General features: G+C 43.2%; 57 protein-coding genes (1 of these 57 running past the window's edge). 47 read left to right on the forward strand and 10 right to left on the reverse strand.

Annotated features, from left to right (window positions below):
- Nucleotides 1-504: 504 nt before the first annotated feature.
- Nucleotides 505-972, forward strand: a complete 468-nt coding sequence (locus RT269_RS01095; protein ID WP_313180165.1) for a cupin domain-containing protein — start codon at nt 505-507, stop codon at nt 970-972.
- Between the two features lie 211 nt (nt 973-1,183).
- Here RT269_RS01095 and RT269_RS01100 read toward each other — a convergent pair whose 3' ends face one another.
- From RT269_RS01100 to RT269_RS01120, 5 genes are all read right to left on the reverse strand, one after another.
- Nucleotides 1,184-2,710 (reverse strand): permease prefix domain 1-containing protein, encoded by a 1,527-nt coding sequence (locus RT269_RS01100; RefSeq protein WP_313180166.1) that lies wholly within the window; start codon nt 2,708-2,710, stop codon nt 1,184-1,186.
- Entirely contained in the window at nt 2,703-3,035 is a 333-nt protein-coding gene (locus RT269_RS01105) for a PadR family transcriptional regulator (RefSeq protein ID WP_313180167.1), read from the reverse strand. Before RT269_RS01105 ends, RT269_RS01100 begins: the two co-directional genes overlap by 8 nt.
- 250 nt (nt 3,036-3,285) lie before the next feature.
- Nucleotides 3,286-4,401 (reverse strand): anaerobic sulfatase maturase, encoded by a 1,116-nt coding sequence (locus RT269_RS01110; RefSeq protein ID WP_313180168.1) that lies wholly within the window; start codon nt 4,399-4,401, stop codon nt 3,286-3,288.
- 2 nt (nt 4,402-4,403) lie between these two features.
- Nucleotides 4,404-6,026 carry a response regulator transcription factor gene (locus RT269_RS01115; protein ID WP_313180169.1) on the reverse strand — a complete coding sequence of 541 codons (1,623 nt, stop codon included), beginning with the start codon at nt 6,024-6,026 and terminating at the stop codon, nt 4,404-4,406.
- 30 nt (nt 6,027-6,056) lie between these two features.
- Nucleotides 6,057-7,817, reverse strand: coding sequence for a sensor histidine kinase (locus RT269_RS01120; RefSeq protein ID WP_313180170.1), 1,761 nt, complete (start codon nt 7,815-7,817; stop codon nt 6,057-6,059).
- Between the two features lie 318 nt (nt 7,818-8,135).
- On the opposite strand from RT269_RS01120, the gene RT269_RS01125 reads away from it, so the two are divergent.
- The 14 genes from RT269_RS01125 to RT269_RS01190 all read left to right on the forward strand — a co-directional run bounded on the left by RT269_RS01125 (nt 8,136) and on the right by RT269_RS01190 (nt 25,146).
- Complete coding sequence (locus RT269_RS01125; RefSeq protein WP_313180171.1) at nt 8,136-9,482, forward strand: ABC transporter substrate-binding protein; 1,347 nt, start codon at nt 8,136-8,138, stop codon at nt 9,480-9,482.
- Between the two features lie 91 nt (nt 9,483-9,573).
- The gene (locus RT269_RS01130; RefSeq protein WP_313180172.1) at nt 9,574-10,491 is read left to right on the forward strand and encodes a carbohydrate ABC transporter permease; all 918 of its coding nucleotides are present in this window, start codon (nt 9,574-9,576) and stop codon (nt 10,489-10,491) included.
- Nucleotides 10,492-10,503: 12 nt separating this feature from the next.
- Nucleotides 10,504-11,331 (forward strand): carbohydrate ABC transporter permease, encoded by an 828-nt coding sequence (locus RT269_RS01135; protein WP_313180173.1) that lies wholly within the window; start codon nt 10,504-10,506, stop codon nt 11,329-11,331.
- A gap of 118 nt (nt 11,332-11,449) precedes the next feature.
- Nucleotides 11,450-12,628, forward strand: a complete 1,179-nt coding sequence (locus RT269_RS01140) for a glycoside hydrolase family 88 protein (protein ID WP_313180174.1) — start codon at nt 11,450-11,452, stop codon at nt 12,626-12,628.
- A gap of 27 nt (nt 12,629-12,655) precedes the next feature.
- On the forward strand, nt 12,656-14,044 hold the full coding sequence (locus tag RT269_RS01145) for a sulfatase family protein (protein ID WP_313180175.1): 1,389 nt from the start codon (nt 12,656-12,658) through the stop codon (nt 14,042-14,044).
- Between the two features lie 269 nt (nt 14,045-14,313).
- Entirely contained in the window at nt 14,314-15,765 is a 1,452-nt protein-coding gene (locus tag RT269_RS01150; protein ID WP_313180176.1) for a sulfatase-like hydrolase/transferase, read from the forward strand.
- Nucleotides 15,746-17,563, forward strand: a complete 1,818-nt coding sequence (locus tag RT269_RS01155) for a sensor histidine kinase (RefSeq protein WP_313180330.1) — start codon at nt 15,746-15,748, stop codon at nt 17,561-17,563. The genes RT269_RS01150 and RT269_RS01155 overlap by 20 nt, the downstream gene beginning before the upstream one ends.
- A complete protein-coding gene (locus tag RT269_RS01160) occupies nt 17,560-19,074 on the forward strand; it encodes a response regulator (protein ID WP_313180177.1) in 1,515 nt (504 codons plus the stop codon). The genes RT269_RS01155 and RT269_RS01160 overlap by 4 nt, the downstream gene beginning before the upstream one ends.
- A gap of 8 nt (nt 19,075-19,082) precedes the next feature.
- Nucleotides 19,083-20,576, forward strand: a complete 1,494-nt coding sequence (locus tag RT269_RS01165) for a sulfatase (protein ID WP_313180178.1) — start codon at nt 19,083-19,085, stop codon at nt 20,574-20,576.
- Nucleotides 20,577-20,959: 383 nt separating this feature from the next.
- A complete protein-coding gene (locus tag RT269_RS01170) occupies nt 20,960-22,042 on the forward strand; it encodes an ABC transporter substrate-binding protein (protein WP_313180179.1) in 1,083 nt (360 codons plus the stop codon).
- A gap of 11 nt (nt 22,043-22,053) precedes the next feature.
- Complete coding sequence (locus RT269_RS01175; protein ID WP_313180180.1) at nt 22,054-22,839, forward strand: ABC transporter permease; 786 nt, start codon at nt 22,054-22,056, stop codon at nt 22,837-22,839.
- Between the two features lie 2 nt (nt 22,840-22,841).
- The gene (locus RT269_RS01180) at nt 22,842-23,630 is read left to right on the forward strand and encodes an ABC transporter permease (protein WP_313180181.1); all 789 of its coding nucleotides are present in this window, start codon (nt 22,842-22,844) and stop codon (nt 23,628-23,630) included.
- Entirely contained in the window at nt 23,606-24,385 is a 780-nt protein-coding gene (locus tag RT269_RS01185) for an ABC transporter ATP-binding protein (RefSeq protein WP_313180182.1), read from the forward strand. Before RT269_RS01180 ends, RT269_RS01185 begins: the two co-directional genes overlap by 25 nt.
- A gap of 11 nt (nt 24,386-24,396) precedes the next feature.
- Nucleotides 24,397-25,146 carry an ABC transporter ATP-binding protein gene (locus RT269_RS01190; RefSeq protein ID WP_025232984.1) on the forward strand — a complete coding sequence of 250 codons (750 nt, stop codon included), beginning with the start codon at nt 24,397-24,399 and terminating at the stop codon, nt 25,144-25,146.
- Nucleotides 25,147-25,250: 104 nt separating this feature from the next.
- On the opposite strand, the gene RT269_RS01195 is transcribed toward RT269_RS01190, so the two are convergent.
- Nucleotides 25,251-26,000: a LytR/AlgR family response regulator transcription factor gene (locus tag RT269_RS01195; RefSeq protein WP_313180183.1), complete on the reverse strand. Its 750-nt coding sequence runs from the start codon at nt 25,998-26,000 to the stop codon at nt 25,251-25,253.
- Between the two features lie 11 nt (nt 26,001-26,011).
- Complete coding sequence (locus RT269_RS01200) at nt 26,012-27,325, reverse strand: GHKL domain-containing protein (protein WP_313180184.1); 1,314 nt, start codon at nt 27,323-27,325, stop codon at nt 26,012-26,014.
- A 180-nt stretch (nt 27,326-27,505) separates the two neighbouring features.
- Here RT269_RS01200 and RT269_RS01205 point away from each other — a divergent pair, with 180 nt between their 5' ends.
- The 3 genes from RT269_RS01205 (at nt 27,506) to RT269_RS01215 (ending at nt 28,814) form a co-directional block, all read left to right on the forward strand.
- On the forward strand, nt 27,506-28,075 hold the full coding sequence (locus RT269_RS01205) for an accessory gene regulator B family protein (RefSeq protein ID WP_313180185.1): 570 nt from the start codon (nt 27,506-27,508) through the stop codon (nt 28,073-28,075).
- Nucleotides 28,072-28,218 carry an exodeoxyribonuclease V subunit alpha gene (locus RT269_RS01210; RefSeq protein WP_313180186.1) on the forward strand — a complete coding sequence of 49 codons (147 nt, stop codon included), beginning with the start codon at nt 28,072-28,074 and terminating at the stop codon, nt 28,216-28,218. Before RT269_RS01205 ends, RT269_RS01210 begins: the two co-directional genes overlap by 4 nt.
- A gap of 410 nt (nt 28,219-28,628) precedes the next feature.
- Nucleotides 28,629-28,814, forward strand: coding sequence for a hypothetical protein (locus RT269_RS01215; protein WP_313180187.1), 186 nt, complete (start codon nt 28,629-28,631; stop codon nt 28,812-28,814).
- Nucleotides 28,815-28,956: 142 nt separating this feature from the next.
- Here the strand turns inward: RT269_RS01215 and RT269_RS01220 are convergent, their stop codons facing one another.
- Nucleotides 28,957-30,699 (reverse strand): Rqc2 family fibronectin-binding protein, encoded by a 1,743-nt coding sequence (locus tag RT269_RS01220; RefSeq protein ID WP_313180188.1) that lies wholly within the window; start codon nt 30,697-30,699, stop codon nt 28,957-28,959.
- 142 nt (nt 30,700-30,841) lie between these two features.
- On the opposite strand from RT269_RS01220, the gene RT269_RS01225 reads away from it, so the two are divergent.
- The 11 genes from RT269_RS01225 to RT269_RS01275 all read left to right on the forward strand — a co-directional run bounded on the left by RT269_RS01225 (nt 30,842) and on the right by RT269_RS01275 (nt 39,127).
- Nucleotides 30,842-31,720 carry a YicC/YloC family endoribonuclease gene (locus RT269_RS01225; protein WP_313180189.1) on the forward strand — a complete coding sequence of 293 codons (879 nt, stop codon included), beginning with the start codon at nt 30,842-30,844 and terminating at the stop codon, nt 31,718-31,720.
- A gap of 16 nt (nt 31,721-31,736) precedes the next feature.
- Nucleotides 31,737-32,357 (forward strand): guanylate kinase, encoded by a 621-nt coding sequence (gene gmk / locus RT269_RS01230; protein WP_313180190.1) that lies wholly within the window; start codon nt 31,737-31,739, stop codon nt 32,355-32,357.
- A 26-nt stretch (nt 32,358-32,383) separates the two neighbouring features.
- On the forward strand, nt 32,384-32,638 hold the full coding sequence (gene rpoZ / locus RT269_RS01235; RefSeq protein WP_313180191.1) for a DNA-directed RNA polymerase subunit omega: 255 nt from the start codon (nt 32,384-32,386) through the stop codon (nt 32,636-32,638).
- Between the two features lie 67 nt (nt 32,639-32,705).
- Entirely contained in the window at nt 32,706-34,046 is a 1,341-nt protein-coding gene (rimO, locus tag RT269_RS01240) for a 30S ribosomal protein S12 methylthiotransferase RimO (RefSeq protein ID WP_313180192.1), read from the forward strand.
- Complete coding sequence (gene pgsA, locus RT269_RS01245) at nt 34,030-34,572, forward strand: CDP-diacylglycerol--glycerol-3-phosphate 3-phosphatidyltransferase (RefSeq protein WP_313180193.1); 543 nt, start codon at nt 34,030-34,032, stop codon at nt 34,570-34,572. Before rimO ends, pgsA begins: the two co-directional genes overlap by 17 nt.
- Nucleotides 34,573-34,574: 2 nt before the next feature.
- A complete protein-coding gene (locus tag RT269_RS01250) occupies nt 34,575-35,822 on the forward strand; it encodes a competence/damage-inducible protein A (RefSeq protein ID WP_313180194.1) in 1,248 nt (415 codons plus the stop codon).
- A gap of 22 nt (nt 35,823-35,844) precedes the next feature.
- A complete protein-coding gene (locus RT269_RS01255) occupies nt 35,845-37,185 on the forward strand; it encodes a hypothetical protein (protein ID WP_313180195.1) in 1,341 nt (446 codons plus the stop codon).
- Nucleotides 37,163-37,486 (forward strand): hypothetical protein, encoded by a 324-nt coding sequence (locus RT269_RS01260; RefSeq protein WP_313180196.1) that lies wholly within the window; start codon nt 37,163-37,165, stop codon nt 37,484-37,486. The genes RT269_RS01255 and RT269_RS01260 overlap by 23 nt, the downstream gene beginning before the upstream one ends.
- 68 nt (nt 37,487-37,554) lie before the next feature.
- The gene (locus RT269_RS01265) at nt 37,555-38,523 is read left to right on the forward strand and encodes a DUF2953 domain-containing protein (RefSeq protein ID WP_313180197.1); all 969 of its coding nucleotides are present in this window, start codon (nt 37,555-37,557) and stop codon (nt 38,521-38,523) included.
- 1 nt (nt 38,524) lies between these two features.
- Complete coding sequence (locus RT269_RS01270; protein ID WP_313180198.1) at nt 38,525-38,935, forward strand: GerW family sporulation protein; 411 nt, start codon at nt 38,525-38,527, stop codon at nt 38,933-38,935.
- Between the two features lie 54 nt (nt 38,936-38,989).
- Nucleotides 38,990-39,127, forward strand: a complete 138-nt coding sequence (locus RT269_RS01275; RefSeq protein WP_013272624.1) for a hypothetical protein — start codon at nt 38,990-38,992, stop codon at nt 39,125-39,127.
- A gap of 109 nt (nt 39,128-39,236) precedes the next feature.
- Here the strand turns inward: RT269_RS01275 and rpmB are convergent, their stop codons facing one another.
- Entirely contained in the window at nt 39,237-39,425 is a 189-nt protein-coding gene (rpmB, locus tag RT269_RS01280; protein ID WP_025233002.1) for a 50S ribosomal protein L28, read from the reverse strand.
- A gap of 168 nt (nt 39,426-39,593) precedes the next feature.
- On the opposite strand from rpmB, the gene RT269_RS01285 reads away from it, so the two are divergent.
- From RT269_RS01285 to RT269_RS01325, 9 genes are all read left to right on the forward strand, one after another.
- The gene (locus RT269_RS01285; RefSeq protein WP_024295513.1) at nt 39,594-39,950 is read left to right on the forward strand and encodes an Asp23/Gls24 family envelope stress response protein; all 357 of its coding nucleotides are present in this window, start codon (nt 39,594-39,596) and stop codon (nt 39,948-39,950) included.
- Nucleotides 39,951-39,964: 14 nt separating this feature from the next.
- Nucleotides 39,965-41,638, forward strand: coding sequence for a DAK2 domain-containing protein (locus tag RT269_RS01290; protein WP_313180199.1), 1,674 nt, complete (start codon nt 39,965-39,967; stop codon nt 41,636-41,638).
- Nucleotides 41,639-41,729: 91 nt separating this feature from the next.
- Nucleotides 41,730-43,781, forward strand: coding sequence for an ATP-dependent DNA helicase RecG (gene recG, locus RT269_RS01295; protein ID WP_313180200.1), 2,052 nt, complete (start codon nt 41,730-41,732; stop codon nt 43,779-43,781).
- A 110-nt stretch (nt 43,782-43,891) separates the two neighbouring features.
- Nucleotides 43,892-44,587, forward strand: coding sequence for a DUF975 family protein (locus RT269_RS01300; RefSeq protein ID WP_313180201.1), 696 nt, complete (start codon nt 43,892-43,894; stop codon nt 44,585-44,587).
- A gap of 73 nt (nt 44,588-44,660) precedes the next feature.
- Nucleotides 44,661-45,284, forward strand: a complete 624-nt coding sequence (gene udk, locus RT269_RS01305) for a uridine kinase (RefSeq protein ID WP_313180202.1) — start codon at nt 44,661-44,663, stop codon at nt 45,282-45,284.
- A gap of 182 nt (nt 45,285-45,466) precedes the next feature.
- Nucleotides 45,467-45,670: an alpha/beta-type small acid-soluble spore protein gene (locus RT269_RS01310; RefSeq protein WP_038281954.1), complete on the forward strand. Its 204-nt coding sequence runs from the start codon at nt 45,467-45,469 to the stop codon at nt 45,668-45,670.
- Between the two features lie 427 nt (nt 45,671-46,097).
- Nucleotides 46,098-46,658: a 16S rRNA (guanine(966)-N(2))-methyltransferase RsmD gene (gene rsmD, locus RT269_RS01315; RefSeq protein ID WP_313180203.1), complete on the forward strand. Its 561-nt coding sequence runs from the start codon at nt 46,098-46,100 to the stop codon at nt 46,656-46,658.
- A 49-nt stretch (nt 46,659-46,707) separates the two neighbouring features.
- The gene (coaD, locus tag RT269_RS01320; RefSeq protein ID WP_313180204.1) at nt 46,708-47,196 is read left to right on the forward strand and encodes a pantetheine-phosphate adenylyltransferase; all 489 of its coding nucleotides are present in this window, start codon (nt 46,708-46,710) and stop codon (nt 47,194-47,196) included.
- A gap of 20 nt (nt 47,197-47,216) precedes the next feature.
- On the forward strand, nt 47,217-47,798 hold the full coding sequence (locus RT269_RS01325; RefSeq protein WP_313180205.1) for a vacuolar family H+-ATPase subunit H: 582 nt from the start codon (nt 47,217-47,219) through the stop codon (nt 47,796-47,798).
- On the opposite strand, the gene RT269_RS01330 is transcribed toward RT269_RS01325, so the two are convergent.
- Entirely contained in the window at nt 47,755-48,681 is a 927-nt protein-coding gene (locus tag RT269_RS01330) for a nucleoside recognition protein (RefSeq protein ID WP_313180206.1), read from the reverse strand. The two genes, RT269_RS01325 and RT269_RS01330, sit on opposite strands and share 44 nt — an antisense overlap.
- 51 nt (nt 48,682-48,732) lie before the next feature.
- Here RT269_RS01330 and RT269_RS01335 point away from each other — a divergent pair, with 51 nt between their 5' ends.
- The 9 genes from RT269_RS01335 to RT269_RS01375 form a co-directional block, all read left to right on the forward strand.
- Entirely contained in the window at nt 48,733-49,542 is an 810-nt protein-coding gene (locus RT269_RS01335) for a M23 family metallopeptidase (RefSeq protein ID WP_313180331.1), read from the forward strand.
- A gap of 329 nt (nt 49,543-49,871) precedes the next feature.
- Nucleotides 49,872-51,236: an RsmB/NOP family class I SAM-dependent RNA methyltransferase gene (locus RT269_RS01340; RefSeq protein ID WP_313180207.1), complete on the forward strand. Its 1,365-nt coding sequence runs from the start codon at nt 49,872-49,874 to the stop codon at nt 51,234-51,236.
- Nucleotides 51,221-51,967: a pseudouridine synthase gene (locus tag RT269_RS01345; protein WP_313180208.1), complete on the forward strand. Its 747-nt coding sequence runs from the start codon at nt 51,221-51,223 to the stop codon at nt 51,965-51,967. The genes RT269_RS01340 and RT269_RS01345 overlap by 16 nt, the downstream gene beginning before the upstream one ends.
- 75 nt (nt 51,968-52,042) lie before the next feature.
- On the forward strand, nt 52,043-52,708 hold the full coding sequence (locus RT269_RS01350) for an HAD family hydrolase (RefSeq protein ID WP_313180209.1): 666 nt from the start codon (nt 52,043-52,045) through the stop codon (nt 52,706-52,708).
- Entirely contained in the window at nt 52,705-54,645 is a 1,941-nt protein-coding gene (locus RT269_RS01355) for a YgiQ family radical SAM protein (protein ID WP_313180210.1), read from the forward strand. The genes RT269_RS01350 and RT269_RS01355 overlap by 4 nt, the downstream gene beginning before the upstream one ends.
- Before the next feature lie 106 nt (nt 54,646-54,751).
- Nucleotides 54,752-55,522 (forward strand): SDR family NAD(P)-dependent oxidoreductase, encoded by a 771-nt coding sequence (locus tag RT269_RS01360; protein ID WP_313180211.1) that lies wholly within the window; start codon nt 54,752-54,754, stop codon nt 55,520-55,522.
- Between the two features lie 202 nt (nt 55,523-55,724).
- Nucleotides 55,725-56,294: an O-linked GlcNAc transferase-like protein gene (locus tag RT269_RS01365; RefSeq protein ID WP_313180212.1), complete on the forward strand. Its 570-nt coding sequence runs from the start codon at nt 55,725-55,727 to the stop codon at nt 56,292-56,294.
- Nucleotides 56,295-56,393: 99 nt separating this feature from the next.
- Entirely contained in the window at nt 56,394-57,356 is a 963-nt protein-coding gene (locus RT269_RS01370; protein ID WP_313180213.1) for an RluA family pseudouridine synthase, read from the forward strand.
- 9 nt (nt 57,357-57,365) lie between these two features.
- On the forward strand, nt 57,366-57,671 hold the 5' portion of the coding sequence (locus RT269_RS01375; protein ID WP_313180214.1) for a Holliday junction resolvase RecU. It continues 228 nt past the right edge of the window; the window shows 306 of its 534 coding nt (coding positions 1-306); it begins with the start codon at nt 57,366-57,368; its stop codon lies off the right edge, out of view.

The following is a 57,671-nucleotide window of genomic DNA, read 5'->3' on the forward strand; positions in this document are numbered from 1 at the left end:
GGTGGACTAGGGACTTTCACCCATTAGAACGTGCGCCCGCTGGGCACACTACAAATAAAAGCACGGGATACCGTGCTTTTATGACTTTATAAGATGTATTCCTATTCGATATATATAAATGCGATTCTTTAACTGCCATCGTCAGGGCCAATGAAAGGCTTTCCGGATATGATTGTGAGAGCAGTTGAGACCGTGAAATAATGTTGTTATTTCCTTAAATACTTGATACAACATAAGAAAACCAAAACATAAACAACATACTTAAAAATTTCAAATAACTGCAAAAACAATGCGAGATAAGTAAACATGTGGCGCCTCCTAATTATTATTCTGATTAAATTATATACCAGACGATCTGAAAAATATAGTAGGTTAACCATTAAAACTATTTACAAAAATAAAATAGATAATTGCTATAAATTGGAAAACTAATATTGATAGTAGGCAGGACGTGTGATATTCTACTCATAAAGAATGATTTTAATAGCGAGGGGAGAAATTTAATTGGATATCTTTAACGTGGATAATTTACCTGAACAGTATATTTGGGATGATGAGATAGGTTTGGTAACAAAGTTGTTGGGGGATGCTGCCGGAAGTCAGAAAATCTATGTGAATATTGATTATGTTCCACCTAAAGCATACAGTACAAGATATCACAGTCATTCACAGCAGGAAGAGTTTTTTATGATCCTTTCCGGAACGGGAACTTTACGCTTAAACGAGGAGGAGAAAACCGTTAGACAAGGAGACTTTATAGCTAAACCAGCAGGGAAAAACATCGCCCATACATTCTATAATTCCAGTGACGAAGTTTTGACAATTTTGGATATTGGAACTAACCAAAATGAAGATACTTGCTATTATCCTGATGATGATATGTATATGCAAAAATCTTATGAATTGAGACGAGTTTTTAAAGGAGCTGATTTAAATACTTCATGGCTCCCAGAGCCGAATCCAAAAGAGTAAGGTTTTGAATTTAATATTAAGACTATCAACATTAAGTTGGTAGTTTTTTTATAACCAGGCCCACCAATTAAGATAGTGCAGAAATCGGGAGAAAAAGATGATATTTTAGCAAGATCCAAAAAGAAGTACCGGAAAACCACTTTCCGGTACTTCTGTATTTCTTATATTATTAAAGTTTTAAATATCATGTTTATTAATTATTGTTCTTTGATCAGCCGGATGTGATAGGTCTGTAATTTACAGGCTCTTCTATTACATGGTCATAACGGTATGCGGAAAAAACCAGTCCAAGAAGTAACATATTGAGGAGTATGCTTAACTGTCCCTCTGAAATCAGGGGTAGATTGGGAAAGATCGCATATTGATAACCAAAGTTTCCCAACAGGTAAAATACTCCCTGCCAAAGCAAGCATTGCCCGCAGCAAAAAGCAAGAGATGAAGCCAGATTCCCATGGATCCGTCTAATGTATGAGAAAAGGATCCAATAAAACAGGCCAATGGTTCCTATTATTGCCAGTCCCGGAAGCCAGCCAAACAGGAAGATGCATACGGCAATCAAGTAATTATTATGATAATGCTGAGGAAGAATATCCCAGAGGGTCACATCATCTGCCATGTAATGGATAGATCGCGGGCTGCCTCCTTGCTTTTCAATTGCCTCCACTTTATCCTGAAATTCCTGCAGCTGTTTGTCGGTATGAATCCCTGTGGCGTCTATGCCAATATGACGAGGATCACGGGAAGCGAAATACCATGCACCGGTACCATAATCCATCATTTCCTCCGGGGAGAGTAATAGACCGCGGGTAAGAGGAGTTCTTGAAAGCAGCTCCTGAATCAATACCCCATTGTATGTATCATCCCAGGTGGTGTGAATCGCGGATTGTGGAGAAAGGAAAGCTTCAGTTTTTTCACGGCCGGAAGGTGTTAAAAAAAGCGGACTTCCGAGAAGAACAAAAAATGCCAGTATACCTGAATAAAGATATTTTTTCTTACCGGAAAGAATCCCGCGGTGAATCATAAAACACACAGTTCCAAGTGTACTCAGAAGAAAAATGGCTGCTGCAGTATCACTGATTTGATACAGGCCGGATGTATACATGAGAAGCAGCCATGTTCCGGCACAACAGGGAGCGGCTGTCAGGAATTTCTTTCTGTTATGGCGGGAACAATACAGCAGCACTGTAATCACTGGAACTAACAGTAATGTGGCAAAATAGGCAGTACTGGCAATCCAAAACCGTCTCCTGCTAAAGTGTGACAGAAAAAATATCACTATTTGAGCCAGATACAGCAGGCATATAAATGATGCCAGTATCTTTCTGTGCCGGATTACGAAGGGATACCCCTTTAATACTGTAAATACAAGCAGTATTCCTCCTGGAATGTAGGAAAGAAATCCATTTGACATCCGCTCTGGTGTCCATCGCAAAAAGCAGGAGAGAACAAAGCCTGCCAGAAGCAGCAAAGCGGTGATGAAGGTAAGTCTAGGAGATTTTTGAATCTTGTGGGCCTCATTTAGCTCGGCACCGATGGCAATCGCATCTCCCATGCCGCGAAGAGCCTTATGCTCTGCATCAGCATGAGAAAGTCCTTGGGATTCATACTCCTCAATCCGGTCCTTAATATGTGATTCCAGCTCCTGATGAATGGAGGGACGTAACGGTTTATAAGAAATCTGGTCAGTCACCTCTTCCAGAAAATGGGAGACTGCGGAATCAGAGATTTTTTTATTCAAATAGAACACCTCCCATCACCTGGTTGACGGCAGTCTGGTAGACCTTCCACTCTTTTGATTTTTCTTCCAGCATCTTCTGACCATGAGAGGTAATTGCATAATATTTGCGGCTGCGGCCGTTGTCTGCAGTCTGATGATAACTGGTGACTGCTCCCTGCTGTTCCAGGGTGTGCAGAATTGGGTAGAGTGTGCCTTCCTGAAGTTTAAATACATTCTGGCTTTGCTGTTCCAGTATGCGTATTATCTGGTATCCGTACATGCTTTGCTCTTTCAGAAGCTTCAGCACCAGCATAGAAGTGCCGAGAGCCATATAGCGTTTGTCCATAAGATTTCCCCTTTCTCAGTATTTATCATTCTCCTGATACTATACCTAGATAATCTAAGTACAGTAATCATTATACCTAGACAATCTAAGTATGTCAAGCCATCAAAACCAAATAAAACCGGAATAGGAGTCAAAGCGATCAGAAGGCAGTTCATCAAACATGTCCAGAACATGCATTAGAATACAAAAAAGGGGAGAGACCAGTAAATGATCTTTCCCCATAATGCCGTATCTGACTTTAAAACGTTTTTCATGAATGATTAAATTTTCTTGCTGTCTGCAAAAGCCTTGGAAGGCAATGGTCAAAAAACATCTGATAGGATTTGCAGAAGTAATTGCAGCAGGTTTCTTCCATGGACATGATACGGTGCCGGTAGCAGCCTCCCCTGCACAGAGAAAAGTAAGAACAGGCCTGGCACTGGCTGTCAGGCGCTTTCTGGGAAGAGAGAAAACCGATCTCCATTCTTTTTTTGTGTATTTCATCAAAACCGGTATTGTTTAAATTCCCCAGCTTAAATTCATCCAGAACAAAGAAGTCACAGGGATATACTTCACCGTCGGCTTCGATGACGTTTTGAATGCTGCAAAAACCGTTCATGTCACAAGATTCTGCATTGCCGGTCAATAGAAGAGAGAGGTAATTATAAAACTGGCGGATGTAGATTTCCTTTCCGGCGTTTAAATCCTCATACCATAAATCAAACAGGTCACAGAGGAATTGTCCGTATAATTCCGGAGTAAGAGAATATTCCATGGTACCAGGGGCTGCCTCCAGAGGATCCAGACAGGGAATGAATTGAAGATAAGAAAAGCCCATTTTCTTATAGTATTGATATATTTTTCCGATGGAGGACGCGGTTCTTTTATTTACCACTGTGAGGATATTATACTCCACTCCATACCTGTTGAAGCTATCCACTGTTTTCATGATGTTTAAAAATGTGGCACTGCCGTTTCCGCTTTTCCGGTAAGCATCATGGGTATGTATGGTACCGTCTACGGAAATTCCTACCAGAAAATGTTCTCTTGCGAAAAATTCCGCCCATTCCGGTCCCAGGTCAAAGCCGTTGGTCTGAAGGGCGAAATGTATATCCAAATTTTTCTTATTATATTCCTTTGAAAGCCTTACGGCCTGTTCAAAAAAGGGGAGGCCGGCCAGAGTAGGTTCTCCTCCCTGAAAAGCAATGGTGCAGGCAGTATCTGCGTAGTCCAGGGCTTTTTTTAAGACATTCTTTAAAGTTTCCTCCGACATGAAGCCATAAGAGCCTTGTGTTCGCTTTTCCGTGATATCATGATAAAAGCAATACTGACATTGCATGTTGCACATGCCAGAGGCCGGTTTGATCAAAAGATTAACTGGTGGCATAGTTAACTCCCTTCATCTGTAAATGGATAGGTGACCCGGTTTTCGTGTTCTCTCGGCGATATGCCCGTAACCTTTTTAAATACTTTACTGAAATAATAGGGATTATCAAAGCCCAGTTTATCAGAGATTTCATACATCAGGTACTGGTGGGTATCTATAAGCTCCATGGCATGCTGAATCTTAACCTGGGCAATATAATCTGACAGGGTAGTTCCTGTGAGTTTTTTAAAAGTATTGCTTAAATGTCCGGAGCTAATGTTTAAAGCTTCGGCTACATCGGCCAGGGTCAGCTTTTCCATGTAGTGTTCCTTGATGTAGCTTCTGGCCAGATCCACCAGCTTGTCGGAACGAGTGGATTTCCGGTCCTCCAAAAGGCGGCACAGCTTCTGACAGAAACTCCTCAGCCATTCCAGGATGTCCTCCAGGCTGTTAAAATGATTCAGCTGCTCCGCAATGTTAATGGTATAAGGAAAGATCTCCTGATAGCTGTCATCCCCAGTTTCAAAAAATGAATAGAGATAGGTGTAGATATTGATGCAGGCGCTGGTGGCCTGTTCCTTACGGGGCCTGTTTTCCCGGAACAGGGTGATGATTTCTTCAAAAATGGAAGCAAGCTTTTCACTGTCGTTCTGGCTTATATAAGCAGCCAGATCTTTTTTAAATACATTGATATTGAATTTTTTTGCCTGACTGAAATGAGAGTTCTGTCCGTCGTAAAAAACTACTTGGGATGAAGAGTCAAAGTAGTAATACTCCAGTGCTGTCGAGGCTTCTGAGAATGCCTGGGGGAGTTCTGAAATCTTTTCTTTTGTCCTGCTGACACCGTAAACGGCAGAAAGCTCAAAGTAAGTTTTTAAAGCAACGCTGAACTTCTGACAGAATTCCCTTATAAGGTTTTGGGAAAAGGCTTCTTCTTTAAAGGAGGCTGTAAGGAGAAAAGTATCCTGCCGGTATTCCAGAATCGTGTAATGAAAGAAAAACCTTGCTGCGATTCCTCCCAGTATATCCATAAGCTGCCTGCTGACAGAATGCAGATCATAGCTTCCCCCGCCCGCTTCAAAATCTATGTGGATAGGGCTTAAGGAAAACAGGATAACAAAAGGAGCCGGATACTGCTTCTCCAGTTCTTCGGGAATATCAGATACTGCCTCATGGGAAAGGAAAAGACGGCGGAACTCTGTCTTTGCCAGATCCTCCTGGTTATTCATAAACTGGCTGTCCAAGAGGCGGTTCTGCTTATTGACCAGTAAGTCGCAGGCCTCCTTGGCCCGTTCCAAAGCGTTCACAAGCGCTTCTTCATTCAGATCGATTTTCACCAGATAGTCAGATGCGCCCAGGGAAAGGGCCTTTTTCACCAGATGGAATTCCTCTAAGTTTGTTAATACAATAAAAGCAAAGTCACAGCCGTTTTCTTTGCATTTTTCCACCAGATCAAGCCCGCTTAACACGGGCATCCGGATATCCGTTATGACGATATCCGGATGAAGATCCATGATCATTTCATAGGCGGAAGGGCCGTTGGTTGCCTTTCCTATAATCGTGCAGTCATAGTTTTCCCATATGATCAGGGAAGCGATGCCAGCCAGGATGAGTGGCTCGTCGTCTATAATAATAATTCGATACATGCTGTCTTTATACCCCTTTGTCGGCCCTTCTTAAAATTCCAAAGGAAGGGCAATGGTAATTAATGTGTATTGGTCTAATTCGCTTTCCAGCTTTAATCCGTATTCTTCTCCGTAAACCAGCTTTAATCTCCGGTCCACGTTTGGAAGCCCGATTCCGCTCATATTGCTTCTCGTGATGCGGGAAGTATCTGTTAACAGCGTTTCAATGCCTTCCGGGGAAATGCCGATGCCGTTGTCCCTTATGGTAATATAAAGAACACTGTTTTCAGCAAAAACGTGTATCTGAATCAGCCCGTTTCTTCCGCTTGGCTCGATTCCATTAAAGATGGCGTTTTCCACAATAGGCTGAAGGGTCAGCTTCACGATTTTGGCATCGTATAATACTTCCTGATCAACCTCTGTGGTTACGTCAAAAAGTTCAATATATCTGATTTTCTCTATAATAACATAATTCTGCAAAAAATCCAATTCCTGACGAAGGGTTACCTTTTCGTTAAATCCCTTTGCCATGTTTTTTAGCAGGGAGGACAGGGCAGTAACCACCTGAACGATCCCGCTGTTTTTCTGCATGGTTGCGATCCATTTGATGGAATCCAGTGTATTGTAGAGGAAATGAGGATTGATCTGGGCCTGAAGCATTTTAATTTCCAAATCCTTTTTTTCTTTTTCGCTTTGAACTCTGGTTTCCAAAAGATCGGAGATCCGGTCAGACATTTGGTTGATTTGCTTTCCTATGCTTCCGATTTCATCATCTGTTTCAATGGAGCGGTCCGGATTAAAATTTCCCATGGAAATGAATTCCAGTCGTTTTTTCAAACGGCTGATGGGTGCGCTTAACTGGCGGGATATAAACCAGGACAAGGTAAGGCCGATGGCACAGCAGAAAAAGAATATGAGAGCAATGGTACCTCCAATCATGCCATGGTCAAGGTTAAGGTCTGAAATTGGCAGGATCTGAAAGAAGATCAGACCGCTGATTAATTGTCTCTGATAAGAGATGATACAATCCTTTCCATTCAGCAAAGTGCGGAAATTGCCCTGGGGTTCTTTTAAGTTTCTAAGAGTGACCAGCAGATCAGAGACATCATAATCCTTTCCATTCACAGAAGAAATGATACTTCCATCTAAAGTAGAAGCAAAGAGGATCTGTCCATCCCCCATGCTTTCCAGAGTATCGGAAAACAGACGGGGAGAAATCGCCAGAAATATCCAGGCATCTTCCGGATTGCTGCTTGAGGAATATTTTAATGGTCTAAGAAGAGGGAGCAGCTTAGGGGTGTAATTCATTGGAGAAAAAGGGTTGTCCTCCAGGGAGAGGAGATACTGGGTATTCTCTCTGGAAAGCATATCGTGGAACCAGGGCGCATTTTGGATGTCTCTGAAATCGAAAGAGGAGCCGTAGGCGTTCCCTGCTTGCAGGATTTCTCCGTTGCTATAAAGAGTGATCTTATAGATATATTTGCTGTAACCTGAAATTGCGCAGAAGTCCCTAAGTACATTGGAGGCGTACAGCTTAATATAAGCAGCATCTCCGTATTCCGACTGTTTCAGGGAAGGTGTGTAAAATAAAGACTTTCTTTCTGAACAGGTCACAATGATGTTGACCATTTCCTCATAAGCAACTTCCATCCGGTCGGACAGAATCTGTATGCGGTTAACTGAGTTTTCCGTTTCGTTTTGAATGGCATCCTTATAATAGGAATGATAGTTATAAAAACTTACGGCACAGGCGATACTTATAACTACCAGAAGATTATATAGAAGAAGCTTATACTGGAATGTGCGGGGCATGACAGAGATCCTTTCTGAACCCCGTGAGCAGTCGTCAAAGTTAAACAAGCTTGACCTTAACTCGCTGTCTTCACGAGAATAAATTTAATAGTATCATATCCTTTATTACTCAGAAATTCAACGAATATAAAAATTAATCTTAAAAAAGTATAAAAATCTAAATAAAGTATATGTTTGGGATCGTGAAAAACGGTTATGAGTAAAAAAAATAATAGAATTATGCAAATCGTTTATTCCGATATTGTCTTAAATCTGTTATCCTTATACCACAAAGAACACATACGCGCGTAGTTCTAAAAAAAGGGAGGTTTCAAGCTAATGAGATTAAAACGAGTTTTAGCTATGGTGTTAGCAGCCGGAATGGTATGCGCATCTTTAACTGCTTGTGGTGGCAGCAAAACAACTGAGAGCAGTGCTGCAAGTTCAACTGATAAGACAGAAACAACAAAATCAGATGAAAAAGCACAAAGCACAGGAGAAAAGAAAGTACTTTCCGTTACTACATGGGACTATGATACATCACCGACATTCCAGACGGTAGTTGATGCTTACATGGCAAAAAATCCAGATGTTGAAATTAATGTAATTGATACATCAGCCGATGAATACAACAATTCCCTGGGAATCAGCTTATCTGCAGCTCAGCCGGATCCAGATGTAATCTGGGTAAAGGACATGGGTTCCATGCTCCAGATGGCAGATAAAAATCAGCTTCTTCCTTTGGATGATTTCATGAAGAAAGATAATTTGGATTTATCCATTTACAATGGTGCAGCAGAGCAGCTTCAGTATAACGGAGCTACCTACGGACTTCCATATCGTTCCGACTGGTATATCTTATACTACAATAAGGACCTTTTTGATGCGGCAGGCGTTCCTTATCCATCAAATGATATGACTTGGGATGAGTATTATGATATTGCAGCTAAGATGACATCTGGTGAAGGCAGTTCAAAGGTTTATGGCGGACATAACCACACCTGGCAGGCACTTGTATCAAACTGGGCTGTTCAGGATGGCAAACACACAGTTGTTGAAAAGGATTATTCCTTCTTAAAGCCATGGTATGAGCAGGCTCTTGCTTTACAGGATAATGGTTATATTCAGGATTTCTCTACTTTAAAAACAGCTAATATCCATTATTCATCTGTATTCAAAAATCAGCAGTGTGCTATGATGCCAATGGGTTCCTGGTTTATTGCAACTATGATCCAGTCTCAGGCATCAGATGAAACTTCCTTTAACTGGGGCATTGCAAGGATTCCTCATCCTGCTGATACTGAAGCCGGTTACACAGTAGGAGCTCTCACTCCTGTCGGAATCAGTGCTTACACTGATGAACCTGACTTATCCTGGGATTTTGTGAAGTTTGCAACCAGCGAAGAAGCAGCTAACATTTTAGCTGAACAGGGCGTATTTACCGGTATCCAGACAGAAGAGTCATTAAAGACAATTGCTTCTGCACAGTTCTTCCCAGAGGGAGAGTCAAATGTTGAAGCGCTGACTTATACCCACTATATATTTGACCGTCCGTTAGATCCGAAGATTACTGAAATCAAAAATCTGCTTGAAGAAGTTCATGAAATGATCATGATTAAGCAGTATACCGTTGATCAGGGAATCGAAGAGCTGAACAAGCGTGTTGCGGAGATCAAGGGCTGGTAAAAATTGATTGCCCGGAGAGCGCCTTTTCTAAATATTATGGCAAGGCGCTCTTTTTGTGGCAAAAAGCAGGTGAAAAGGAGGTTAACCCTGTATGAAAGAAGTAAAAAAGACACTAAAGTCTCATCAAATGAAGGCAATCCGAAGTAACCTGATTGGTTATTCCTTTATTCTACCCAATTTAATCGGATATGCGATTTTTGTATTCATTCCCGTTATCTTTTCTTTTGTTTTAAGTGTTATGAAATGGGATGGTTCCCGTACTCCCATGAAATTCGTAGGATTAAGTAATTTTGTTCAAATTTTTAATGATAGGATTTTTGTTCAATCCTTTATTCACACGATTCAATACGCATTGCTTACGGTACTCCCAACCTTAGTGCTGGCGCTATTACTGGCAGTCCTGTTGAATAATAAGTTAAAGGGGATCGCTGTTTTCCGTACAGCACTGTATTTCCCTTATATTGCTTCCATCGTAGCAGTAGGTGCGGTGTGGAATATGCTGTTCCAGCCGGATTTTGGACCGATCAATGAATTTTTAAGATTCATCGGCATTTCCAAGCCCCCCAGATGGGTAGTGGATGTGAAATGGGCCATGGTGGCTATTTCTGTGGTAAGTGTATGGAAATACATGGGATACTACATGATCGTGTATCTGGCAGCGCTTCAGGGAATCTCAGGTTCACTTTATGAAGCGGCAGGAATAGACGGAGCCAACGGCTTCCAGAAGCTTCGTTATATTACCATTCCCATGCTGACTCCAACCACATTCTTCGTGCTGATTATGCTGACGATCCAATGCTTTAAAGTATTTGACCTCGTATATGTAATGACAGGTGGAGGTCCTGGTAATGCCACTAAGACCCTGGTCAATTATATTTATGAAAAGGCATTTACAAGCTGGGAGTTTGGACCGGCAAGCGCTGGCGCACTTGTTCTGTTTTCAGTAGTGCTTGTTGTCACCCTGATTCAGTTTGCTGGTGAAAAGAAGTGGTCTAAAGATTTGATGTAAGGAGGGAAAGCGATGAGAACAAAAACAAAGAATTTGAACATATTTCTATATCTGGGATTGATTGCTTTATCCCTTTTTATGCTGGTACCCTTTTATTGGATGGTGATTTCTTCTTTAAAGCTTAATAAAGACGTATTTTCCATACCTATGACATGGTGGCCGGATACGCTGCATTGGGAGAACTATAAAATCATCTGGAAGAAGCTGCCACTTGTGACCTTCTTTCTTAATACCGCCAAGCTGACGGTCATTACGACCGTAATCCAGCTGTTCACCAGCTGCTTTGCCGCTTACGGTTTTACGAAGACACGCTTTAAAGGAAGGGATTTAATATTCCTTATGTATGTTACGACCATAGCCGTTCCATGGCAGGTTTACATGGTTCCCCAGTTTATTCTGGTTTCCAAGCTTGGACTTAACGATACTCACTTAGGATTGATCCTGATGCAGGCCTTCTCTGCCTTCGGTGTATTTTTAATCCGCCAGTTTTATATCAGTATTCCTGACGAATTATGTGAAGCTGCCAGGATCGACGGATTAAACGAGTACGGTATATTCGGAAAAATCGTATTTCCTCTTGGCAAGCCGGCAATGGCAACCCTGACTATCTTTACCTTTACGAATGTATGGAATGATTTCATGGGACCATTGATCTATTTAAAGACAAAAGAATTAAAGACAATTCAGCTTGGTATCCGGATGTTTATATCCCAGTTCGGAGCGGATTATGCATGGATCATGGCAGCCTCTGTATGCTCTTTGATCCCGGTTATCATTGTATTCTTAAGCTGCCAGAAGTTCTTTGTAGAGGGCGTTGCAGCCAGCGGAATCAAGGGCTAAGCGGAAGCACCCTGCGGGTATACCTTTATGTCCAGATAGATGGACAATAGGAGGAAACACCCTGCGGGTATACCTTTATGTCCAATAAAGATGGACAATAGGAGGAAAGGAGAATCATATGGCACAGACATTGGAACAAATAAAAACCTATCCTGGAATGGAAGAGGGTATGGTTCAAAAAGCTCTTGATGATGCTGTAAAGATCGTCAAAGAAAATCTATCGGTATTTACGGATAAATTCCAATCTTCCAACAGCTTTAACGGATTTTATGAAGCAACAGAAAATGTAGAATGGACAACAGGATTCTGGACAGGAGTGATCTGGCTGGCTTATGAGCATACCGGCGATGAAGCGTTCCGGAAAGCGGCAGAAGTGCAGGTAGAAAGCTTTCTTGACAGAATTGAAAATAAAATTGACGTTAACCATCATGATATGGGATTTTTATTCAGCTTATCCTGTGTGGCAGCTTATAAGCTGACCGGCAATGAACACGCAAAAAAGGCGGCTTTATTGGCAGCAGACCATTTGGCGGAACGTTACCGGGAAAAAGGAAGGTTTCTTCAGGCATGGGGAAATCCAGGAGAGCCGAAGGAATACAGGCTGATCATTGACTGTCTGTTAAATCTTCCCCTGCTTTACTGGGCAACCGAAGTGACAGGAGATCCTTCTTATGAAGAAAAGGCGGAAAATCATATAAGAACTGCGATGAAATGCATTCTTCGTCCGGATCATTCCACTTACCACACTCATTTCTTTGATGTGGAGACCGGGGAGCCGACCTATGGCGTGACCCATCAGGGAAACCGCAATGGCTCCGCATGGGCCAGAGGCCAGGCTTGGGGCATATACGGAATCGCCTTAAGTTACCGGTATTTAAAAAATACAGAATACATGGATCTGTTCTGCAGCGTAACGGATTATTTTATCGAACACCTGCCGGATGATCTTGTTCCTTACTGGGATTTTGACTTTGACACTGGAAGCACGGAGCCAAGAGATTCCTCCGCTTCTGCCATTGCTGTCTGCGGAATCCTGGAAATGGCAAAATATTTGGATAAAGATAAAGCCATGGTATATTTAGATGCGGCTGACCGTATGCTTAGAGCGTTGGCGGATCATTGCGCCAATAAGGATTATAAAAAGTCCAACGGACTGCTGCTTCATGGCACCTACGCCAGGGATTCTAAGGAGAATACCTGTACGAACCGGGGCGTGGATGAGTGCAATACCTGGGGTGACTATTTTTACATGGAGGCTCTTACCAGGCTTTCTAAGGACTGGGAGCTGTACTGGTAAGAACTGTGGTAGAATAAGGAGGAAAAAATGAAAACAAATCTGCTGTATGTCTTTGCCGACCAGTGGCGGGCTCACGCCATGGGATTTATGAACATGGACCAGGTGGTGACTCCAAATATTGACTCCTTTGCACAGGAGAGCATGAGGTTTACCAATGCTTACAGTACGTACCCATTATGTTCTCCTCACAGAGCTTCCCTGATGACAGGGAAATACCCATTCCGTGTGGGGATGTGGACCAATTGCAAGATAGGACTGGAAGAAAAGGTCATGCTAAGACCTCAGGAGCTCTGCATCGGAGATGTACTTAAGACCGAAGGTTATCACACAGGATATATCGGTAAATGGCATCTGGATGCTTCAGAGCTTAACTTTTCCTCCAATCCTAAATCAGGTGCAAAAGACTGGGATGCTTATACGCCGCCAGGGGAGAGAAGGCATGGATTTGACTACTGGCTGTCTTATGGAGCCTGGGATGACCATTTGGATCCTCATTACTGGCAGGATGATGAAACGCAAATAAAACCTGGAAAGTGGTCTGCGGAATTTGAAACAGATAAGGCCATCGAATACATGGAAGCCAGGAAAGGAGAGGAGCAGCCTTTTGCGCTGTACTTATCCTATAATCCGCCTCATCTTCCCTATGAACTGGTACCGGACCGGTATTATGATAAATTTAAGGATTTAGAAGTCAGCTACCGGGAAAACGTACCGGAAGAGATGCGGGAAAAAGGCGGACTTCTGGAAACCCAGACCAGGCAATATTATGCCGCAATCCATGGAATCGATGAACAGTTTGGAAGGATCCTACAGTATTTAAAGGATCATAATATGGAGGAAAATACCATTGTCGTCTTATCGGCGGACCATGGGGAAATGCTTGGTTCCCACGGACTGATGAGTAAAAATGTCTGGTATGAGGAGTCCATCCATATTCCTCTTATGATCCGTCAGAAGGAAAGAATTAAGGCTGTGGACAATGACGGAATCTTTGCAAGTCCGGATCATATGCCGACCATTCTGGAACTTCTGGAGCTTTCCATACCTGAAACGTGCGAGGGTTACAGTCATGTGAAAGGTATGTTCGGAGAAGATGAGAACGAGCCGCAGGACATGTTGATCTGTTCCTATCCAGGCGGCGCGGATGCGGTAAAGGCGTTTTCCGACAAGGGGCTTACCCATAAGGCTTATGGCTGGAGAGGCATCAAGGACAAACGTTATACCTATGTCATTTTTAACGGTTATGCTCCGGGAGAGGAGCAAAAGGAATATCTTTATGATAATAAGGAAGATCCTTACCAGAAAAATCCGGAACTGTTGGAGCCGGACTGCAAAAGGACGGAAATTTTGGCATACCGGGAAAAGCTTAAAAATTACCTTTGTAAGACGAAAGATCCGTTTTTGTGGGACAGGTAAAATAAATTGAATTAATTATGCACATTCTATTAGCGTCGGACTCCTTCCGGCGCTTTTTATGTGCCGTGACCCAATTGTGTATGCAATGTGCACGATATATAAGCAATCCGCTAAGCGGCATAGCCGATGGTCCTGACTATGGTCAGGAGATGCTTTTGTATAATATGCGGCATAAAATGCATCTTTACAATTGATTCTATATCATATATACTAAAGATAAATGTTCGACTTGCCGCAGCTATTATAACCTAATAGTAAGGAGAACAAAAATGAGTAAAAATAAACCCAATATCATTTTTATATTATCGGACGATCAGGGTGCCTGGGCTATGGGCTGTGCCGGGAATCAAGAGATTATTACGCCCAACCTGGACAGGCTGGCAGCAGAGGGAATCCGCTTTGACAACTTCTTCTGTGCTTCCCCTGTTTGTTCCCCTGCCAGGGCTTCTCTATTAACCGGAAGAATTCCATCACAGCATGGGGTGCATGACTGGCTTCGGGACGATAATAAAGAACAGGAGGATATAGAATATCTGGCGGGTCAGACCGCTTATACCGATGTGTTGGCTCGGGAAGGTTATGTATGTGGTCTGTCCGGTAAATGGCACGTTGGCAGGAGTTCTGTTTCTCAAAAGAGTTTTACACACTGGTTTGCGCACAAATCTGGCGGAGGCCCTTATTATAATGCTCCTTTTTATAAAGAAGGACAACTAATCTATGAATCCGGTTATGTCACTGATGTGATAACCGATGATGCCATATCTTTTATCAAAGAATATGCAGGCAAGCAATCTTTTTATCTTCATGTGGGCTATACAGCACCTCATTCCCCATGGGTCAACAACCATCCAAAAGAATACACAAAAATTTACGAGGACTGTTCCTTCTTGTCATGCCCTATGGAGGAAAAGCATCCGGATCATATTTATTTAACAGAAGAGGTTATGAAGGATTTAAAGGCCAATCAGATAGGATATTATGCGGCAGTCACTGCAATGGATCAGAATATCGGCCGTATTCTTGATGAGCTTGATCGTCTGGGTATCAGGGAAGATACGCTGATACTGTTTTCCAGTGATAATGGATTCAGCTGCGGACATCATGGTTTCTGGGGAAAAGGCAACGGTACCTTTCCGATCAATATGTATGAATCCTCAGTTAAGGTTCCTTTTATTGCCAGCCAGCCGGGCATTATTCCTCAGGGAAAAGTAAACACTTCTCTTGTTTCTGCTTATGATTTTATGCCTACTCTGCTGGAATATGCCGGAGCAGAGGACCGCTTCACAGATCTTCCAGGCAGAAGCTTTCTTCCGGCTATGATGGGACAGCCGTTTATTCAGTCAGAATCCATTGTTGTACTGGATGAATATGGGCCGAACCGAATGATACGGGGAACCAGATATAAGTTTATCAAACGTTACCCTTATGGACCCAATGAACTCTATGATTTAGAGAAAGATCCGGGAGAGAGGTACAATCTTCTTTTATCAGAAGACGGGGAAACGGCAAAAATAAAAAATAAACTGAATTATGAATTAGAGCAGTGGTTTTTAAACTATGTAAATCCGGAGATTGATGGTGCGAAAGAAGCTGTATATGGTTCCGGGCAGATCAATCTGGCAGGAGTCTGGAGTAAGGGGAAAGCGTCTCATAGCTGTGATGATTATATTAAAGAAAAACTGCAGAAAACTCATTGTAAAGATGAAAAACGAATGGAATAAAAGGAAAAATGGATTTAGAACCCTTAAGGCACAGCTGCGCCTGGGATATGGGCTTACTTTTGCCTTGATTTCCCTTCTTTTTGTTATGTTTTTATTCTTAGGGATCAAAAGCCTTATGCTGGATCAGATCGGACAGAGCAGACTAGATGTATTAAAGCAGATCTCAGAACGATCCAATACCATAAAAAGCAATACGATTACCATATCCAATCTTTACCGCTATGATGAGCATATGAGAAGCTATCTGTCTGAAGAAAAGGATCAGTTCCTGGAAAACAGACAGAAGGCCATCAATTATCTTGATGAGTTAAAAAAGACCTATGACCAGGTTTTTCATGATATAGGCCTGAATTATGATGTGGTCATTCTGGGCAATAATGGTTTTCAGTACTCCTCAAGGGGAAAAGGGGATTATGACTTTCAGGGATTAGAAAGCCAGCTATGGTACAGGCAAAGCTATGATTCTGAGGATGATATGGTGTTTATCAGCAGTTTTCAGGAAAAGTTTGACAGCACAGGCATAGAAAATCCTTATGTATTCGGTGCATTTCGTCAGGTTATGGATCAGGATGGCAATATACTTGGTACGATTCTGGTTAATATCGATGAAAAGTATCTGGAGGGTTTATATAGTTCCGTAGAGGAAAACAGTAATTTTTATATTTTTGATAAAAAAGGAAATATTGTATCCAGCAGAGATAAGAATCTGCTTGGCAAAAACTTCATTGGGGTTAAAAACTTCAGACAGTTTTATGGGGTAAACCAGTACAATATGATCAGGAAACTGGGGCAGGATTATCTGCTGTCCAATTACTATGATCCTGAGACAGGCTGGACAATTGTAGAAGAGATGCCTTGTTCTGTGATTTTCAAGCCTCTCCATCAAGCCATTGCCATTCTGCTTCTGCTCTTAAGCTTCTGTATTTTTGCAGGAGCAGGAGCTGCTTATTACTTATCTGGCAGAATATCAAAGCCGATCCAGAAGCTGTGCAGTCTGATGGATCAGGTGCGGCAGGGTGATTTTGATGTGATCAGTGACATTAAAGGCTATGAAGAAGTCAATCAATTGAAAGACAGCTTTAATGAGATGGCAAAAGAGATTAAAAAACTGATGGAAAGTGTAAAGCAAAAAGAAATAAAAAAGCGGAAATCAGAACTGGATTTTCTCAGGGCCCAGATCAATCCCCATTTTCTTTATAATACCCTGTTTTCTATTCAGTGCATGATTGAACTGGGGAATAACAAGCAGGCGGTTTTAATGATGTCAGCTTTTATAGACTTACTAAAGAGGACTTTGTCAGTAGATACGGATTTCATTTTGCTGGAGGAAGAGTTTGAGAATACGAAAAAATACCTGGTACTACAGCAGATCCGCTATGGCGATAAAGTGCATTTTGAATGTGAAATAGAGGAAAAGACAAAGGGGTGCCTTGTACCTTCTCTTATTATTCAGCCAATCGTGGAAAATGCTATATTTCATGGACTTAATGCAAAGGAGGAGCCGGGGATGATTGTGGTCGAATCTGCCATATACAGGGACTGCCTTATGATTACCATTTCCGACGATGGAGTTGGTCAGAGCGAAGAGGAACTTATGCAGCTGAGAGATCAGCTGGAGGACAGAGAGTACCATACCGGTGGCTCCATTGGCATCTTAAATGTGTTAAATCGAATCAGAATCAATTTTGGAGATTCTTATGGGCTTCTTGTGGAAAGCGAATCAGGAATCGGGACAACGGTTACTTTAAAGCTTCCTGTTATAAGGAGAGAGCATTTTAGTGAAGAGGATTTAGCATGAAAATACTGATTGTAGATGATGAAAGAATGATTTGTGAGTGGCTGCAGTTTTGTATTCAGAGCTATCCGGGCTGTGAGCTGGCAGGCTGTGCGCATAACGGAGAGCAGGCTCTGTCAATTTTTAAAGAGAATGAGGCTGATATCGTATTTACAGATATAAAAATGCCTCTCATGGGAGGGTTAGAGCTTTTAAAGGAGATTAAAAAGCTGAATCCCAGAACGATCGTCATATTGCTGACTGCTTTTGCAGATTTTGATCTGGTGCGGGAAGCCATTCGCCAGGGGGGTGATGATTATCTGCTGAAAACAGAGATGAATCAACAGTCCTTTCAGGAGATGCTATCCAAGCTGGAACTGCAAATAAAAAGAGCGGATTCTAAAGAAGTTCGTGGAGAAACGGAGAGTACAGGACAGCAGCACTCCATAATCAGTGACATTTTAAGAAAAGGCAGCCCATTGGAAGAGGATGATATCAGGCAGCTGAGAGAGTGTAATATCAGATGGAGGGATGGAGGACTGTTTTCCATAGCTGTCTGGAAACAGGATTTAATGAAAGATTTTGTCCTGCCTCAGAACGCCTGTGTCCGTCATGTAGCCAGCTTTGAGTATGACAGATATACCTATGTGATCATTGGGAATCTGGCAAGGGATTTAACAGAGCTTAAGAAGAATCAGGTTTTGTATGAGTATGCATCTGCAATTGTATTAAATAACGGCTGTATGGCAGGAGTCAGCACCATAACGGAACGTTTAAGCAGTGTGCCCGATGCCATTGTTCAGGCGGTTTATGGTCTTGGAATGGGATATTATGAAGGGAAAATAAAGGTTTGGCAGGCTAAGAGCAATGGAAGTGAGATCAGAAAAAAGGAATCAAAGTGGGAGTCTGTTTTCCGGAAGAAAAGACGGGAATTATATGATGTGCAAAGTGACAAATTTTATGGAAGAACAGAAGAAACCATGGAAGAAGCCAGGAAAGATACAGGGGTCCCTATCAGTGGTTTTACTGCTTTTTGCTGTGATGCAATGGAAATGGCATATATGCGGTTTGCAGAAGAGGATGCACAGCTGATGCACCATATGCTTTTGGAAGAAAAAAGCCGGGTCTATAGTACTACAGACTATGCAGAAGCCCGGTGTCTGGTTTTGGAGTTTATCAAAAATGTGCTGGCATATCAGGATGTAGATGAAAGACGATTGTCCAAAGGAGTAGCCGCAGCCGTTGATTATGTGAGAAAGCATTACAGCGAAGCCATCAGCCTGGAAATGCTTTCCCAGAAAGTCCATTTAAACCCTGAGTATTTATCCAGAATCTTTAAGGAAGAGGTGGGCTGTACCTATAGTGCCTTTGTCTCTGAGATAAGGCTTAAGAAAGCCGCCTATTTGCTGTCCCACACAACAGAACGTGTTCAGAAGATTGGGGAATCGGTAGGATATCCTAATGTAAGTTATTTTTCCACAACCTTTAAAAAACGTTATGGGGTCAATCCCTATGAATACAGAAGAGGGGAGTAAAAGGAAACATGAGAGTATTGATGGTCATGTTTGATTCATTAAATAGAAATATGCTGGAGTCCTATGGAGGAAGATTTGTAAAGACCCCTAATTTTAACAGACTGGCAGAACATTCGGTAACTTTTGACAATTGTTATGCCGGCAGTCTTCCCTGTATGCCTGCGCGGCGGGAACTGCACACCGGGAGATATAATTTTCTCCATCGAAGCTGGGGGCCATTAGAGCCTTTTGATGATTCCATGCCTGAGCTGTTAAATCACAATGGCATTCATACCCATATTGCTACAGATCATTACCATTATTTTGAAGATGGCGGGGCAACCTATCATACCAGATACAGAACATGGGAAGGATTCCGGGGACAGGAGGGAGATGCATGGAAAGGGGTTGCAGGAGAGAACTGGTCTCCAAAGGAATATAAAAACCGGTGTGACGGTATTGCTGACAGCTGGGAGCACAACTGGGTTCCCCAGGATTTTATTAACAGATCCTATTTAGATACAGAAGAGAAGCAGCCCCAGAGTAAAACGTTTGAAGCCGGTAAAGAATTTATCAGGACCAACTGCAATACAGACCAGTGGTTTTTGCAGATCGAAACCTTTGATCCCCATGAGCCGTTTTTTACTCATGATAAATTTAAAAAGCTGTTTCCCCATACTTACCATGGAGCGGTTTATGACTGGCCGGATTACAGAAAACTTGATGAGCGTGATACACCAGAGGAAATTCTTCATTTAAGGTCAGAATATGGAGCCCTGTTGTCTATGTGTGATGAAAAACTGGGGGAGATCCTGGATCTGATGGATGAGTATCATATGTGGAAGGATACTATGCTCATTGTTAATACAGATCATGGGTTTCTTCTGTCTGAACATGGGCAATGGGCCAAATGCCACTGTCCGTTTTATAATGAAGTGGCCAGGATTCCTTTGTTCATATGGGACCCGGTCACTGGAATAAAGGGAAAACAGGTATATAGTCTGGTGCAGACCATTGATCTGCCTGCAACCATACTGAAACAATTTGGGCTGGAACTTCCAAAGGATATGGAGGGAATCCCCCTTCAGTCTGTGATTCAGGAAGATAAAGCCATACGGGAAGCTGCTCTCTTCGGAATCTACGGAGGCCAGATAAACTGTACAGACGGACGCTATATTTATATGAGAAGTCCCGTGAATTATGATACAAAGATTTATCAGTATACTCTGATGCCCACTCGCCATGGAGGACGCAGGGCTTTTATAAAAGAGGAAGAGTTAAAGCAGATGACATTGTCAGATGGATTTTCATTTACAAAGGAATTGCCTGTTATGCAGATTCCCTATGGAGGAGAAGCCGGGCAAAATACATATCCTACGATGTTGTTTGATTTAGAAAAAGATCCGAATCAGGAATCGCCCATTGAGGATGAAGCAGCAGAAAAAAGAATGATCCATTTAATGAGAAAACGTATGAAGGAAAACCAGTGTCCTTCGGAGATGCTGGAACGATATGGATTCTAAGAAGAGGGGATAATATTGTATGACCGCCAGCCGTTAACTGAGCGGTCATCTTTTTTATATAAAAGAAATTTCACGAAAATGGATGGAACGGTGCAGCCACCCCAGGAGGAGAATCCTGCAGCATCAGAATTCTGTCATAATAACTAAACAAATGTCAAAATTAGAAAAGTCAACAATTTCATTTTAACAAAATCCATCCGAAAATCAAAAGAAAAATAAAATAATGAAAAAACAAAGGTGCTATGGCTATTATATAATCATAATACAAGAAGGAAATACGGAAGAAAAAAGAATTGGAAGCGGCAAGTCGGATGATTTCGTATTTCCATTTGTAAACAGGATAGGGGAAAATGCTACAAACTATTATACGAGGAGGATGTCATATGAGAAAAAGCAAAAAAGTAATGAAGATCGCAGCGGCGGTTCTGGCTCTGACCATGGTACTGTCAGCTTGTGGAAAGGGAGGCGGAAATGCTTCTGTTCCGTCAAAAGAAAACGGAGGAAATTCAAATACAGAGGCAGCAGGAGATTTGCCTGTGTTAAGAGTTGCTATGATGCCGTTTATTACCAGTCTGCCCACAGAGTATATTAAGAAGAATAAGCTGGATGAAAAAGCTGGTTTTAAAATGGAAACAGTTATGTTTGCAACAGGCGCACCGATGAATGAAGCATTGGCAGCAGATTTATGGGATGTTGGAGCAATGGGTGCAGCAGCAGTGACAGGTGTCGCAAATTATGACATGATGATTATAGGAGAAGTTCTGGAGTCTACCGACGGTCTGGGAGTATTTGTAAAGCCTGATTCTGCTATTGCAGGTGCTAAGGGCTACAACCCTTCTTACCCTAATGTACTTGGCAGTCCTGAGACTGTAAAGGGAGCCACAATTCTTCTGCCAATAGGAACCGCTCAGCATTTTACCACATTAAAATGGCTGGAGAAGCTGGGGCTTGGAATTACAGATGTAAATATTGTTAATATGGATACTGCCCAGGCTTATCAGGCTCTACAGGCAAATCAGTGTGATGCGGTAGCCCTTAACGTTCCCACATTTTTTGAAGCAGTGGATGACGGTATGGTTCAGGTTGGCAATCTGGCAGATCTTGGAACAAGATATGTAGATATGGTAGTCGCTAACAGAAAAGCAGTGGAAGGAAAACCGGAACTGGTGCAGAAATACTTGAACTGTATTATGGAGGCCTGTAAGGCGCTGAATGAAGATACTGATATGGCAGCAGATCTGATGGTAGAATTTTTAAAAGAAGCAGGTGCAGAGACTACAAGAGAAAGCTGTGTCAGTGATTTAGGCAGAGTTCAGTTTATCACAGCGGAAGACTGGAGCAATCGTGAACTGGGCAGTTTTGCCAGGGAGCTTGGCGAATTCTATATAAGCCTTGGCCAGCTGGAGCCTGAGCTCATAGATAAGTTTGACAAAAATATAGATACGGAATTCGTTAAAAACAAATAGGAGGAATGGAAATGAAGAAGGAGAAAGCAAAATATAAATACTGGCTGATGTCAGTATGCTCTGTTCTTACTGTGCTCTTTATCTGGGAGCTGGTAACCGATATTTTGCACCTGATCTCTCCCATGATGCTTCCCAGTCCGGCAAAGGTACTGAATACATTTCTATATAAATTAACAGGAGGGGTCAATCCAGATGGAGCGACCCTTCTCCAGCATATAGGAGCCAGTATGAAAATTGCACTGGGAGGTTATACCGTTGGAGTAGTCATTGGTGTGCCTCTGGGGATTGCCATGGCATGGAGCAGGAGATTTGAGCTGTTTGCCAAACCATTGTTTGATGTAATACGTCCGATTCCCGCGCTTGCCTGGATTCCTCTGATGATTCTGTGGCTGGGAATTGGCTACTGGTCAAAGGTTGGAATTATATTTTTTGCAGCTTTTATCAGTGCTACCATCAACTCCTATGCAGGGATCAAGAGAACCAGCCGGGTTCACTTGTGGGTCGCAAGTACCTTTGGTGCTTCTAATAAGCAGATGTTATTTAAAGTGGCGATTCCTACTGCACTTCCAATGATTTTTACAGGGTTAAGACTTGCACTGGGGTCCTCCTGGGTTGCACTGGTGGCAGCAGAGCTTCTGGCGGCAACAAGAGGTCTGGGCTATATGATTCAGGTAGCAAGAATGCTGGGACGGCCAGATGTCATTTTAGTAGGAATGATCACAATAGGAGTGATTGGTTTTTTGTTATCCTATATACTGGAAAAATTGCAGAATAAGTTCGTTAAGGGAGGGAAATAGCCATGGCAGCCAGATTGTTCAGAAAAAACGTTGCAGTTTTTATGACTGTGATTGCCTTTGGATCTCTGCTGCTTTTGTGGGAACTGATAGCCAGGTTTACAAATGCCAGAATGTTTCTCCCTCCTGCCTCAGAGATCATCATTAAATTCTTCGAAAGCTTTACTGTCCCCATTGGCAGGCATACGATGATGGTACACATTGGCGTCAGTCTGTACAGAGTGGGTGTTGCCTTCTTTTTCGCAACTCTGACCGGGATTACTTTGGGAGTTTCCATGGGGTATTCCAAGTCTGTAGAAGCAATTGTGAAGCCCATATTTGAATTTATTCGTCCCATACCGCCTTTGGCCTGGATTCCTATGTCAATTCTGTGGTTTGGGCTTGGAGATCAAAGTAAGTTCTTTATTATTTTTCTGGGGTGTTTTTGTTTTATCACAGTGAATACATACGATGGTACGAAAAATGTGGATCCTGTTTTACTGGGAGCTGCCAGAATGTTAGGCGCATCAGAGCGCCAGGTGTTCTTTCGTGTGGTTCTTCCTTCCTCGGTTCCTTATATTTTCGCAGGTCTTCAGATTGCGATTACAGCTGGCTGGTCTGCTGTGGTGGGAGCGGAAATGGTACGGTCCGATGGAGGTGTCGGCTGGTTAATCGTTATGGGAATGACCAATGGAAATACCGTTCAGATCATGGTTGGAATGCTGGCAATCGGCCTTGTTGGATATATTCTGGCTACAGCCATGGCTAAGCTGGAAGGGAGGTTATGCATATGGAATCAACAGCAGGGACTTTAACAGGAGTGCTTCAGTGCAGTCACGTCTCCAAGGAGTTTGACAGCTTTGACGGCACAGGCAAGAATCTGGTATTAAAGGACATTGATTTTTCTGTTAAGGAAAATGAATTTCTGGTGTTGTTTGGACCAGGACAGTGCGGAAAAACCACTTTGCTTAACATTTTGGCAGGGCTAGAGCCGGCCACCTCAGGGGAAGTAATGGACCATGGGAAAAAGGTGACTGCTCCTGCTCCAAAACGAGGTGTTGTTTATCAGAAAACAGCATTATTTCCATGGCTTACAGTCATGGGAAATGTGGAATTTGGGCCGAAGGTCCGCGGATTTAAGAAAGAGGAGACAAAAAAGATTGCAGATCATTATATTGAACTGGTAGGTTTAAAAGGGTTTGAAAAGAGTTATCCCTCCCAGTTATCAGGCGGAATGAGACAGAGAGTCGGAATTGCCAGAGCTTATAGCAATAATCCTGATGTTATGCTGATGGATGAACCTTTCGGCCATTTAGATGCCCAGACCAGATATATGATGGAGGAAGAGCTTCAGAGAATCTGGCAGAAAGAAAAGAGAACGGTAATTTTCGTTACCAATAACATTGAGGAAGCGTTGTTTCTGGCAGACCGGATCATACTGATGACCAACTGTCCCTCTGCCATTAAGAAAGAATATAAGATTGCTCTGCCACATCCCAGAAGTTATGTTGACTCTGAATTCCTACGTTTACGGCAGGAGATAACTGAAAATATGGACAAATCGCTGTAAAGGAGGAGTTTATGGAAGATAAAAGAGAAACAAAAGTAAAGGTAATGAATCTGACAAAACAGTTCGACCAGCTTCTTGTTCTGGATGACATATCCTTTGATGTGAAAAAAGGAGAATTCCTTTGTATCGTAGGGCCTACCGGCTGCGGCAAGACAACATTTTTAAACAGCCTTACTAAGCTTTACCAGCCCACAAAAGGGGAGATATTAATTAACAATGAGCCTGTAGATTTAAAAAAGCACAGCATTGCATATATTTTTCAGGAGTATTCAACGATGCCATGGCTGACGGTAGAGGAAAATATCCGGTTTGGTCTGGACATTAAGCATACTTCAAAAGAGTTGGCGGATCAGAAGGTGGAGGAGTATTTAGAGGTGGTAGGACTGACAAAATATCGTAAATACTATCCTGACCAGCTTTCCGCAAGTATGCTCCAGCGGGTAGTCATCGCCAGAGCATTTGCTACGGAGCCGGAGTTATTGTTAATGGATGAACCCTATGGGCAGCTGGATATTGAACTGCGGTTTAAGCTGGAAGATGAGCTGTTAAGCCTGTGGAAACGAAACGGGACAACTGTTATTTTCATTACCCACAATATCGAAGAGGCAGTTTATTTAGGGGAAAGGATTCTTGTTCTTACCAATAAGCCTACAACGATAAAAACAGAGATAAAAAATGATCTGCCAAGGCCGAGGGATATTGCGTCTAAGGACTTTGTAGAATTACGAAATAAAGTGACGGATTTAATTAAATGGTGGTAGGCTTTATTCAGCGATCACACATTAAAAGCAGCAGCTCCATAAGCATTCTCTAAAGGAATGACAGGGGCTGCTGTTTTTTACTGTGCTGCAATTGCCCAGCGCATCTATTTAACATGAATGTCATTTAAAGCTTTCTGTACTTTTCCCATCATACGAATCGATACGGAATAGGTTTCTTTATTATTCATTTGAAGTAAAGCATTTTCTCTGGAAAACTTTAATACATGTTTCATATTTATGATGGTGGAACGGTTACATTGGCAGAAACCGGAATTCAAAGTTGCATGTAATTCTTTTAATGAGCCTGAGATCTGACGTATCCCGGTTTTGGTATGAACGATGATTTTATGGGAATCGTCGCTGGTCGTAATTGCTACAATGTCATTTTGATCCAGAACCAGTGAATCCTTATCCAGTTTTATGGATAAAAGACGATTGGAGGAATCCAGCTGAGCCTTATAATTTCTTTCTGCATTTTGAATGCAAGAGCAGATTTGCAATGGCAAAGTTTCTGTTTTATCTTTTGTTATAAAGTCCATTGCTTCCACTTTATATCGGAAGGTAAGTACAGCCATTTCGCTGTGGGTAGTTACAAAAACAACATATCCCCGTGGATCATATTTGCGTATTTCCTGGGCAAGTTCAATTCCATTTTTATTTGACTGCAGATCAATGTCTAGAAAATAAAGTCCGGTAGTACTAGAACGCCTTCGCACGGAAAGGAGTTCTTCCGGTTTTGAAGTGGAGCAGTAAAGTATAGATTCCGTAGGGTTCATTAATAGATATTTTTCTATAATGTCTTTCCATCGGTTTAATTGTTTTTTATCATCTTCACAAAGATAGATGTGTATCATTTTTATACTCCTTATGTACCGGTATGTATTAGGATTAGTTCCTGCGTGAAAAAAGGTTCTTCATATGTAGTGTTCCAGATGGCATTTTCATAGTTTTTCAAAATTACGTCTACGTTAAAAAGGCCAATTCCTCTATTCGCGCCTTTTGTTGAAATGTCGTGGCTACGAAGCTCTGATATGGTATGTGTTAGAGGAAGGGCAGTGTTTTGAACGATGAGATAGAGATCCATTTCTTTATAAAACATGCAGAAATGTACTTTCTTTGCTTCTGTTTCCATAGCAGCTTCCATGGCATTATCTAAAAATATGCCGATGATCCGGGATAGATCGAGGCAATCCATGTTTAGGTCATTGATAGGCTCCGTCAGTTCTATTTCTGTTTTAATGCCTAATTCCATCATGTAGACAAATTTAGAGGAGAGAAGGCTTTTTAAGGCGGTATTTTTAATGTTAGAGAGATTTCCCAGTTTGGTATCTGATTCTGTAAAGGCACGGCTGATAGGGAGGATTCTTTCTCCGTAATATTCTTTTAGGCTCTCCATATCATTTTCTTTCATAAAACCAGACATGGTAATAAGTATGTTCATATAATCGTGTTTGAATTTGCGCATAACACCATAAGAATTTTCTAAGCGTTCTGTATAGGTACGGAGATTTTCGAATTGTGCCATACGGTGTTTGTAAGATTGTTCGCTCATGGTAATTTTATAGACTGAATACATGAGAAAGACCGTAATAATAAATAAAAAAATAAAGATAAGTCCATTTAATGCTATGACACCATAGTTGTAGCCAAGACGTTCTCCGTAGGAAAAATTAAAAATGTAAAATAACATTAAGAGAAGCAAATCAATAAAAATCGCTTTCAGCAGATGACGATTGGTTAAATATTGTGAAAGTTTCAACTTTTTGTGAAGATACCAACCGATCAATTTTGTAGTACCCGCACAATATAAGCAATAAATGCAGGCAAAGAGCATGATTGATTTACTATTAGTTGAAAAGTCGTTCATGTCTATTTTAAGAAAAAAGGCCATTATCCACATAAATAGATAGCTGGAAGAAATACCATGAAGATAGCCGAATAAATAACAGCATAGGCTTAAATAGCGATCATCAGTAAAGAAATAAGTTAAAAGTGTGAGCCCTAAAAAGGTAATAAATGTACTGGCCTGTCCATAGATCCGGTTGAAAAGATAAGCAGTTCCAAATGTAAATAAAAATATAGTAAGTCTCTTAATAATTGTTAACTTGTTGGGGAGCAAATGTATACAAAAAAAGTAGACACTTAATGCTCCTGTAAATGTATAAATAAAATAAGTCATGATGTATCTCCTCGCCAGTAGATGTATGAGTACATTTTACATTGTTACAAATGGAAAGTAAAGGAAATTGTATTAAAAATAGATTCAGTTTGCGTTCAGGAAGAAAACTACTACGGTAATTACAAAAATATTTTATTAGCACAAGGATATGATAGTATATGGGCAAATGGTGGTGATAAAATGAGTATTACAAAAATAGCTGTTGGTTTTTGCGATTGGCTAAATAAGGTAAGCCCCAGAGATCCAGAAGAGAATAAAGTGATCCAGTATGGAATGGAATTGTTTTTGGACAATATCATTAAAATTATTGTTATTTTGTTTATTGGTGTTGTTTTAGGTAAAGGATTTGAGTCAGTTGTGATATTATTTACATTTTGTAGCTTGAGATTACAGGCTGGCGGCATTCATGCTAAGACTAATTTGGGCTGTGGATTTAGTGCATTGCTGATTTGGGCAATATCAATATTAGGTGATCTCTTTTTCGATGTGAAAGTGTCATTCTTACCTTTTATTTATATTGTTTCTCTTTCCATTATTGTTTGTTGCGTTCCGAGAACTATAAATATTGAGCATTTTAGTCCACAAGATAAATTAAGAAAAAAAATAAATTCAATTATAGTCTTAACCTTGATGATGTCTGTAGCATTTTTAAATCCAGCTTTAAGGGATTTAATTATTTATCCTGTTATTTTGGAAGTGCTGACGTTACTTCCTAAAAATAAAATAAATATTAAAGGAGAGTACTTATGATGAAAAAAATGGCAGCAGAAAAATTACAGAAAATGTTAGTAAATGTATCTCTTAATTCTGTAGGAAAAAGTTTCCCGGCTTTAGTTTATGAAAGGAAAATTCCGGATGCAGTGTTAAAAATGCGTAAGGAGAATGATAAATAGGAGATCAATGAAGAAAAGAACTTTGTTTTTTAGTTTATGTGTAAATGGTCCGGTATGAGTAATATAATGATAATGTAATCATTATAGGAAGAAAAAGCACCTCTATGCCAAAGAAAATAATACATATAAATTTATTGTAAAATTTTCAAATCCAACTAGTTGGAATGTGTATAGTATAATTACTGTAGTAACAAGGGGGAAACTTCTGTTTCGGATTGATTAAGATCTTTATAAATAAATCAAAATATGAAAATTTTTCGTTCAGAAGTTTTATGGATACTCAGTAAAATAAGGTTAAAATAATTGCTGCCCTTTGAATTTATTCAAAGGGCAGTTAGTCAGTTGATTTGTTTGAAGTCTGGTAGCGCTTTTCTAAGACAAAGGGATGACAAAGATAGGAGACAAAGCAGATGAAAAATAAGTTGTTTCGAAAAATTCTAAAACTGGAAAAGAACTTGGCAGCTACTTCTGCGCAAAAGAATATCGTGTCAAAAAACAGAAAGAGAAAGATTATTCCGGATGAATATTTTATCGACGTGATAACAACCATACCGGAAAGAAAAGCTATGGTAGAAATAGAGTGTATTGATATATAACTAGGGAACTGACAAATAGCTAACAAAAGCAGGTATTGAGAAAGGCTGGTAATTCCCTCCTCGATACCTGCTTGTTTTGAATTTTACCTATATCTTTTCCTTCGTCGGCTCAATAAACGATTACGAGCCTTCCAGAATGGATTTACTTACATTCTTCCAACAGAATCTTTGGCTCAGCGACCATGGAATAATTGGTATGGTAGATAACAAAGCCAGGCGCCGCTCCGGCCACCTTTTTAATCTGCTTTTTCTGCACATAATCCACTTCCACCTTATCGTTTTCACGACCCTTGGAATAGTAGGCGGCTAAAGCTCCGGCTTCTTCAAATGCCCGGTCGGGAAGCTCTTTTCCTTCGGATTTTACGATCACATGGGAGCCTGGGATTCCTTTTGCATGGAACCACCAGTCATTGCCGCTTGCCACTTTAAAAGTCAGCTCTTCATTCTGGTAATTATTCTTCCCGACATAAATATGGAATCCGTCAGAAGAAAGGTAGTGGAAGGGCCTGCTTGTGATCTTGGGTTTTTTGTCACCAGATCGACGGTGCTTAATGTATCCGTACTCCATCAATTCTTCCTTGATCTGTACAAGATCCTCCTCCATTAAGGCGATGTCCAAAGCAGTACTTACAGATTCCAGATGGTCGATTTCCCGTTTGGTTTCCGCGATCTGATCTGTTACAGCTTCAAAGGTGCGCTTTAACTTATTGTATTTATCGAAATATTTCTGAGCATTTTCCTTTGCAGATAGCTGATCATCCATAGGAATGGTAATTTCCTCGTTGGTGTAATAATTAAGGCAGACCAGCTGCTTTTCACCTCCGGTCAATTCATATCCATAGGTATTGATAAGCTCTCCGTAAACCTTATACTTGTCCCGCTTTTCCGTATCCTTCAGCTGCTTGGCCTGAAGGTCGTATTTCTTATAATTTCGTTCCAGAGCTGTCTGAACGATTTTTCGTAAGTCAACGGATTTTTGCCGGATTCTGGTGATGGTATTTTTAGAGGCATAATAGTTTTCCAAAAGAGAGCTGATGGAGTCAAAGCATTGGGAAACATAGCCTTCTCCCTGATAACAGGTTAAGGGAAGGGCGGAGAATTCCACAGGCTCATCCTTTTTATATATAATGTTTGGAGTGAAATGTCCATGTTTTACATCCTCCATGATAAAGGAAAACATATGATACAAATGAACCAGTTCCAGTTCCGTCATTCCATTGGCGGAGCGGTCTCCGTCAATGGAGGCCAGATTGCAAAGCTCATGGCCCATAATGGGGCTTAGGCCGGTCAGTTTCATATACAGCGCTTTTTGTATGGGTGTGGCTGCCTGGCCGATTACATCAATGAATTCTTCTTCAGTGATGGTCAGAGGATCTTTTTTCTCCATGGTCTGTGGGATAAAATAGGTTCTTCCCGGCAAAACCTCCCGTACGGAGCTGACCTGGGCGGAGATGTGCTTTATGCTGTCTAAAATCAGGTCCTCTTCATTGCAAAAGATGATGTTACTATGCTTTCCCATAATTTCTATGATCAGTTTTTTGATTCTTTTGTCACCTAATTCATCGAAGTGCTCCACTTCCATACATAAGATCCGTTCCAGTCCCGGCTGGCTCACCCGGATAATGCGCCCGTTTCCGATGTGCTTTCTTAAAAGCATACAAAAATTCGGGGCGGTCATGGGGCTTTGCTTGTTTGCCTCTGTAAAATAGATGAGGGGGAGACTGGCACTGGCCGAAATCAGGAGTCTCCATGTGTTTTTCTGGTTTTTAATAGTAAACAGCAGTTCATCCTTTTCCGGCTGGGCTATTTTTGCAATTTTTCCGCCTTCCAGCCGGTTTTTCATCTCTGCTGCGAGATTTGCCATAACAATTCCGTCTAATGCCATCGTCTGTACCTCCGGTAAATGGTCTATATAATAAGGATAGTATAGCACAGAATCAACTTTCTGTAAAATTTAAAACCAATTGACTTGTATTTTATTATGAATTATAATGGATGATATCTATGGCGAAAGAGAGGCATATGGAATGATCAAAAGCATGACAGGTTTTGGCAGATGCGAAACTGTCACGGATGAATATAAGATTTCCGTAGAAATGAAAGCTGTAAATCACAGATATCTGGATTTAAGCATAAAGATGCCGAAAAAGTTTAATTTCTTTGAAGCAGGGATCAGGAATCTATTAAAGAATTATATCCAGCGCGGAAAGGTTGATGTATTTATCACCTATGAGGATTACACAGAGAATAAGCTGTGCTTGAAGTATAACAGTGCGCTGGCTGCTGAATATATGGATTATTTCGCAAAGATGGAGGCACAATTCGGAATTCAGAACGACATCAAGGTATCGGCCCTGGCCAGATGCCCGGAGGTCCTTATCATGGAAGAGGTACCGGAGGATGAGAATCAGATGTGGAAACTTCTTTCAGAAACCATAGAGGAAGCTGCAAAACGTTTTGTGGAAACCAGAGTGACAGAAGGAGAAAACCTAAAGAACGATCTTCTTGGAAAGCTTAAGTTTATGACGGAGCTTGTAGAGTTCATAGAAGAACGGTCCCCCAGGATTCTTTTGGAATACAGGGCAAAGCTGGAGGATAAGGTGAAGGAATTGCTGGCAAACGCTTCCGTTGATGATGGAAGAATTGCTGCGGAAGTTACCATATTTGCCGATAAAATCTGTGTGGATGAAGAAACCGTACGGCTTAGGAGCCACATTGAAAATACTTGTGCAGAGCTTAATGCAGGCGGAAGTGTGGGAAGAAAACTGGATTTCATCGCTCAGGAGATGAACCGGGAGGCGAATACCATACTTTCCAAAGCCAATGACCTGGAAATTTCCGATAAGGCCATCGCTTTAAAGACCGAGATTGAAAAGGTTAGGGAACAGATCCAGAATATTGAGTAGGAGTGTAACGAATAACATGAATGAAAATGGCATATTGGTAGTCGTATCCGGATTTTCAGGGGCAGGCAAGGGTACCTTGATGAAAGAGCTTCTGAAACGGTATGATAATTATGCGTTGTCCATATCCGCTACCACCAGAAATCCCAGAGAGGGAGAAGCAGACGGCAGGGAATATTTCTTTGTGACAGAAGAACATTTTAAGGATATGATACAAAAGGAAGAATTGATCGAATATGCCCAGTACGTCAACCATTACTATGGTACACCCAAGGAATACGTTTTAAACCAGATGAAAATGGGGAAGGATGTAATCCTGGAAATTGAAATTCAGGGGGCGCTAAAAGTAAAGAAACATTTCCCTGCTGCGATATTGATTTTTGTCATGCCACCCAATGCAGAGGAATTAAAACGCCGTCTCATAGGCCGCGGTACGGAAAACATGGATGTGATCAATGCCAGACTCCGCCGGGCAGCTGAGGAAGCGGAGGGTATGGAGGGCTATGATTATATCCTCATTAACGATAAGATAGACACTTGTGTGGAAGAGATGCACCGCATGATTCAGGTACAGCATAACCGTGCTTCCAATAATATGGCATTTTTATCCCATATTCGGGAAGAATTAAAGAATATATAGAGCCGATTGAGAAAGGGGAATAAAATATGTTACATCCATCTTATTCAGATTTGATTAATGTAGTAAACAGCGAGGTAGAGCCAGGAGAGGCTCCTGTTGTACAGAGCCGTTATTCTATCGTGATTGCCGCAGCTAAGAGAGCGAGGCAGATTATCGGCGGCTCAGAGCCGGAGGTTTTGGGAGCTGGTAAGAAACCGCTTTCTATTGCCGTAGAGGAACTGTATGAGGGCAAAGTGAAGATTTTAAGCGAAGCGGACGCAACAGAAGAAGACGATAATTAGGAAAGAGGCCGTCTCCCTTTTGGATGAGATGGCCTTTCCCATTATAAAGAAAGACAGGAGTTAAGACATGAAGTTATTATGTGTTTCACTGGGCTGCGACAAGAATCTCGTGGATACAGAGATGATGCTGGGCCTTCTGAATAAAGACGGATATACCTTTACGGATGATGAGTATGAGGCGGATGTGATCGTGATCAATACCTGTTGCTTCATCGGTGATGCAAAAGAAGAAAGCGTAAATACCATACTGGAGATGGCCCAGAGAAAGATCGATGGCAAATGCAAGGCATTGATCGTAACTGGCTGCCTGGCCCAGCGGTATAAACAGGAGATCATAGATGAGATTCCTGAAGTGGATGGAATTTTAGGTACTTCCACCTATGACGAGATCTCTCACGTTCTGGCGGAAGCTTTGGGCGGAAAAGAACACGTTCAGCGTTTTCACGAACTTGATGAGCTTCCGGAAGTGGAAACAGACCGGATTCTTACAACAGGGGGACATTATGCTTTTTTAAAGATTGCAGAAGGCTGTGACAAGCATTGTACTTACTGTATCATACCGTCTCTGCGTGGAAATTACCGCAGCGTTCCTATGGAGCGTCTGGTAAAGGAGGCTAAACGGCTGGCTGATAGGGGAGTGAAAGAGCTTATTTTAGTAGCTCAGGAAACGACTCTGTATGGCGTGGATCTATATGGTGAGAAGTCACTTTCAAAGCTTCTTAAAAGTCTGTGCCGCATATCCGGGATTCAGTGGATCCGGATCCAGTACTGTTATCCGGAAGAAATCACGGATGAGCTGATCCAGACCATAAAGGAAGAAGAGAAGATCTGCAAATACCTTGATTTGCCCATTCAGCATGCCAGCGACCGGATCTTAAAACGCATGGGCCGTAAGACCACAAAGGCCCAGCTTCGTGAAACCGTGGAAAAGCTTCGGAGAGAAATCCCGGATATTGCACTAAGAACTACATTGATCTCCGGATTCCCAGGGGAGACCCAGGAAGATCATGAAGAGCTGATGGAGTTCGTGGATGAGATGGAATTCCAGCGTTTGGGAGTGTTTGCATATTCTGCAGAAGAAGATACTCCTGCTGCGGAATTTCCGGATCAGGTTTTGCAGGAAGCAAAGGAGGAACGCCGTGACGCCATCATGGAGCTTCAGCAGGAAATCTCCTATGATTTTTCCAAGTCCATGGTTGGGAAAACTCTGGAGGTCATGATAGAAGGCAAGGTGGCGGATGAAAACGCTTATGTAGGACGTACTTATATGGATGGGCCTGGTGTGGATGGAATGATTTTTGTTCAGACAGCCGAAGAACTGATGTCAGGTGATTTTGCAAGAGTCCGCGTGACAGGGGCTATGGAATATGATTTGATAGGAGAGTTGGAGGATGAATTTACCGAATAAGCTTACGATTTTAAGGGTTATTATGATTCCGTTTTTTGTTCTGTTTCTGCTGCTTGACGGAGGCGGCAATGCATCATACCGTTACATTGCGGCTGTTATATTTATTGTGGCCAGCTTTACGGATTTTCTTGATGGAAATATTGCAAGAAAGTATGGCCTTGTGACTAATTTTGGCAAGTTTATGGACCCTCTGGCGGATAAGCTGCTGGTCTGTGCAGGACTTATCTGTTTTACGGCCCTGGGCCAGCTTTCTGCCTGGATCGTTATCGTGATCATCAGCCGTGAATTTATTATCAGCGGTTTCCGTCTGGTGGCTTCTGATAATGGCGTGGTGATCGCGGCAAGTTATTGGGGAAAGTTTAAAACAGTGTCCCAGATGATTATGTCGGTTCTTCTTATCCTGAATATTCCGGCATTGTCCATCCTCACAACGGTGTTTATCTGGATCGCCACTATCCTTACCTTGGTTTCACTAGTTGATTATATAGCAAAAAATTACCGCGTTCTTATGGAAGGGAGTATGTGATCATGGTTGTTGAACTGATTTCAGTTGGAACGGAACTTCTTCTTGGAAATATTGTAAATACCAATACTCAGTATCTGGCGGAGAAATGTGCGCTCTTGGGACTCTCCATGTATCATCAAGTTACGGTGGGCGATAACAGGGAACGCCTTTCTGAGGCATTTGAGACTGCCTTAAAGCGCTCGGATGTTGTCATCCTGACCGGAGGCCTTGGACCTACGGAGGATGATCTGACAAAAGAAGTCTGCGCAGAGGTCATGGGACTCTCTTTAATGGAAGACAGCCATACAAAGGAGAGGATCAAAGAGTATTTTAAAAACAGCATTTATAAAGAGATTCCAGATAATAACTGGAAGCAGGCATTGGTTCCTAAAGGAGCGGCTGTACTTGACAACCATAACGGTACTGCTCCCGGACTGATTTTAGAAAAGGATGGAAAGGCGGCAATCCTGCTGCCCGGACCTCCAAATGAGTTAAAGCCCCTGTTCCGCGATCAGGTATTTCCTTACCTTCAGAAGCTCCAGCCTGAAGTGATCCGTTCTCAAATGATCAAGATCTGCGGGCATGGAGAGAGCCAGGTAGAGAATAAGCTTCTTGACCTCATTGACGGACAGTCCAACCCGACCATTGCCACCTATGCGAAGACGGCTGAGGTGCATTTAAGAGTCACAGCTAAAGCATCAAGTGAAGAGGAAGCCAAAAGCCTTTTAAAACCGGTGGTAAAAGAAATCAAAAACCGTTTTGGTAACGATGTGTATACCACAAAAGAGGAAGAGACCCTTGAAATGGCGGTAGTCCGTCTCCTGAAAAAATATGAGCTGACGGTGACTACGGCGGAATCCTGCACCGGAGGACTGATTGCAGGACGTCTGGTGAATGTGCCGGGGGCTTCCGAAGTGTTTCGGGAAGGTTTTATCACTTATTCCAACAAGGCAAAGAGAAAACATCTTGATGTAAGCAAAGGCACCTTGAAGAAATACGGTGCAGTCAGCGAACAGACTGCCAAAGAAATGGCGATTGGTGGTGTTTTCGCGGCTGATTCCGATGTCTGCATCGCAGTGACAGGGATCGCAGGACCGGATTTTGATGGGGAAAAACCGGTAGGACTTGTTTACATGGCCTGCTATATGAAGGATAAGGTTTCAGTGGAAGAATATCATTTTAAGGGAAACCGGGAGAAGATCAGGGAACAGTCTGTAGTAAAGGCACTGGACCTGCTGCGCCGTTCCATTCTTAAGAATTATCATTCATAAAACCTTCCGGGAGGAGATAAATTTGGAAACCCGTTTGCTGAAAAAACAGATGACTGCAGCGTACCAGTACTCTTATGTAAGACTGGTGCTGAATTATTATACTTTATTTGAAACCGTAGGGGAGGAGCCGGTGATTCCGGAGCGGATTATTGCTTACTGTCTGCAGCTTAACGGGCTGCTAAAAGAGCATTTTTCCGGAAAAGATGTGGAAGAGGAACTGCTTAAGCTTCGCGAGGGTATCACTCATGAAGTGGAGGTCCTGACTTCCTATACGGACTGCTTTCAGATTTATGAATATGTTATAAACCGCCTGGAACGGAAGTTTATGTCTTTGCCGGAAACCGAAGGTGATGATGATAGCTTTGCACAGCGTCTTATGGGATTCGTAACGGATACGAAGGAAACGGCCGTTATGAACGGAAGGATCAGGCAGATCATCGGACAGCTTCCGGTCCGTCTGACAAAACAGAAGTTTTTCAGTCTTGTTATGGAAGGACTGTCCGTTTACATTGGTTCTCCCATGGAGAATCTTAAGGATATGATGTATAACCTCCGCACAGAATCCATGGTGAAGCTTCCTTCCGGAATGGAAGAAGGGCATAAGGATCTTTTTAAGCTTTTGGAACAGTTCCGGCTTATGGATTACGGGAATATGACCGCTGAAGACTTTGAAGAAGCTTCTGAAAAGCTTGGCCTTGCCTGCGAGGGTCTTATGGATGAATCCGGCCTTTATATCATGCTCCAGGATATTATCAATGATTTTTGTGTTCTGGTATTTGCAAGACCGGATGCGGTTGTTGATGTGAAGGAGGAAGAACTTTACTGCTCCATGGTTACGGAGATTTTAGAAAAGTTCATAAAAGAAGATTATTCTCCTGCAGAAGAAGAGTTTTTTGACAGGCTTACTCAGCTGGAGGGAAGGCAGGAAGCTTATTATGAGCGGTATTTAAGGACCGAGCTGCCGGAAGAGAACGACGATCGGAATAAAGATCCGGATTATGTGAAAGCTGTAAATGTAGACAGGTTTTTATCCGGAAGCTCTTTTGTGGAATTAAAAAGCCGGGATGAGCAGAAGGAAACAGGTAAGGCGGATGAAGCGGCTGTTGTTGACCGTTCCTATCTGGAGAAAACGGCGAAGGAGTATTTTAAAGAGCTTGAGGAGGTATTCTCTGGCGTCTCCAGACCTGTGATCCGGGCCATAATGGCGAAGGTTTTATCAGACCTCCCTGTCTATTTCAATTCAATTGACGAAATACAGGCATATATTGCAGGAAGCTTAAAAAGCTGCCTGGATGAAGCGGAAAAGGAAACTTGCAAGGAATTATTGGAAGAGCTGATGGATGATGAAAATAAGCTGGTTTGACCGTTTGTACGTAGGTGAGAAAGCGAAGAAGAAACGTTACCGGATTATTCAGGGAATCCGCAGGTTAAAGCCTGGACCAGGGATTTATGTGATTACGCCTGCTTTAAATGGGAATAATATACTTGATATCTATCCGGCAATGTCCCTTTTATGGCCTCTTTACCAGGAGGAGGAATTTCTCATTTTAGGCATTGCGTCCGGTTACTGGGAAGCGTTAGAGGTGGCCGGGAATATCATCGGTGATATGTACCGGAAAACTGGAGGCTTCGATCTGCCTGCTTTTATAGGGAAGCCCCTTTAAGGGATACCTTTATGTCCGAAATACATGGGCGAAAGCAATGAAAGAAGCCGGTAAGGTGTGAGGTGTTCATGCTTCATATAATTTTGTTTATACTTAAAATTTTAGGGCTGCTGGTGCTTGCCGTATTAGGGCTTGTCCTCGCTGCTGCTCTGCTGATCCTTCTGGTTCCGGTACGGTACCAGGCAGAGGGATCCTATGACGGAAAGGTGAAGGGGAAAGCCAGGATTACCTGGCTGCTACATATCCTTTCCGTAACAGCTCAGTTCGAGGAAGACTTAATCGTGAGGGTACGGATTTTTGGCTTCCGCATAGGAAAACCCAAAAAGATGGACTCAGAGCTTAAGGAAGCGGAAGATATTATGGTTCAGGCCATGGAAATAATGGAACCGGAACCCATAAGAGATGCACAGGAAGTGAAAGATGAAATTCATGACAGGGTCAAGGAAGAACCAAAGAACCTGCCGCCTCCAAAGGAGGAATTAAGTAATTCGACGCCTCCCAAGGAAGAATTAAGAAATCCGACGCCTCCGAAGGAAGAGCCAAAAAAGAAAAAAGGATTCCGGTTTATGGGAGTGTTTGAAAAGCTAAAGAAGAAGGTTCTTAGGGCTTTTATAAAACTTAAGTTTTTTTTCCTGCGGATCTGTGATACACTGAGAACAATAAAAGACAAAAAAGATGAGATTTATGCCTGGATTTCCAATAAGGAGAACCAGAAGACAGGAAAGCTGCTTTTTAGACAGGTAAAAAGATTGATCCGCCATATCCTTCCCCGCCGGGGAAAGGGAAATATAACCTTTGGCTTTGATGATCCGTATCTGACCGGTCAGGTGCTCACCTATGCAAGCGTTATTTATCCGCTTTGCCATAAGCATTTGAACCTGTATCCGGTTTTTGACCAGACGGTGTTTACGGTGGAAGGAACGTTTCGCGGAAGGATCCGTATGGCGACGGTTCTTCTCATTGGATCGCGGATGCTGTTGGATAAAAATTTCAGGCGTTTGTTAAAAGGATGGCTTCATAAAGGAGGAATTGCTTAACGTGGCAGAGAATAATTTTACATCTACGGTAGAGTCGCTGTTTAAGGGAATGGATTCTTTTGTGGCGACAAAAACTGTGGTAGGAGATGCGGTAAAGGTGGATGATACGATCATTCTGCCTTTGGTGGATGTGACCTGCGGCATGGCCGCGGGATCCTTTGCGGGAGATACAAAGCATAACGGGGCAGGAGGCATGCATGCAAAGATGAGCCCCAGTGCGGTGTTAATCATTCAGAATGGAGTAACAAAGCTGGTTAACATCAAACAGCAGGATGCTGTAACGAAAATTCTGGATATGGTTCCGGATTTTGTCAATAAATTTGCCGGCGGAACAAAAGAGGTTTCCCCGGAAGCATTAAAGGTGGCGGAGGAGATGGCCGCTTCGGAAGAGAAGAAAAAAGCGGAAGAATAATAAAGGGATAAGCCGCATAGGATATTATATAGCCTGAATGGATTGAGGGATGATATGAGAAGAGTATGCGGACTTATGCTGTTCTGCTTTGGAGCGGGCATGGCAATTCTGCTTTTTATCCCGGCGACTATCGTAACGATCCTTTTTATTATCGGATGTCTGGTACTGGGATATAACCTGTTCTGCTGCTGAATAAGCAATGCTGTTAAAAATAAATGAGGCCAGCCTTATAAAAGGTCCGGCCTCATGAAAAAAGACAAAAAAATACTCCTGACTGATATCAGCCAGGAGTTTCCTTCGATTAAGCTCTTTCAACTAATCCGGATCTTAAGCAGGAAGTACATACGTACATCTTCTTATTAGCGCCGCCATTAACTTTTACTTTAACGGACTTCACATTTGCTTTCCACATCTTATTGGATCTTCTATGGGAATGGCTCACTGCGTTGCCAAAGTGAGCAGCTTTTTCACAAATTGCACATTTAGCCATGATTGCACCTCCTTAAAAGCGACTTGGACTTTTTATGGTTGAAAAATCCACAACAAATGTATGATAACAGAAAATACATGGATTTGCAAGTGAAAATTAAAAATTTGTTTCTTTTTTTGGAAAAATCATGTATAATCAAAACAGACAGAAAGAACGGAGGTAGAGACTATGAAGGGTTATATTAATAATAAACTGGGCGAAATCCAGGTAAGCCCTGATGTTATCGCTATGTATGCCGGAACGACCGCAGTGGAATGCTTCGGTATCGTCGGTATGGCGGCTGTCAGTATGAAAGACGGACTTGTTAAGCTTTTAAAACGGGAAGGCCTGACTCATGGAATCAATGTGAACATCCAGGACAACCATATCACCATTGATTTCCATGTAATTGTAGCCTATGGGGTCAGCATTTCTGCGGTGGCGGATAACTTGATTGAAAATGTAAAATACAAAGTAGAAGAATTCACAGGTATGACAGTAGATAAGATAAACATCTTTGTCGAAGGCGTAAGAGTGATTGATTAAGGAGGAAACTACCCGTGGGTATGAAGTATATAGACGCCAAAATGCTGCAGAAGGCATTTCTGGCAGGAGCAAAAGGACTGGAAGCAAAGAAAGAATGGATCAACGAACTGAATGTGTTTCCAGTGCCGGATGGAGATACCGGAACCAACATGACCATGACGATCATGGCGGCGGCAAAGGAAGTGGCTGCCATTGAGAATCCTACCATGGAATCGTTAGCAAAAGCAATTTCCTCCGGTTCATTAAGAGGAGCGAGAGGAAACTCCGGTGTGATCCTGTCCCAGTTGTTCCGTGGTTTCACAAAAGAGATCGCTGCCGCCAATCAGGTGACTGCCACCGTTTTAGCCAATTCCTTTGTACGGGCAACAGAAACAGCTTATAAAGCAGTCATGAAACCCAAAGAGGGAACCATTCTTACAGTAGCCAGAGGAATGGCAGAAAAGGCTGCGGAGCTGGTCACTGAGACAGAGGATATCCTTGAGTTCTGCCAGAAGGTAATCGAACATGGTGATTACGTATTGAGCCAGACGCCGGAGATGCTTCCTGTTTTAAAGCAGGCCGGAGTTGTAGATTCCGGCGGCCAGGGCCTTATGCAGGTAATGAAGGGAGCCTTTGACTGCCTGTCGGGCAAGGAGGTAGACTTATCTGTAGAGGTTGAAAAGCGCCCGGTTGTTACTACCGGAGCCTCAGGAGCAACAACTGCTGACATTGATATCCGGTTCGGTTACTGTACCGAGTTTATCATTAATCTGGAAAACCACTATGATGATAAGAACGAGCGCGATTTTAAAGGATACTTGGAATCCATTGGTGATTCCATTGTGGTTGTTTCGGACGATGACGTGGTAAAAGTCCATGTCCATACCAATGATCCGGGACTTGCTATCCAGAAGGCCCTTACTTATGGTTCCTTATCCCGCATGAAGATCGATAATATGAGGGAAGAACATCAGGAAAAATTAATTAAAGAATCGGAAAAACTTGCGGCACAGCAGAAGGCTGAGGGTGAAAAAAAGGCGGAGCAGAGAAAACCCTATGGCTTTATATCCGTATCTGCCGGGGAAGGTCTCGATGAAATATTCCGGGGGATCGGCGCAGATTACCTGATCCAGGGCGGTCAGACCATGAACCCAAGTACAGAGGATATGTTAAATGCCATCGAGAAGGTGAATGCTGACACCATCTATATCCTGCCAAACAATAAAAACATCATATTGGCTGCAGAGCAGGCCAAAAGCCTGATGGAAGACAAGAAGGTTATTGTGATCCCTTCAAAAACCATACCTCAGGGTATTACTGCCATCATCAATTTTGCTCCGGATTTATCACCGGAGGATAACGAGAAGATTATGACAGAAGAGATGTCCCGAGTGAAAACCGGGCAGGTGACCTATGCGGTCCGCAATACCATGATCGATGATATTGAGATCCGGGAAGGGGATATCATGGCGCTTGGCGACAGTGGTATTCTGGCGGTTGGAAAGGAAATTGAGTCCACGGTGTTAGAAGCCATGGAAGCCATGGTGGAAGAAGAATCTGAATTAGTGACCGTTTATTACGGTAAGGATGTTAAAGAAGAGGATGCAAAAGAGCTTAAGGAAAAAGCAGAAGTGCTGTTTTCCCAATGTGAGGTAGAGCTTCATGCAGGCGGACAGCCGATTTATTATTATCTCATATCAGTAGAATAAAAAGAGCCAGCGGCATTTTATATACCGGGCAGACGAGGCCTGTCTGCCCGGTTTTGCTGTGCAGGTAAAAAGAAAGGAGGAGGACCCGTCTTTGAATGGTGAGTCAATTGATTCCTTAAAGGGAATCGGTGAAAAAACAGGGAAATTGTTTCAAAAGGTGGGAGTGATAACCGTTGGGGATCTTTTGGAATATTATCCAAGGGCCTATGACACCTATGAGGAGCCTTGCCCCATTGGGGAGCTTAAACCGGATCAGGTGATGACAGTGGCAGGTATGCTTTACAAGACTCCGGATGTAAAACGGTACAGTCATATCCAGGTCATCACAACAACTTTAAAGGATATGACGGGAACTCTTTTGCTCACCTGGTACAATATGCCCTATCTTCACTCCACTTTAAAAGCAGGGACACGGGCTGTTTTCCGTGGCAGGGTGGTGAAGAAAAGCGGACGTCTTACCATGGAACAGCCGGAGGTATTTACGGAAGAGGCCTATGAGCAGGTGGTGCATTCCATGCAGCCTGTTTACGGTCAGACAAAGGGACTGAGCAATAAAACCATTGTAAGAGCTCAAAGGCAGGCGTTAAGCATCCGGAGTATGGTACGGGATTATATGCCTGCCGATTTGCGAAAAAAACACGAACTGGCGGAATATAATTTTGCTATTGAACATATTCATTTTCCGACGGACCGGAACGAACTGCTATTTGCCAGAAAAAGACTGGTGTTTGATGAGTTTTTTCTTTTTCTCATGGCGGTCCGGCGTTTAAAGGATGGCAGAGAGGATAAAAAGAGTGCTTATATCTTAAGCCTCTCTCCTGAAGTGGAGGCCTTGAGGAAAAGCCTTCCCTATTCTCTTACCAATGCCCAGGAAAAGGTTTTAAATGAGGTATACGGCGATCTGTCGGGAGGCAGGGTCATGAACCGGCTTATTCAGGGAGACGTAGGCTCCGGTAAGACGATCATTGCCATACTCTCCCTCCTTCAGGCTGCGTATAACGGATATCAGGGAGCTCTTATGGCGCCTACGGAGGTACTGGCAAAGCAGCATCTTGAATCCATGACAGAGCTGTTCGCCGCGCATCAGATCGACAAAAAGCCCATACTTGTTACAGGCTCCATGACGGCGAAGGAAAAAAGGATTGCTTACGAAAAGATAGCTTCCCATGAGGCGGATATCATTATAGGAACCCATGCCCTCATTCAGGAGAAGGTGGTATACGATAATCTGGCACTGGTGATCACCGATGAGCAGCATCGGTTCGGAGTCGGCCAGCGGGAAATGCTGGGGAAAAAGGGAGAAGAGCCTCATGTTCTGGTTATGAGCGCCACGCCCATCCCGCGAACCCTCGCCATTATCATTTACGGGGATCTGGACATCTCTATCATTGATGAGCTGCCGGCAAACCGTTTGCCCATTAAAAACTGTGTGGTAGATACCGGCTACCGGAAGAAGGCCTATGAATTTATCCGGAAAGAGATAGCAAGCGGCCGGCAGGCCTATGTGATCTGCCCTATGGTAGAAGCCAGCGAGATGATTGATGCGGAAAATGTAATGGATTATACGAAAATTTTAAGAGAGGCACTTCCGGGAATTTCTGTGGAATATCTTCATGGGAAAATGAAGCCTAAGGAAAAAAACGGGATCATGGAAAGATTTGCCGGCGGGGAAATTAAAGTTTTGGTTTCTACGACTGTAATCGAGGTAGGAGTGAATGTTCCCAATGCGACGGTAATGATGGTTGAAAATGCAGAACGCTTCGGGCTGGCTCAGCTTCACCAGCTGAGAGGGCGTGTGGGGCGGGGGAAATATCAGTCTTACTGTATTATGGTAGGAGCTTCGGAACAGGAAGGGACGAAAGAACGCCTGGATATCTTAAACCAGTCCAATGACGGTTTTTTTATTGCCTCAGAGGATTTAAAGCTTCGGGGACCCGGTGATATTTTCGGAATCAGGCAGAGTGGGGATCTTGAATTTAAACTGGGGGATATATTTACGGATGCAAACCTGTTAAAGACTGTATCAGAAGAAGTGAAACGGCTTTTTAATGTGGATCCGGAGCTGGAAAAAGAGGAACACCAGGAACTGAAAGGTAAGCTGCAAGAGTATCTTGAGAAAAGCTATGATAAGCTTAATTTGTAGTTAAAATAATTTGATTTTTTGATTTTTGCAGAAAATATTTGCAATAATCGACAGCAAATGATAAACTAATTTACGTAAAATTATGAATGCAAGGAAACAGGAGGAATGTAATGAGTAGAAAAGCCTTAAAATTTGATGCAAAGGATGCCATGAGGGATGCGATGGTAAGTCCTTTTATGGTTACAATAATAGTGGGTGTCATCATGGTTATATTATCTGCAGTGCAGGGTTTTCTTGATATATGGCAGGGCATGATAGAGAATGCGAGCGCTTATGGGGATTTAGGCCAGACCGGAGCATTTGCAGCCAGCAGCGTTATTTTTTTAGTGATTAATATTGTTGTTAGTACCATTATCCAGTTTGGGTATCAGTCTTACTGTTTAAAAGTTGCTAACAGGGATGATACTATGTCATATGGGGATTTATTCGGATCTGTAAGGTATTTGTTAAAAGCTCTGGGATTGATTCTCATGGTGTCTTTGCTTACTTTTTTGTGGACCTTGCTTTTAATCATTCCGGGAATTATAGCTGCTTACCGCTATTCACAGGCTATTATTATTATGGTTGAGGATCCAAGTAAAGGTATTATGCAATGCATTCGTGAAAGTAAGGAAATGATGGTAGGACATAAGTGGGAGTTCTTTGTTCTGGAGCTGTCCTTTATTTTATGGCAGCTTTTAGGCCTTGTCACCTGCGGCCTTGCTTTCATTTATGTATATCCCTATATGAAGGTTACTTTTGCTAATTATTATAATGCAATAAAACCTAATGCGGTTGTATATGAGGAAGCGACTGTAATTGAGTAAATGATAAAAGGGTTCAAACTTTTTTAAGAGGTTGAACCCTTTTGTACGGTAAACGAGTGGAGGAGCACGGAAGATGAAGTGTGTGATAATTGGAATTGCCGGAGGAACCGGCTCAGGGAAGTCGACCTTTACCAACCGGTTAAAGGATGCATTTTGTGATGATATCGCGGTTATTTATCATGATAATTATTATACAAAGCAGGATGGGATCTCTTTTGAAGAGAGAAAGAAAATGAATTATGACCATCCCGAAGCGTTTGAAACAGAGCTTTTGCTGGAGCAGCTTCGAAAGCTTCGGGCAGGAGAATCGGTTGATTGCCCTGTTTATGATTATTCCATGCACAACCGTTCTCAAAATGTGGTGAAGGTGGAGCCTAAAAAGGTTATTTTAGTCGAGGGGATCCTGGTTTTTGCAGATGAGCGCTTAAGGAGCATGTTTGATATAAAAATCTTTGTGGAGGCTGACGCCGATGAACGGATCCTTCGTCGGGTGATCCGGGATGTAAAGGAAAGAGGCCGGGATATCGAGGGTGTTGTGGAACAGTATTTAACTACAGTTAAGCCTATGCATTATTTGTATGTGGAGCCTACGAAACCAATGGCGGATGTTATTATAAACAGCGGCATGAATGAGGTTGCGTTTCAGTTGGTGAAAACGAATATTGAAAAAATATTGGAGTCAGGGAATCAGGGTTAAAAACGTATCTGCATGAGAATGTTTTTGAGGGCTCGATTTTTTTCCAGAAAAAAACATTTTACGAAAAACCTTCTAGTGTATTTCATTCTATTCCAGCCATAATAGGAGTGTAGCACAAAACACACCATGAATTATTAAAAAAACAAAATCATGGTGAATAGATGAAAAGGAGGCATATCATTATGTCAGGTAGATCTAATACTACAAATGTACCAGAGGCAAAAGAAGCAATGGATCGTTTTAAAATGGAAGTAGCCAGCGAGATTGGTGTTCCGTTAACCAACGGTTACAACGGTAACTTAACTTCTGCTCAGAACGGTTCCGTAGGCGGTTATATGGTTAAGAAGATGATCGAAGCCCAGGAAAGACAGATGGCAGGTAAATAATCTGTAAAAAACAAAGAAACACCCTTCGAATATAACAAGAAATAACTTTTAGTCCAATTCATGGACGATTGAAGGGAAGCAGGAGCTGCAGTTTCGTAACTGATAATCAGTTATGGGGGCTGCGGCTCCTGTTTTTTATGGTGAGATGGCATAGGTGGCTGGAAAGGTTTGGTGAGATGGCAAAGGTGGCTGGAAAGGTTTGGTGCGGTGGCGGAGTCCGCCATGGAACCCAGACTGCGCGGAGCGCAGTCTGGGTCGCGGGCTTCGCCCTATGAAAAAATACAGAAGTTCAGGTGCTTATGTGCAAGCACAACGCGCCTGAATTTCTGTATTTTTTCACCATGGCTCATTGCTGGCGCGAAAAATCAGTTGTATATCTACCGATTTCATACTATAATGGTTTGGAAAAATAAAGTGAGGAATTGTTATGAGAGTAATTGCCGGAAAAGCCAGGAGGCTTGCTTTGAAGACTATAGAGGGGCAGGATACGCGGCCTACGACAGATAGAATTAAAGAAACACTATTTAATATGATACAAGGGGACATGCCTGATTGCTGTTTTCTGGATTTATTCTCTGGCAGCGGGGCCATTGGAATCGAGGCGCTGAGCCGGGGAGCCAGGCTGGCGGTTATGGTGGAACAGAATCCGGGGGCAGTTGAATGCATCCGTGAGAATTTAAAGACCACCAAACTGGAGGATGGCGCCGTTGTGATGTATTGCGACGTCATAACAGGACTTGGAAGACTGGAAGGGAAAGGGTATGTGTTTGATTTTATATTTATGGACCCTCCCTATAATCAAGATTGGGAAAAAAAGGTTTTGCAGTATCTGGCTGATTCCCGGCTGATTGATGAGGACACGACGATGATTGTGGAAGCTTCTTTAGAAACTTCTTTTGATTTTTTGGAGAATATGGGATATCGGATGATAAGAGAAAAGAATTATAAAACCAATAAACATATTTTTATAGCAAGGAAAGGACTTTAAGAAATTGCCCAAAATACACGGGTAATAATAAGGAAAAGGAAGAGACCATATGAGAAAAGCAGTATATCCGGGAAGCTTTGATCCGGTGACTTTTGGTCATCTGGATATTATTGAACGTTCTGCCAGGATGTCGGACCATCTGATCATAGGAGTTTTAAATAATAATTCAAAAACTCCGTTGTTTTCTGTAGAAGAACGTGTTAATATGTTAAAGAGCCTTACAAAAGAACTTCCCAACGTGGAAGTGGAATCGTTTGGAGGGCTTTTGGTAGATTTTGTACGAGCCAAACAGGCGGATGCAGTGATTCGCGGGCTTCGGGCTGTAACGGATTTTGAATATGAATTGCAGATCGCACAGACAAACCGGGTCATGGCCCCAGAGATTGATACTGTGTTTTTGACGACGAATTTAAAATATTCTTACTTGAGTTCCAGCATTGTGAAGGAGATTGCCGCCTACGGTGGAGAGATAAACACGTTTGTACCTGCATGCGTTGCAGAGCGTGTAATGAAGAAGATGGAAGATAGAATGAAATAAGGGTAAGGAGTGTTCGTATTATGATGAGCAGAATTGAACAGTTAATCGGTGAAATTGAAGAATATATTGACAGCTGCAAATACCAGCCGCTCTCCAACAGTAAGATTGTGGTCAACAGGGATGAACTTGAAGAGCTTCTGGTAGAACTTCGTCTGCGCATTCCGGATGAAATCAAGCAGTATCAGAAGATCATCAGCAACCGTGACGCCATTATGAATGAAGCCCGCCAGCAGGCGGATTCTATTTTGGCCCAGGCCAATGCTCAGACCAATGAGTTGGTTAATGAGCATGAGATTATGCAGAAAGCATACACCCAGGCCAATGATATTATTGAACAGGCCAACAACCAAGCCCAGCAGATCGTGGAACAGGCGGTTTCTGATGCCAACGGAATCAGGCAAAGCGCTGTCCAGTATACGGATGACATGTTAAAGAGCCTTCAGACTATTATCAGTCATTCCATGGAAGGGGCTCAGGGCCGTTTTGACGCTTTTATGACTTCCATGCAGTCAAGCTATGATATCGTCTCCTCTAACCGCCAGGAGCTGACAGGAGCTGTCATGCCCGTGGAAGGAACGGAAGAAAACGGGACAACAGAATAAAAAGTATGATGGTAAGGAAGCTGTGAAGTACTTTCCAAGCTACATAGTGCCGGATGGATAATCCGGCATTTTTTATAACACTCTTTGTCTGAAAGATGCCGGATAATCCCCCGAAAGCGGTTACGGTTCCGATCCATAAACCTGCGGAGATTCCTGAAAAGGCCTGGGAAACGGCCTTGATTCCTGTGGTCATTTCTACAAATCCCAGGATAAGGGCCTTATACTGGGGGAGTTCTATGGGAAGTTTTGTTATGTAGAGGGCAAGGATGGAAAAAAGCATGATATATCCCCCGATCTTTACCATGACCTCGCAGGAATCCATCAGGCTGTCATCAAAGGATTTGGAGGATTCTCTGGTTACCGGAAGGGACAAGGCAGGTCCGTTTATGCCATAACAGCTCCTGGCTGCAATGGAAAGTGGAATTATGGGTAAGTAAACGCAGACAAGAAGGAGCCAGACCGGTACGGATGATGGAAGTCCTCCGGCAGCATAGCCTAACAAAAACATGGGGCTGGGATGATTGCAGATGGCTAATAGGTATCTTCCTTCTTTTTCCGAAATGCGTCCATTATCCATAAAATCACTGCAGGTTCTGGCTCCCATGGGATAACCACAGAGAAGTCCGGAAACAAGGGTATAGCTTCCTGCATCCGAAAGGCAAAAGAATCGATGAAGGATCCTTCTGACGGGGAAAATAAGGATGCGGATTGCATTTAAAGCAACAATCACATTGGAGCAGATCATAAAGGGCAAAAGAGTGGGTATCACGACTGAGCCCCATAAAACAAGTCCGTTTCTTGCCCCTTCAAAGGCTGTGGACGGAAAACGGAGCAACAGAATTAAGGCAGCAACAGAAAGCAGACGGAAAAAGGATTTTTTCATGTACACCTGAATAGATTGTTTTATATAATTATATGAAATGGCATGACTGATATGATGGTGATTCTTCTTTTCATCCTGATCCTTTCTGTTTTCCAGGTAACCATGATCGATTACCTGTATAATAATCCTACCTTTTACCAGCTCGACGCTTATACCTGGGAAAGCGATGACTTCAGAAGCTTAAAGCTTGGAAAAATGGTGGCGGAATGGGATTCTCTTGATTATGATACTTTGACTTCCCTAATGGTGGAGCATGAATATGATCTGACTGGTGTCACGGACCGTGACACCCATACGGACCGACTTTTAAAGGTGAAGCCGGCGGAGTATAGAAAGCTCCGTCAGGCTTATGAAACCATTTTATATGATTTAAAGTTTTTCCCGATCCCCTTATCCGTTCAGCCCGGTTCTCCGGATATAAGCTATCAAAACGGCTGGATGGACAACAGGACCTACGGAGGAGAACGAGGGCATGAAGGCTGCGACATCATGGGCGAGGACCAGCCCAGAGGGCATTATCCGGTGGTCAGCATGAGCGACGGAGTGGTGGAAAAGGTGGGGTGGCTGGAAAAGGGCGGCTGGCGGATCGGGATACGGACTCCAAAGGGAGCGTATCTTTATTATGCCCATCTTTACGGCTACAGCAGGCAGTGGAAGGAAGGGGACGAGGTAAAAGCGGGAGAGCTATTGGGATTTATGGGGGACACCGGTTACAGCCAGGTAGAGGGGACTACCGGCAACTTTCCAGTCCATTTGCATTTGGGAATTTATTTGCAGACCGATCATAATGAGGAAATGAGCGTAAATCCCTATTGGGTCTTAAAATACCTGGAGAAATACCGGTTGAAATATTCGTATTAATATATTATCGGAAGCAAAAAAAAGCGCTTCCGGTAATCGGATGGACGGGCTAAAAAGCAGCCCTTTTACCGAAACTTGCTTTGCAAATTCCGGTAAGTTATATATTATCGGAAGCAAAAAAAGCGCTTCCGGTAATCGGATGGACGGGCTAAAAAAGCAGGCCATTTATCGAAACTTGCCTTGCAAATTTCGATAAGCTATATTAAGATTGCTTACATAGGCATAGTTTATTTAATGAAGGCAGAAGTGCGCGCCTTACTTTGGTAAATTTGCCGTTCGATGAGCCTAAGGCGAGTCGAACTTCTTTGACGCAAGATGGGAGCGACAACGTGAAAGAACGGAAGATTTCAGAAGAATTTTTAAACAGAATGAAAGATCTATTAGGGGAAGAAGAGTATGAAGCGTATTTAAAAAGCTTTGAAGAGGAACGGCTCTATGGGCTGCGTATCAATACCCTTAAAATAACCCCGGAAAAATTTACAAACATGACAACCCTTAAGCTAAAGCCCGTTCCCTGGATCCATAACGGTTTTTACTATGAAGGGGAAGAACGTCCGGCAAAAGATCCTTATTATTACGCCGGGCTTTATTATCTCCAGGAACCCAGCGCTATGACGCCGGCAAGCCTGCTTCCTGTGGTTCCGGGAGACAAGGTCCTTGATCTTTGTGCAGCACCAGGAGGGAAAAGCACGGAGCTGGGGGCAAGGCTGAAAGGCCAAGGCCTTTTGGTGTCCAATGACATCAGCAATTCCAGGGCAAAGGCTTTGCTTAAGAACTTAGAATTGTGGGGAATCGAGAATATATGTGTCACCAGCGAGGAACCAAAGAAATTAAAGGAAACCTTCGGTGAATTTTTTGATAAAATACTGGTTGATGCTCCCTGTTCCGGAGAAGGGATGTTCCGCAAGGATGCGGATATGGTGAAGAGCTATGAGGAACACGGACCGGAGTATTATGCTGCGATCCAAAGGGAAATTATGGATCAGGCGGTAGACATGCTTGCACCTGGCGGATATCTTTTATATTCCACCTGTACGTTTTCTGCCTGTGAAAATGAAGATATCATCAGATGGACTCTGGAGCGCCATGAGGAGATGGAGCTTGTCAGGCTTCCTCTTTTTGAAGGAGCCAGCGGTGGGATCGGCCTCCCTGGCTGCCTGCGCCTTTTTCCCCATAAGATCAAGGGAGAGGGGCATTTTTTGGCGCTGTTAAAAAAGAAAGGCAGCCCGGCAGAACATGAGGATTATGGGAAGGCCGGAAGCAAACAGTCTTCCCTTCCTGCTGAACTTTCTAATTTCCTTACCATGGTCTCAAAGCCCATGGAGAGTTCCCGGATCCGGATAAAGAATGATGCGGTTTATTATTTGCCGGAACATTTCCAGGAGAATACGAAAAGCCTGCGCTATTTAAGGACCGGACTTTTGCTGGGAGAGATGAAGAAGGATCGTTTTGAACCGGGACAGGCCTTTGCTATGGCCTTAAAACCGGAAGAGTTCAAACAAGTTGTCTCCTGGGAAAAGCGGGATGACAGGGTGATCCGCTATTTAAAGGGAGAAACCATTTCCTTGAAAGAAGGAGAGGACCCTATAAAAGGCTGGTGCCTGATCTGCGTGGAAGGCTTCCCCCTGGGCTTTGCCAAGGGCAGCGGAGCGACGCTTAAAAACAAATACTATCCGGGATGGCGGTGGCAATAGTGAAGGAACTGAGACTTGATAAATATTTAACAGAGATGGGAGAAGGAACGAGAAGCCAGATCAAGGAAATGGCCAGGAAAGGCAGGATTCTGGTAGATGGCATACCGGAGAAAAGGGCGGAGCGTAAAATCGATCCGGAACAACAACAGGTATCCGTGGATGGGTGTCTTGTGTCCTATGTCCGGTATGAATATTACATGCTAAACAAGCCTCAGGGCGTGGTATCTGCCACAGAAGATTCCCGTTATGAGACCGTGATCAGTCTTATTGAGGAACGGAAACGGGATGATCTTTTTCCGGTAGGACGGCTGGATATTGATACGGAGGGGCTTCTTCTCATCACCAATGACGGAGACCTGGCTCATCGGCTTCTGTCTCCCAAAAAGCATGTGGATAAGGTTTATTTTGCCCGGATTGAAGGGGAGCTTCCGCCTGATGCAAAGGAACGTATAGAGGAAGGGCTTGTGCTTTCCGATGGAACTCCCACAATGCCAGCCCGGCTGGAAGTACGAAAGCAGGGGAAGGGTGAAGTACCTTCTGAAATCCACCTGACCATCCGGGAAGGAAAATTTCATCAGGTCAAACGGATGTTTGAAACTCTTGGGTGCTGTGTGATATACTTAAAGAGAATGTCTATGGGAAGCCTGATATTAGATGAGGCATTAAAACCGGGTGAATACCGCCCGCTTTCAGAGGATGAAATCCTGAAATTAAAAAGTCATGGGAAATAAGGAAGCACCCTTCGGGTATCCCTTTATGCCCAGACTACATGGGCAATAACAAGGAAAGGAAGACAAAAGCAGAGGATGTTAGAGGAAAAGAAAGCTGTGATTTTTGATCTGGATGGAACACTGGTTGATTCCATGTGGATGTGGAAATCCATTGATATAGAATTTCTTAGCAGCAGAGGGCTTACATGTCCGGAAGATTTACAAAAGGAGATTGAAGGGATGAGCTTTTCAGAAACTGCCTTTTATTTTAAAGAGCGGTTCAAGCTGAAAGAATCCCTTGAGGAAATCAAGGCTGTGTGGACGGATATGTCCATTGAAAAATACAGGAACGAGGTTTGGTTAAAGCCGGGAGCTGGAGATTTTCTTAAATACATTACTGAAAGAGGATTAAAGGCCGGAATTGCCACCAGCAATGGCAGACAGATGGTGGATGCGGTGATTGATTCTTTAAATATCGGGCAATATTTTCAAGTGGTGGCTACTTCCTGCGAGGTGACTTATGGAAAGCCTGCGCCGGATATTTATTTAAAGGTTGCAGGGGAGCTTTCCGTATCTCCTGCTCAGTGCCTGGTCTTTGAGGATGTTCCTGCCGGAATTTTAGCAGGGAAACGGGCAGGCATGACGGTCTGCGCCATTGATGATGAATTTTCCAGAGAGATGGAAGAAGAAAAACGGCAGCTGGCTGACTATTTTATATACGATTATCACCAGATACTGAAAAGAAAGGTCGAAATATCATGATGCACGATTATCTTCCCATGAGCCGGGCTGATATGAATATCAGAGGGTGGAAGCAATGTGACTTTATTTATGTCACCGGAGATGCCTATGTGGACCATCCGTCCTTTGGCCATGCCATCATCAGCCGCCTTTTAGAGGCCCATGGCTATAAAGTGGGGATCATATCCCAGCCGGACTGGAAGGATCGGGCAAGCATTCAGGTTTTAGGAGAACCACGATTGGGATTCCTGGTTTCCGGCGGCAATATGGATTCCATGGTAAATCACTATTCTGTTTCAAAGAAACGCAGACAGCAGGATGCCTATACACCAGGGGGCGTTATGGGAAAGCGTCCTGACTATGCGGTTACGGTCTACTGTAACCTGATCCGGTCCGCATATAAGAAAGCGCCTGTCATCATTGGCGGCATTGAAGCCAGCTTAAGGCGTCTGGCTCATTACGATTACTGGTCGGACCGGTTAAAGCATTCCGTCCTGATTGATTCCCAGGCGGACTTAATCTCCTATGGGATGGGGGAAACGTCCATTGTGGAAATTGCAGATGCATTGAACAGCGGGATCGACATCAAGGATATCACTTTTATCGATGGCACGGTCTATAAGACGGACAGCCTGGAATCCGTATATGATGCCCAGATCCTTCCTTCTTTTGACAAAATGAAGGCTGAAAAACAAGAATATGCAAAAAGCTATTACATTCAATATAATAATACGGACCCATATACCGGTAAGCGTCTGGTGGAGCCATATAAAGATAATCTGTTTGTCGTTCAGAATCCTCCGGCCAAGCCTCTTTCCATGGAGGAGATGGATGAGGTTTATGCCCTCCCCTATATGAGGAATTACCATCCTTCCTATGAGGAGCTTGGAGGAGTTCCAGCCATCCGTGAAATTAAATTCAGTCTGATCAGCAACCGGGGGTGCTTTGGCGCCTGCAGTTTCTGTGCTCTTACCTTTCATCAGGGCAGGATTATACAAGCCAGGAGCCATAACTCTCTTTTAGATGAAGCGAAGCTTTTAACAGAGGAGCCGGACTTTAAGGGATATATCCATGACGTAGGAGGTCCTACGGCGGATTTCAGATACCCGGCCTGTGAAAAGCAGATGACGAAAGGGGCCTGCCCCAACCGGCAGTGCCTGTTTCCAGAACCATGTAAAAATCTGAAAGCGGACCATACGGATTATATTGAGTTACTGAGAAAGCTGAGAAGCCTGCCAAAGATGAAAAAGGTATTCATCCGTTCCGGCATCCGGTTTGATTATGTGCTGGCAGATCCCGGCAAAAAGTTTTTAAAGGAGCTTTGTCAGTACCATGTCAGCGGACAGCTAAAGGTGGCCCCGGAGCATGTGTCAGACAAGGTGCTTTCAAAGATGGGAAAGCCCCGGAATCAGGTATATCGCCAGTTTGTAAAGGAATATAAGGACATGAACGGGCGGCTTGGCATGAAACAGTATCTGGTTCCCTATTTAATGTCCTCCCATCCAGGCTCCGGACTTTCGGAAGCCGTGGAGCTTGCAGAATATTTACGGGATTTGGGATATATGCCGGAACAGGTCCAGGACTTTTATCCTACCCCCTCCACCATATCCACCTGTATGTATTACACGGGATATGATCCCCGTACCATGGAAAAGGTTTATGTGCCGGTCAATCCCCATGAAAAGGCCATGCAAAGAGCGCTTATCCAGTATCGGAATCCGAAAAACTATGAATTGGTTTCCGAGGCATTAAGGCTGGCAGGCCGCACCGATTTGATCGGCTATGACAAAAAATGCTTAATCCGTCCGAAGACAGGTGTTCCAGGTGGTTTCTCAGAGAATAAAACAGGGAAGAATCTTGGCAGCGGGAAAAGAGGGGCGGCTTCAGAGACAAAAGATCGTCGGGAGCAAAAGAAAAAGACCATTAGGAACATCCATAAAAAAGCAGGTAAAAAATAATCCTGAATTTAAAGAAATACCCTTCGGGTATATTCACATCCGGAAAAGCGGGGTGGACTCTGCCCCAAATATGTAGGCAAAAATAATAGAAAAGAAGGGAACGATTATGAAGATTGCCATTGTAACAGGTGCATCTTCCGGCATGGGAAGAGAATTTATCATGCAGATTGCTGACCGTTTTAATGGGATTGGAGAAATATGGGCCATAGCCAGAAGGGAAGACCGGCTTAAAGAACTGTCCCCTCACGTTCCGGTTAAGGTCCGGACCTTTGCCATTGACTTAACGGATAAGAGCAAGCTGATGAGCTTAGAGGATATCCTGGCGAAAGAAAAGCCGGAGGTAAAGTGGTTAATCAACGCGGCAGGTTATGGAAAAATCGGCGCCGTGGGGAGCATAAATATAGGAGATGAGATGGGCATGGTGGAATTAAACTGCGAAGCCCTTTGTGCCGTGACCCATATGGTCCTTCCCTACATGTCGAAGAACAGCCGCATCATACAGTTTTCCTCTGCTGCTTCCTTTCTGCCCCAACCTGGATTTGCTATTTATGCGGCTACGAAATCCTTTGTGTTAAGTTACAGCAGGGCCCTCAATGAAGAACTGAAGCAAAAGGGAATCTATGTGACGGCGGTATGCCCGGGTCCAGTGAAAACCGAATTTTTCGATATTGCGGAAACCACAGGAAAGATCCCTCTTTATAAGCGGATCGTCATGGCTGATCCTAAGAAGGTGGTGCGTATTGCTTTGCGGGACAGTATGATGGGAAGTCCGGTTTCTGTATATGGAACCACCATGAAGTCCTTCCGGCTTATGTGCAAGACAATCCCTCACTCCGTGATCTTTCGACTTATGAAGGGGCTTACGAAGACTATTTAACCTCATCAAATAAGTTCCCCACTTTAATGCCGAAACGGCATAAGTGGCGGGTGGGGACTTACTTGTGTCAGAAGGGGTGTCGCCCCTTCTGACAAGCTGCGACAGCAGCTATGAGGTTATGCCCGGTGAAGCGGGGCACGCTGTGAGCAAGTAGCGAAGCGGATTGAGAATATCCAGCAGGCAAAGGAAGAGGAATACAAAAGTGAAACGATACAGGAAGGGACAGTACGGTTACCGCAATTATCATAGAAGAACAGAATTAGGGAAGGTCCTTGCCGGAGCAGCCCTGATACTCATACAGCTATTGGCCCGGACAATGGCAGACAGCTCATCCTTTAAAAATATCCTGACGGTTACAGCCATTCTATCCGTTCTTCCGGTGGCCAATTGGGCATCCCCCCTTTTGGCTTCATGGAAGTACAAAACGCTGAACGAGGAACTTTATAAAAAAGCATGTTCCCATGAAGGAAATAGCAGAATGCTTTACGATCTGATCATCACCTCAAGGGATGCGGTCATGCCGGTGGATGTGGCTGCGGTTCATCCAACCGGCATCTATGCTTACTGTACAGCCAAAAAGCTGGACACAGGAAAAGCAGAAGTTTTTTTTAAGGATATGTTCCTCAGCCATCAGGTAAAGCTGGATATAAGGCTCATTCTGGATGAAGAGGAATTTTTCAACTGCCTTTCCAGCTTGAGACCAGAAGCAGAGTACAAGGATGACGGCAGCATGGAGCGTGGGGTTGCGTTGTTAAAAAGTTTATCCATGTAACCGGCAGGACAGTAAAACCCTTAGGGTATCCCTTTACACCCGATAAATCGGGGTGGGTCCTGTCCAAAATACATGGTAGTAATATGGAAAGGAAAAAACATGCAGTCTTTGATTGTATCGAAAAATGAAGCAGGGCAGCGCCTTGATAAGCTGCTTTCCAAATATTTGAATCTTGCAGAAAAGAGCTTTCTTTATAAGATGATGAGAAAGAAGAACATCACCTTAAACGGCAGGAAATGTGAAGGCTCGGAAAAGCTTTCAGAAGGAGACGAGGTCAAACTTTTTCTCTCCGATGAAACCATTGAAAAATTTTCCCAGGTAAAGCTTCAGGAGGTAAAAAAAGTATCGTTAAACATTATATATGAGGATGAGCACATCCTTTTGGTAAATAAGCCTGCAGGCATGCTCTCCCAGAAAGCTAAGGAGTCGGATGAATCCCTGGTGGAATACATGATCGATTATCTGGTTTCAAGCGGCCAGTTATCCACAGACCAGTTAAGGAGCTTCCGGCCTTCCGTGTGCAATCGTCTGGACCGGAACACCAGCGGCCTGGTGGTGGGAGGAAAGTCGCTCCCAGGCCTTCAGCTCATGTCAGCCTCCTTTAAGGACAGGAGCATCCACAAGTATTATCAGTGCGTGGTAAAGGGGCAGATTTCAGATAAACAGGTGATCACAGGCTATTTAACCAAGTCGGAAGCAACCAATCAGGTGACGGTCCATAAGCAGGAGGTTCCCGGGAGCGCTCCGATTGTTACAGAATATGAGCCGGTAAAGCGGCAGGAAGGATATACGCTCCTTAAGGTCACTCTGATCACAGGACGTACCCATCAGATCCGTGCTCATTTATCCTCCATTGGACACCCGATCGTAGGAGACTATAAATATGGGGACAGCAGGGTGAATGAGGAAGCAAAAAAGCTTTATCACATTCAGTCCCAGCTTCTACACTCCTATCAGGTGACACTTCCGGAACTGGCGGAGCCCCTTGCCTATTTATCTGGCCGCACCTTTTATGCGCCTTTACCAAAGACCTTTTCCAAAATATGCAGGGACTGGAGATAGGAGGCAGAGATGGGAACCTGGAATACAAGAGGGTTAAGAGGTTCAGCACTTGAAGATCTGATTAACCGCAGCAATGAAAGTTACCGGGAAAAGGGCCTGGCTTTGATCCAGAAAATACCGACGCCGATCACTCCGATTTCCATTGATAAGGAAAGCCGCCACATCACCCTGGCCTATTTTGATCAGAAAAGTACAGTGGATTATATCGGGACCGTACAGGGGATTCCGGTATGCTTTGATGCCAAGGAATGTTCGGCTGGCACATTTCCCCTTCAAAATATCCATCCTCATCAAGTCGCTTTTATGGAAGAGTTT

The organism is Lacrimispora sp., assembly GCF_032078915.1.
Lineage (GTDB): Bacteria > Bacillota > Clostridia > Lachnospirales > Lachnospiraceae > Lacrimispora.

Bases quoted from the DNA above. Each gene is read 5' to 3' on its own strand.
- rsmD (WP_313180203.1), top strand. From the start codon at position 46,098: ATGAGAGTAATTGCCGGAAAAGCCAGGAGGCTTGCTTTGAAGACTATA.
- udk (WP_313180202.1), top strand. From the start codon at position 44,661: ATGAAGTGTGTGATAATTGGAATTGCCGGAGGAACCGGCTCAGGGAAG.
- RT269_RS01170 (WP_313180179.1), top strand. From the start codon at position 20,960: ATGAGAAAAAGCAAAAAAGTAATGAAGATCGCAGCGGCGGTTCTGGCT.
- RT269_RS01345 (WP_313180208.1), top strand. From the start codon at position 51,221: ATGGCGGTGGCAATAGTGAAGGAACTGAGACTTGATAAATATTTAACA.
- RT269_RS01265 (WP_313180197.1), top strand. From the start codon at position 37,555: ATGCTTCATATAATTTTGTTTATACTTAAAATTTTAGGGCTGCTGGTG.
- RT269_RS01200 (WP_313180184.1), bottom strand. From the start codon at position 27,325: ATGACTTATTTTATTTATACATTTACAGGAGCATTAAGTGTCTACTTT.
- RT269_RS01225 (WP_313180189.1), top strand. From the start codon at position 30,842: ATGATCAAAAGCATGACAGGTTTTGGCAGATGCGAAACTGTCACGGAT.
- RT269_RS01165 (WP_313180178.1), top strand. From the start codon at position 19,083: ATGAGAGTATTGATGGTCATGTTTGATTCATTAAATAGAAATATGCTG.
- RT269_RS01250 (WP_313180194.1), top strand. From the start codon at position 34,575: ATGGTTGTTGAACTGATTTCAGTTGGAACGGAACTTCTTCTTGGAAAT.
- RT269_RS01155 (WP_313180330.1), top strand. From the start codon at position 15,746: ATGAAAAACGAATGGAATAAAAGGAAAAATGGATTTAGAACCCTTAAG.
- RT269_RS01110 (WP_313180168.1), bottom strand. From the start codon at position 4,401: ATGCCACCAGTTAATCTTTTGATCAAACCGGCCTCTGGCATGTGCAAC.
- RT269_RS01115 (WP_313180169.1), bottom strand. From the start codon at position 6,026: ATGTATCGAATTATTATTATAGACGACGAGCCACTCATCCTGGCTGGC.
- RT269_RS01300 (WP_313180201.1), top strand. From the start codon at position 43,892: ATGAGTAGAAAAGCCTTAAAATTTGATGCAAAGGATGCCATGAGGGAT.
- RT269_RS01220 (WP_313180188.1), bottom strand. From the start codon at position 30,699: ATGGCATTAGACGGAATTGTTATGGCAAATCTCGCAGCAGAGATGAAA.
- RT269_RS01260 (WP_313180196.1), top strand. From the start codon at position 37,163: ATGATGAAAATAAGCTGGTTTGACCGTTTGTACGTAGGTGAGAAAGCG.
- RT269_RS01125 (WP_313180171.1), top strand. From the start codon at position 8,136: ATGAGATTAAAACGAGTTTTAGCTATGGTGTTAGCAGCCGGAATGGTA.
- gmk (WP_313180190.1), top strand. From the start codon at position 31,737: ATGAATGAAAATGGCATATTGGTAGTCGTATCCGGATTTTCAGGGGCA.
- coaD (WP_313180204.1), top strand. From the start codon at position 46,708: ATGAGAAAAGCAGTATATCCGGGAAGCTTTGATCCGGTGACTTTTGGT.
- RT269_RS01330 (WP_313180206.1), bottom strand. From the start codon at position 48,681: ATGAAAAAATCCTTTTTCCGTCTGCTTTCTGTTGCTGCCTTAATTCTG.
- RT269_RS01350 (WP_313180209.1), top strand. From the start codon at position 52,043: ATGTTAGAGGAAAAGAAAGCTGTGATTTTTGATCTGGATGGAACACTG.
- RT269_RS01210 (WP_313180186.1), top strand. From the start codon at position 28,072: ATGATGAAAAAAATGGCAGCAGAAAAATTACAGAAAATGTTAGTAAAT.
- RT269_RS01205 (WP_313180185.1), top strand. From the start codon at position 27,506: ATGAGTATTACAAAAATAGCTGTTGGTTTTTGCGATTGGCTAAATAAG.
- RT269_RS01160 (WP_313180177.1), top strand. From the start codon at position 17,560: ATGAAAATACTGATTGTAGATGATGAAAGAATGATTTGTGAGTGGCTG.
- RT269_RS01215 (WP_313180187.1), top strand. From the start codon at position 28,629: ATGAAAAATAAGTTGTTTCGAAAAATTCTAAAACTGGAAAAGAACTTG.
- rpmB (WP_025233002.1), bottom strand. From the start codon at position 39,425: ATGGCTAAATGTGCAATTTGTGAAAAAGCTGCTCACTTTGGCAACGCA.
- RT269_RS01285 (WP_024295513.1), top strand. From the start codon at position 39,594: ATGAAGGGTTATATTAATAATAAACTGGGCGAAATCCAGGTAAGCCCT.
- pgsA (WP_313180193.1), top strand. From the start codon at position 34,030: ATGAATTTACCGAATAAGCTTACGATTTTAAGGGTTATTATGATTCCG.
- RT269_RS01275 (WP_013272624.1), top strand. From the start codon at position 38,990: ATGAGAAGAGTATGCGGACTTATGCTGTTCTGCTTTGGAGCGGGCATG.
- RT269_RS01145 (WP_313180175.1), top strand. From the start codon at position 12,656: ATGAAAACAAATCTGCTGTATGTCTTTGCCGACCAGTGGCGGGCTCAC.
- RT269_RS01370 (WP_313180213.1), top strand. From the start codon at position 56,394: ATGCAGTCTTTGATTGTATCGAAAAATGAAGCAGGGCAGCGCCTTGAT.
- RT269_RS01190 (WP_025232984.1), top strand. From the start codon at position 24,397: ATGGAAGATAAAAGAGAAACAAAAGTAAAGGTAATGAATCTGACAAAA.
- RT269_RS01310 (WP_038281954.1), top strand. From the start codon at position 45,467: ATGTCAGGTAGATCTAATACTACAAATGTACCAGAGGCAAAAGAAGCA.
- RT269_RS01335 (WP_313180331.1), top strand. From the start codon at position 48,733: ATGATGGTGATTCTTCTTTTCATCCTGATCCTTTCTGTTTTCCAGGTA.
- RT269_RS01150 (WP_313180176.1), top strand. From the start codon at position 14,314: ATGAGTAAAAATAAACCCAATATCATTTTTATATTATCGGACGATCAG.
- RT269_RS01355 (WP_313180210.1), top strand. From the start codon at position 52,705: ATGATGCACGATTATCTTCCCATGAGCCGGGCTGATATGAATATCAGA.
- rpoZ (WP_313180191.1), top strand. From the start codon at position 32,384: ATGTTACATCCATCTTATTCAGATTTGATTAATGTAGTAAACAGCGAG.
- RT269_RS01195 (WP_313180183.1), bottom strand. From the start codon at position 26,000: ATGATACACATCTATCTTTGTGAAGATGATAAAAAACAATTAAACCGA.
- RT269_RS01140 (WP_313180174.1), top strand. From the start codon at position 11,450: ATGGCACAGACATTGGAACAAATAAAAACCTATCCTGGAATGGAAGAG.
- rimO (WP_313180192.1), top strand. From the start codon at position 32,706: ATGAAGTTATTATGTGTTTCACTGGGCTGCGACAAGAATCTCGTGGAT.
- RT269_RS01185 (WP_313180182.1), top strand. From the start codon at position 23,606: ATGGAATCAACAGCAGGGACTTTAACAGGAGTGCTTCAGTGCAGTCAC.
- RT269_RS01175 (WP_313180180.1), top strand. From the start codon at position 22,054: ATGAAGAAGGAGAAAGCAAAATATAAATACTGGCTGATGTCAGTATGC.
- RT269_RS01360 (WP_313180211.1), top strand. From the start codon at position 54,752: ATGAAGATTGCCATTGTAACAGGTGCATCTTCCGGCATGGGAAGAGAA.
- RT269_RS01180 (WP_313180181.1), top strand. From the start codon at position 22,842: ATGGCAGCCAGATTGTTCAGAAAAAACGTTGCAGTTTTTATGACTGTG.
- RT269_RS01325 (WP_313180205.1), top strand. From the start codon at position 47,217: ATGATGAGCAGAATTGAACAGTTAATCGGTGAAATTGAAGAATATATT.
- RT269_RS01120 (WP_313180170.1), bottom strand. From the start codon at position 7,817: ATGCCCCGCACATTCCAGTATAAGCTTCTTCTATATAATCTTCTGGTA.
- RT269_RS01105 (WP_313180167.1), bottom strand. From the start codon at position 3,035: ATGGACAAACGCTATATGGCTCTCGGCACTTCTATGCTGGTGCTGAAG.
- RT269_RS01130 (WP_313180172.1), top strand. From the start codon at position 9,574: ATGAAAGAAGTAAAAAAGACACTAAAGTCTCATCAAATGAAGGCAATC.
- RT269_RS01135 (WP_313180173.1), top strand. From the start codon at position 10,504: ATGAGAACAAAAACAAAGAATTTGAACATATTTCTATATCTGGGATTG.